Genomic DNA, 57,671 nt, shown 5'->3' with positions numbered 1-57,671 from the left:
CGTTGAAGACGGGTTCGTGATTTCGAGTCATGCAGAGCATTCCGCCCCAGCTGTGCTCAAAGGGAACTGCGCTCAGAAACGGAAAGCGTTTAAGGAACGAAGACCTGTGATGCTTTTTAGCGTTTTGGATGCGTTGCTGATTGCTGCTAAGTTCCGGTAAAACATCAAAAGAGTTGCGAATGAGTATTCGGTTATCTGGTGTGAATCTAACCGTTGACCCTGCTGGGTGTGCTGACGTGACTCCCCATGGACTAACATTTTTAAAATGTGCTAATTCTTTGCCTGCTAATGGGCGTGTTAAACTAGCGTAAGTGTAAATAGGAGCTAATTTACTTTTGCATCCCTGAAATTCCTCTGTAAAAGAATTGGTCGCCAAAACAATCTTATTCGCCTGCAATACCTTTTGACCAAAAAACACTTTTTTAGTATTCCAGTCAAAGCCTGTGATTTTTGAGTTCTCAAAAACCACTACGTTATCGGGCAGGTTCTTAGAAATAGAATGGGCAAGGGCAGCTGGATTTACAAGCACATTGCCCTGAGTGAAAATGGCCTTTTTATAATAATTGGTTCCCAGTTTATTTTTTAGTTCGGAGCCTTCCATCACAAAATAAGACATATTGATATTATCAAGCATTGCGGCAAAGCCGTCTAAATTTTTGATATGTTTTTCTTCATGTGCTGCTAGGTATTTACCAACCTGATGCCAATAAACGTTATCGCCCTGTGATTTACGAATATGATCTAACCTAGAAATCGCAAACATATTTAGATTTTTTACTTGGATATCCGCGATGGCGTCCGCATTAGTGGCATCGAGATTATGAGGTATGTCAATAATGAACCCTGCATTGCGCCCAGAGGTGCCTTGCCCAACCATTAGGGCATCAACCAGAGCAATACTCGACTGAGGCTCTAATTCGGCCAATCTTCCCGCCGCTGATAAACCGGTGAATCCCGCCCCAACGACAATATAATCAAATGTCCTATTTTCTGTTACCTGAACAACAGGATGCGTTCTTTGAATTGGCATGGTTTCATACCATCCTAAAGAGCCATCTATGGTAGGAAATCGTTTTATTTTTTTCATTTAGTTGCTCCGGTCAGGTCATTGTTCGAAGCAATGTTAGGGAGAGATAAAGATTTAAACAAACGACTTATTAGAATTGAGCCATTCCAAAAAGGAATTCATGATGAATGGGTCAATGTGAAGCTATGTTGGAATGTATGAAAAAGCTCATGTCATTCCTTCATTCGAAATGTCCTTAGAGATATCAGCCAAGAGCCAGTCACGGAATGTCTGAGCGGCTTCGGATAGTGCTTTTGATTGTCGATAAACTAAATAATCAGCCATGTTAGGTGCATAGAAGTGATCACTTACGCGTTTCAATTCGTGTCGTTCAAGCATCTGTTCTGTCATAAACTCCCATCCAAGGCCTATTCCCATCCCCAGTCTAACTGCTTCAAGTCCAAGGGTGACCTGATTAAATGTCTGAACATTTAAGGGGATCTCATAGTCAATTCCACAGCTCGCAAACCAATCAATCCACGTAGGCCAACGCCATGCAGACGGGTCAAGATGAATTAGTTTTTTACTGAGCAAATCATCAGGTGTTAAAAGCGAATCAACAGGGTAATCAACATGACACACGGGGTAAATTCTTTCGCGAAACAGCAGGTGGCTATTGAAATCAGATCGCCATACTCCTGTTCCGTTAAGCACGCCAAGATCAAATTGAGAGCACGTGTCTTCCCTTATGTCGTTTGAAGCATAAATATTGATGGCAATATCTGGGTGCCCAAGGTTAAAGCGCGTAATACGCGGAAATAGCCAGTAATGTGAAACCGCCTGAGTACAAGTGATGGTCACCGTGTTGGTATTGGCATGGCGCCTAATTCGTTCGACGCTTTCAGCCATCTGGCGTAGGGCACTTTTTGCCTCGTCATAAAACTCACAACCTGCATCGGTAAGAGTAAGTTGTCTTGGTTCTCGGATAAACAAATCAAACTCGAGCCACTCTTCCAGTGTTTTTATTTTTTTACTAACCGCACTTTGCGTAACACACAACTCTTCTGCCGCTTTGGTAAAACTCTCCAATCGAGCCGCGGATTCAAAGAAGGCTAGGGAACTCATAAACGGAAGATAGTTGCGCATAGTCGGCCTCATCATGCAAAACGGTTGATTATTCTCATGATAAAGTAATTTAACGAATGCTTACATTACATATTCCAATATGGAATGATTTTAGTCGTTGTTAAGGCAGGCGTTGGTAATATTGGCGCCGTCGATGATTCAGTAAAACGTCGACGTCCTGCCTATGAATGCGCAATCCGCCACTGAACGATCTGCACTGTTTCGTTTCTGACATATCTCTTGCAATACGGTATCCTCTTGTCAGTATTTTTGGCGGTGAATATATCCTGCGAAGACAATAAAAGGGCAGAGTGTTGAAAGAATTCGAGTTGATACAAAACATCTTTCAAGCGTCGGTGATGGCGAGCACGCAAGGGCGTAGTGACCTTATGCTAGGCATCGGCGACGATTGCGCTCAGATCCAAGTGCCACAAGGGCAAAGCTTAGTATTCTCGATGGATACCTTGGTCGAAGGGCGACACTTTCCGTTCGACGCAGACCCAGTCGATATTGGTTATCGTGCGGTGGCAACGTGCGTCAGTGATTTGGCCGCGATGGGGGCGAAACCGGCGTTCTTTACCCTAGGTCTGACCATACCAGAATCTGATCCGCAATGGTTGGCTGGTTTAGCGCAAGGTATGGCGGAGTTGGCGGAACCGATTGGTTTGGCGCTGGTGGGTGGTGATACAACAAAAGGCCCATTGACGATTACCCTGCAAGTCCATGGTTATGTGGAACCAGATTTGGCCGTAAAGCGCAGCGCAGCAAAAGTCGGGGATGATATTTATGTTACGGGGCTACTTGGCGACGCCGCTGCTGCCGTGCCGATTGTCACGGGCGAGCTTCAAGTGTCGAGCGAGCGCTTTGATTATTTTTATGACCGTTATTGGCGGCCTAAACCAAGGTTGATTGTGGGCATGGCGCTTAAGCGCGTCGTGCATGCCATGATGGACATTTCCGATGGCCTTGCTCAAGATATCCAGCATATACTCAAAGCCTCCGGTGTTGGCGCGACGATCGATGCGGCTTGCTTGCCAATGTCCGCCGAGTTAAAGCAATGGCAGCCAGAGTCTGCGCACATATTGGCGTTAACGGGCGGCGATGATTATGAGCTGTGTTTTACCGCTCCAAAAGAACAAGCGACCGAAATTGCACTGATTACTCAAACGCTGAGTTTGCCTTGTACTAAAGTCGGTGAGATTGCCGAAAGTGGTTTTGTGATTCAAAACTATGATGGTGAAATAACGGGCTGGCAACACTTCTAATTTTTTAATTTAACGAATAGGTAATGGTTTCATGGCAAATTCTGCCCCAGCGTCTGTATGGCGCAATCCGATACATTTTTTAGCGTTTGGCCTTGGTTCTGGTGCCGCTCCCAAAGCACCGGGAACCTTTGGTACATTAGCCGCCGTTCCTATCTTCATCTGGCTTCTACAGGGTTTAAGCAACACTGAATACCTAGTGATGCTGTTGGTTACCTCGCTGGTGGGGATTTACCTTTGCGGTAAAACCTCGAAAGACATGGGTGTACACGACCATGCTGGCATCGTCTGGGACGAGTTTGTTGGTTTCTGGATCACCATGTTTCTGGCGCCTGCGGGTTGGTTTTATATTGTATTGGGTTTTGTGCTTTTTCGTTTATTTGATATTTTGAAACCTTGGCCTATTTCTTGGATCGATAAACACGTCCACGGTGGCTTCGGTATTATGCTGGACGATGTGTTGGCGGGGTTAATGTCGTTTGTTGTGCTTCAAGCTTTGGTGCACTTTGTCTTTTAGGTAAGCGTTTTTTAAACACCTACTTCAGTAGGGTAAAACGCTTAGTCCCTTCCCCTTTTGTCTTCCAAGGGGAAGGTTAGGATGGGGCTGTTTTTGTTTCTCGAACCACGTTGACTCCCACGACCGAATAACATTTCTCCTCGAAACTACGCCTCCCTCGTCGAAATGTTATTCGCTCAATCAGTTAAGGGCGGTGGCCCTTTTAACTGTCTGTCTTAACGCACGACCGCTTTGGGTTTATTTAATTCCTTACGCTTTCTTAACGCTTCGTAAAACGGTGCGTAAGTGGGTCGATCCACGTACTTTCCTTCGCCCGATTTTACCATCAAGGTATTGTTGTGCCACGCAAGTTTTCCGTTACAAACAGTGGTTTCCGGTACGCCATGAATTTCCATTCCTTCAAAAATACTGTGTTCAATTTTCGAGTGATGCGTTTTTGCGGAAATCGTTTTTGTGGCCGCTGTGTTCCAGATTACTAAGTCTGCGTCTGCGCCAACACGAATACAGCCTTTATTCGGATAAATATTGAAAATCTTGGCGGTGTTGGTCGAGGTAAACGCGACAAATTCATTCATGGTGATTTTGCCTTGGTTAACGCCTTTTTCCCACAACACCATCATGCGCTCTTCCACACCGGCGGTGCCGTTGGGAATTTGCGTGAAGTTGTCTTTGCCCATGGCTTTTTGTTCGGCACAAAAGGCGCAATGGTCGGTGGCGGTGGTTTGTAACGTACCGGCTTGTACACCTTTCCAAAGCGCATCTTGGTGATGTTTGGGTCTAAAAGGAGGGCTCATAACATGCGCCGCTGCGGTAGCCCAATCTGGGTTTTGATAGACGCTTTCATCCACGGTGAGATGCCCTGCTAAGACTTCACCAAATACGGTTTGACCGTGGTCTTTAGCGTAGCGAATGGCGTCGACGGCTTCTTCTGTGGAGACGTGAACAAGGTAGATAGGCGCGCCAAGCGTATTGGCTATGCTGATGGCGCGGTTTGCTGCTTCGCCTTCAACAGAAGAGGGGCGAGACAGTGGATGCGCTTCTGGTCCTGTCATGCCTTCTGCCATGAGTTTATTTTGTAAGTGATAAACCAACTCGCCATTCTCTGCATGAACGGTTGGAATCGCGCCGAGTTCTAAGCATTTGGTGAAGCTCGCGACCAGAATGTCATCGGTCGCCATGATGGCGTTCTTATACGCCATAAAATGCTTAAAGCTGTTCACGCCATGGTCTTTGACTAGTATGTTCATTTCTTCGGCAACGGTGTCATCCCACCAAGTAATCGCTACATGGAAACTGTAATTTGAATGGGCTTTTTTCGCCCAGTCACGCCATTGATGATAGGCATCTAAGAGCGACTGCTGAGGGTTGGGGATGACAAAATCGATGATGGTGGTCGTGCCGCCCGCCAGTGCAGCGGCGGTGCCAGAAGCAAAATCGTCTTTCGCAACCGTGCCCATAAAAGGCAATTGCATGTGAGTGTGAGGATCAATGCCGCCCGGCATGATGAGTTTTCCGGTCGCATCAATGATTTCAACGTCTTTTGGTTGTTCGCCGATGTCACCGATTTCGACGATTTTGTTGTCCTTACAAAGAATATCGGCTTTGAAGGTTTCTTCGTGAGTGACGATCGTCCCACCTTTAATTAATAAACTCATGATTTCGTCCTTTTTCTAAGAAAAAATAAACAGTAAGTGCGGATCAAAAGAACATCAAAAAAACAGTATGGATGCGCTTCTACCTACACTCATAAAATAATGGAAGAAAAAATGCTGGCGATGCGCAAGGCATCGCCAGCAGGTAAAGCAACTCATGTTTTAACTAGGCTGTTTCTATCTGACTGACAGGAACTGCTTGTGATTTAGCAAGAAGGTAATACAAAAACGCACCGGTAAAGGCACCGGTAAACCAACCATAGCTATAGAACCAGCTAAAAGCAGATACATTTAGTGCGATTAAAGTCAGTACCACAGGCCCAGCAAAAGCGATTAACCCCGCACTGTTAAAGGCTGGGTATAAGCTGTTTTCTTTATAAAGTGCGACTAAATCCAAATGCTGACGTTTTATTAAGAAATAATCGACAATCATGATACCGGCAATCGGGCCTAATAAGCTTGAGTAGCCTAAGAGCCAATTTGAATACATGCTTTCAACACTGACATCGGATTCGATCCAGCTCATTTTTTTCAATAATTCCCAACCCATTAAAACAATACCCACAACACCCGTAAGCAAGACACCACGAGTGTGGTTAATGAGCTTAGGCGCAATGTTTTGGAAATCGTTAGTAGGAGAAACAATATTGGCTGCAGTGTTGGTGGATATTGTGGCAATAACGATCAATACCATGGCAATAGCAACCCAGAAAGGGCTGTCGATTTTACCAATCAAAGAAATAGGGTCAGAAATGGTTTCACCCACCAAGCTTGTCGAAGCGGCCGTCAAAACCACACCCAAAGCGGCAAAGAAGAACATGGTCGCAGGCAGACCGATGATTTGACCAATAATCTGATCTTTTTGAGATTTTGCATAACGACTAAAGTCGGGAATATTCAAAGACAAGGTTGCCCAGAACCCAACCATCGCGGTTAAACCACCAAAGAAATACCCCCAAAAACTAGCGTCTTCAGGACGGTTTGCAGGAATGGCGAGGACTTCAGTGAAAGACACTTTTCCGCTAGCCCAATACATTAAACCAATACCAACGATCAACAGTAGAGGCGCCGAAAGTGTTTCTAACCACTTAATAGACTCAGCACCACGAATCACTACAATCATTTGGATAGCCCAAAATAGGAAGAAGCCGATTACTTCGCCGACGCCACCTAAACTTGCCCAGCCGGAAGAAATAGCGGATAGAAACAAATGAATGGCTAGGCCACCAAACATAGTTTGAATGCCGAACCAACCACAGGCAACAAAGCCACGAATCAAGCAAGGAATATTAGATCCCACCATGCCGAATGAAGAACGCAGTAACACCGGAAAAGGAATGCCGAACTTAGTGCCCGGATACGCGTTTAAGGTCAGTGGCACCAATAAAATTACGTTAGCGATAAGAATAGTGAATAAGGCTTCCATCACAGAAAGACCAAAGTAAGCCGTTAATACGCCGCCTAAAGTATAAGTAGGTACACAAATAGACATACCAACCCACAATGCTGCAATGTTCCACTTGTTCCAAGTGCGATCTTTTACTTTTGTTGGCGCCAAATCGTCGTTATACGCTGAACTCTGTTGAAGGTCGGTATCGACCTCCAACTCATAAAACTCATCTTGTTTAACGGACTTACTGGTCATATTTGCCACCTCTTCTATTGTGGGTTGATAGCTTTTATTTAATAGGAGCTATTTCATTCGATTCGAGCCGCTTTATGATTCACAGCCCTCGTTTTTTCTTCTCTTGTATTCGTTTATTTTGTTACTGATGCTCTCTAGCAATACGTTCGCTGGCTTCTAACATGGTGTGCAGTAATACGTTTGCTCCGGCGGCGCATTCTTCAGGCGAACTGTATTCGGCTTCGTTGTGGCTGATGCCGTTTAGGCAAGGTGTGAAAATCATGCCGGTAGGGACTAAATCCGCCATGTAACAAGCGTCGTGACCGGCGCCAGCGTAAATGTCCATGTGGCTGTAGCCGAGCTTTTCAGTGGCGGCTTTTACATCGTCGGATGCATTAAACTCCACTGGGGCGAAATACCAAAAAGGGTCAATGTTGACGTCTAAATTGTGTTCTTTGGCGATTTTTTCACAAAAGGCGATCAGTTCTTTGTGCATGGTTAATAAAATGTCTGGGCGTGGATTGCGAAGATCTGCGCTGAATTTCACATTGCCCGGAATCGTGTTGCGAGAGTTTGGCCATACTTGCATAAAACCGACGGTCCCTAAGCCATTTTCATGGCGAAGCGCGATGGCGTTCATTTCGGTGACGATCGCGGCGGCGGCTAACATGGCGTCTTTACGCAAGTGCATTGGCGTAGTACCTGAGTGAGAAGGGCGGCCTATAACTTCAATGTTATACCAGCGAATACCTTGACCTAACCTGACGATGCCAATGGCTTTCTTTTCGTCTTCAAGGGTCGGACCTTGCTCTATGTGCGCTTCAAAAAAGGCGCCCATATTACGACTGCCCAGTTCCATGTCACCTAAGTAACCTATGCGCTTTAGTTCGTCACCAAGACGAATGCCATTGACGTCGGTCTTGTTTAGTTCGGTTTCTAAGTCAAAACGACCAACATAAGTGCCGGAACCTTGCATGGCTGGTTGGAAGCGTGAGCCTTCTTCGTTGGTCCACACGGAAAATTCCATGGCGGTTGGGGTTTCAATGTTGTTGTCATGAAGAGTGCGCAACACTTCGACACCAGAAAGTACGCCAAAGACCCCATCAAACTTACCGCCAGTGGGTTGTGTATCAAGGTGGCTTCCGGTGCCTACGGCGGGTAAGTCGTTGTATTTTCCAGGACGACGAGCAAAGATGTTTCCAATTTTATCGACCTCTACATCACAGCCGCAAGCTTCACACCAAGAAACGAAGAGATCACGAGATTGTTTGTCTAAGTCCGTTCCAGCAAGGCGGTTACAACCGCCTTTTTCTGTTCCGCCAATATCCCCCATTTCCATTAGCGTGTCCCAAAGGCGTTTCTCGTTGATACGAAGGTTTTGCATAATTCTCTCCCAATATAATTTATATCTCTTTGAAAATACTTAACTATTTATTGAAATAAGCATTTATCAAATAGAAATAAATATTCATTAACGATTTTTGTTTTGAATAAATATTGACCAAAAGGTAAAACCTTTTTTTAAAAAAAGTCAATCATTTGTCGATTCATAAAAAATAGAATGTATTACCTTAATTACGGAGTCGCGATTTAAATAGAAAAAATATGGATGTTGTCTATTTGGTCAGCAATAAATAGGCCAACTTTCTATACTTTATTTTAATATGACTCGTTCCAATGGCTTTCTTATGGTATTTTAAGGCCTAATAAAAGCCGTAAAAGTAAGTAAAAACAGTGGTTTATCAATATAATTTTTTGAATGAGAGTAGGCATACAGTTTGGCTGATCAAAGAGTAAGACGTACCAAGCAATCGATGAATAGAGAAGTGTTAGAGTCACGTATATTACGCTCTGCAGAGGTTATATTTGCGGCTAAAGGCTTTAGTGGTGCGTCTATGGAACGTATTGCGGAGATATCAAAAATATCCAAGCAAAACTTGATTTATTACTTTCCAAACAAAGACTTACTGTATAAAAGAGTGTTGAAAGAAATCCTCGATATCTGGATTGAAAAGCTGTCTTTACTTGAAAGTGATGGCGCTACGCCAGAAGAGGTCATACGTGGTTATGTGCGTGAAAAAATGCAACTTTCACGTTTGTACCCTAATGGTTCTAAAGTCTTTGCTCATGAGGTTATCAGCGGCGCTCCAGTCTTAAAAGACTACCTTTTAAGCCACCTTAAACCTCAATTTGACCGTGATGTAGAATTAGTTAAGTCATGGATAAGTAAGGGATTAATAGACGATATTGATCCTGAACATTTGTTTTTCACTATATGGGCTGCCACTCAAACCTATGCTGATTTTTCTATTCAAATGGAAATTCTATTAGGTAAGACCAGTTTGGATCAAACAGATTTCGAACGGGCTGAAAACGCAGTAACCGAATTTGTTGTGCGCGCTCTTGGTGCTAAAAAAAATATTTAAAATAAATCCCTCTCTAATTTTCTTTCTTTATTCCTTAAAAATAGCGTGATTATTGATAATAATTAACTAAAAAAATCTATATATTCATAGCCTTAACTATTTAGTTAAGCATTTAGTTAAGTTAGCTTTAATAACCATGTTATTTTTTAGTGCGAGCGCTGAACCAAAAAAAACAATTTACTCCTTCTCAAATGACTGCTATTAATTTTTATACCAAATGGTAAAAAAGTTAATTCAATCATTAAAACGTGGAGTAAATATGATCTCTGTTTCTGAAGCCATATCTTATGAATTTGCTACTGGGCCAGACTTGTATGCACTTTGCCAGCAAGCCGCTAGCGCGCGTGATAATGCTTGGGGTACGCAGTTAACCTTTTCTAAAAAAGTATTCATTCCATTAACGAATATGTGTCGCGATTCTTGCGGCTATTGCACCTTTGTACAGTCCCCAGATTCTATTCATTCTAATTACATGACACCGGAGCAAGTGTTGAAAACCGCACACGAGGGTGCCGCGCTAGACTGTAAAGAAGCGTTATTTAGTTTGGGCGAACGACCAGAAGAACGTCATCAAAAAGCACGGGATTTACTGGCTGCATTAGGTTATGACAGCACGTTAGATTATCTGCATGACCAATGTGAAAGCGTCTTAACACACACTACGTTGTTGCCACACGTGAACGCCGGTGCATTATCGTTTGATGAGTTGAAACGATTAAAGCCTGTTGCTGCCAGTATGGGAATGATGCTGGAAAATGTTTCCAACGAATTACTCAAAAAAGGGCAAGCGCATTACGCTTGCCCAGATAAAACGCCAAAACGTCGACTCGATACTATCGAGCAAGCGGGTCGTCTTGATATCGCCTTTACCACCGGTATTTTAATCGGTATCGGCGAAAGTTGGGAAGAGCGAGTGCTCAGCCTAATTGCCATTCGTGATCGCCATCTTGCTTACGGGCATGTCCAAGAAGTCATTATTCAAAATTTCCGTGCTAAAGCGGGCACCGCCATGGCGGGTTGCCAAGAACCGGATTTAGACGACATGAAACGCACCATTGCCGTGGCGCGTTTGATTTTACCGGATGACATCAGTATTCAAGCGCCGCCAAATTTAGAAGTTGAATACGGCAGTTATATCAATGCCGGTATCAATGATTGGGGCGGTATTTCGCCACTTACTAAAGATTTCATTAACCCAGAAAGAGCATGGCCGCAGATCAGCAGCGTGGCGCAAGCGTGCGAAGGTCTGGGTTATTCGTTGGCAGAACGCCTCACCATTTATGACCGTTTTCAGCATCAAGAACAAAAATATCTAACACCCAATTTAACGCAACGAGTCGCGTCACTTATGAGTCGTGCTGCTCAAGCCAGTCGTCAGTTACAGGGAGACATCGCATGAATCCATCGTCTTTAACATCAGAACAAGCAACGTCAAATAATGTCGCGCCAGACAATTTTTCATTACTAGATTCGCTTCATTCCACTCAATGTAATGATCTCGTTAGTGCGCCAGTTCGGACAATACTGGAAAAAACGCTGCTGGGTGAAGAGCTGAATGTAGAAGAGGCGTGTGTTCTTTTTGCAACGCAAGGCGCAGAAGCTCAAGCGGTATTAGACACCGCCGACAAGGTGCGTGAAAAACGTGTTGGCAATACGGGCACTTTTGTTATTACGCGAAACATCAATTTTACCAACGTGTGTTATATGGGTTGCCGTTTCTGTAATTTTGCCAAAGAAAAAGGTGATGCAGAGGCGGAGTTCTTAACCGTTGAACAAGTCGCAGACAAAGCGGAAGAAGCGTGGGCTCGTGGTGCGACAGAAGTGTGTATTCAGGGTGGATTGCATCCAGACATAGGTGCGGATTATTACCGAGAATTAATTATCGCAGTGAAGAAACGCGTGCCAGAGATTCACATTCATGCTTTTTCGCCCTTCGAAATCTGGTATGGCTGTAAAAAAGGCCGCCTTGAGCCGGAAGCGTTTTTGACTGAATTAAAAACACTGGGTTTAGGGTCTATGCCGGGCACCGCAGCAGAAATTCTAGACACCGAAGTTCGCAAACAATTGACCAAGAACAAACTCACCACAGAAGAGTGGGTGCGAATCATTAAAGCCGCACACTCTGTGGGTGTGCCGACCACCTCTACCATCATGTACGGCCACGTGGATCAGCCGATTCATTGGGCAAACCATCTGGCTTTATTGCGTGATATTCAAAAAGAAACCGGTGGCTTTACCGAGTTCGTGCCGCTGGGTTTTATCCATTATGAAACGCGTTTGTACAACGATAACCCAGACAAAGTTCGCCCGGGACCGACACAAGACGAGCATTTCAAAATGCACGCCATTGCGCGACTTATGTTGCAAGGTCACATCGATAACATTCAAGCCTCTTGGGTGAAAATGGGCCCAGAAGTGGCAACCAGAATGCTGCGCTCTGGCGCGAATGATCTGGGCGGAACCTTGATGAACGAAAGTATTTCTCGTGCTGCCGGTGCGACTCACGGTCAAGAAGTGTTTCCTGAAGACATGGTGGCCAACATTCAAGCCGCCGGTCTAAACGCGGTGCAGCGCAGTACAAAATATGAGGTGGTGAGAACCTACGTTGTTGAAGAAAACAGCGAAAAAACGCCCTTAACGGACCGCATTGCGATTCGAGGAGTGGCGTAATGACTGCGTTAAACATCACTTTATTGGCCGGTGGCGTAGGCGGTGCAAAAGCCGCCGAAGGCTTGGCCAAAAGCCATTACGCTGACTCAACTAAGATCATTGGCAACATTGCCGATGATGACGAATTTCATGGACTTTGGGTCTCACCAGACATTGATACGCTGATTTATTCTCTAGGTGATCAGATTGATAGACAACAAGGTTGGGGCCGAAAACACGAAACACATCAAGTCTTAAGTGAGCTAAATGCCTTAGGGCAAGACACTTGGATGACCTTAGGTGACTTGGATTTAGCGACGCATATTTATCGTACCAATCTAAAGCATCAAGGTGTCAGTGCCAGCGAGATAACTCAACGTTTAGCAACACGACACGGTGTGACATTGCCTATTTTGTTGCCAACCGACGATGTGTTGCAAACTCGAGTGAAGACGTCAAAAGGTTGGTTGTCGTTCCAAGAGTTCTTTGTGCGCGAGCATTGCCAGTTGGACGTGATCGACATCGAGTATCAAGGTATTGAAAGCGCCAGACCGACTCAAACCGCCTTGGATCAAATTGCTAATAGTGACGTGATTATTATCGCGCCGAGTAATCCTATCGTGAGCATCGGTGCGATTCTCGCGGTGCCTGAAATTCAACAAGCCATTGAGCACAGCGGTGCTTATGTCATCGCCGTATCGCCATTAATTGGTGGGAAAACGGTGAAAGGGCCCGCGGATAAAATGCTTGAAAGCGCGGGTAAAAGTATCGATTCGAAAGGAATTTACAGCTGTTATTACACTTTTCTGAACGCCATGGTGATCGATGAAGAAGACCAGCAAGACGCAACATGGTTGGAAGAACAGGGGTTGGATGTGTTGGTGACGCCGACGTTGATGAAAACCTCAGAGGAAAAAACAGATTTAATGTCTCGCGTGGTTGAGTTTGCCTTAGCTTCTCAGAAACAGAGGGCCGCCTAATGATGCAGCATTCAACCTCGAATCATCCTAACGTCGATCATCTGATCGATAAGCTTTGTGTGGTGATCCCAATGAAATCACCAACACGTTCCAAACAACGCTTGGTCGGGAGTTTGTCGGATTCGTCTCGCGAAAGCCTGTCTTTGACCTTGTTTCAAAACACCTTGGCGTTCTTTAAACGGCACTTTCCCATGCTGGATGTGCTGGTGGTGAGCGAATCGCTTGAGGTGCTTAGTCTTGCTCAATCCTATGAAACAAACACCTTGTTTGATGATGGCTCTAAAGGGCTAAACGGTGCGCTGGATTTTGCTTGTGATTGGGTAAAGCAGTCTGGATACGACAGTCAACTTATTGTTCCCAGTGATATTGCGGTATTGGATTATCAAGAAATTACCTCGTTAATCGCCGCGATTAATGAAGCTCAAGTGGTGATTGCGGTGGCCAAAGACGGTGGCACGAATGCGTTGTTGACCTCGCCACCCGACGCCATCGATTTTCAATACGGTTATGAATCGGCGTCGGCCCACAAAGCCAATGCGCTGAATAATCGTTTGGTTTGTCGCAGTTTACATTTCGCCAATCTTGCCTTGGATATTGATCACAGCGAAGACCTTAAAATGGCTGTGATACGCCAACCTAAACGGTTTAAAGCATGGAAAGAGCCTTCTCTATTACCCGTTAAGGAGCATCATTATGCCTGATTCTATGAGCATGTTTCGTCTAATGGGATTACCGGATTTTCAAGCGGGCGATGATTTAGCGAAAAGCATTATTGACACCTTAAGCACGCAAAACCAAACCCTTATGGAAGGTGATATTTTGGTGATTGCACACAAAGTGGTTTCTAAAAGCGAAGGGGCTTGCGCCTATTTAGACGACATTACACCCAGTGAAGAAGCGATCGAACTGGCAAAAACCGTTAATAAAGACCCACGGAAAGTGGAAGTCATTTTATCTCAATCTAAGCGCATTGTTCGCGCGATGAAACGACCAGATCAAGAAGAAGGCGTGCTGATCGCCGAGCATAAAAATGGATACATCTGCGCCAATGCGGCGGTGGATGAATCCAATGCGGATCATCCAGGACAGCTTATTTTATTACCCGAAGACCCTGACAAAAGCGCGCGCGAACTTTGCCTCGTTTTAGAAAAGCACTTTGACTGTGCGTTAGGCGTGGTGATCAGCGATACCTTTGGCCGTCCTTGGCGACTGGGGCAAACCAACGTAGCGATTGGCTTAGCCAATGTGCCGGGGGTGATGCACATGTTGGGCGAAGAAGACGCTTTTGGACGACCTTTGAGTGTGACCGCGCCCGCGTTCGCCGATGAGCTCGCCGCCGCGTCGGGTTTATTGATGGAGAAAAGTGCTAAATCTCCAGTGATTATTTTCCGTGGCTTATCTTGGCCAAAAACAGACAGCTCCAGTCGCGATCTTATTCGTGCGCACAATGAGGATCTCTTTCGATGATAACAACGATGCAAAAAGCGATCAAAACAGCAATGACTGAATCAATGGAAAAAATGGTGAAAAAACTATGAATGACGCTACAAATAAAGTCGCCATCATTGGCGGAACCGGTCCACAAGGCAAAGGTCTTGCTCTGCGTTTGGCGCAAGCTGGCGTGAGTGTGGTGCTGGGTTCTCGTGATCCGATGAAAGCACAAGAAGCCGCGCAGCAATTGGTGAGTACCTTGGCAGAATTGGATTGTCAGGCGGATATTACGGGGATGTCGATGGAAGACGCGACCAATGCCGCAGACAGTCTTGTCATCTTGTCGGTTCCTTATGCAGGTCACGATGCAACATTGACTAAGCTTGCGCCTTTGCTGGTCGGCAAAGTCTTGGTCGACATTGTCGTACCCTTGGCTCCGGGTAATCCGAAAGCCGTGGTTATGCCAGAAGCGGGCTCGGTAACGGAATCGGCTCAGTTGTTATTGGGCGATGCCATACCTGTCGTGGGGGCATTGCATAACGTGTCGGCGATTACCTTGAACGACCTTTCTCGTTCCATTAATTGCGACATCTTGGTGTGCGGCAACGATCTAAATGCGAAGAAGCAAGTGATGGCGCTGATCGAAAAAATGGGCACCAAAGCGTATAACGCCGGTTTAGCTGACAGTGCTCGTTGTATCGAAGCACTGACGCCGATTCTGATTCGTTTGAATATCTCGAAAGACGTGCCGTTCAGTCATGCGGGTGTACGTATTTGTCCTCCAGACGAGCATTAATTAACCACTGTGCTCGGCACATCGTGACAAGTTGTTTAGTTATTCGGTTGTTTTAAAAATTAGAAAACTATTAAAAGTATAATCACAAGAGGAACACATTATGGAATTTGGTATCACGTTTAAAGGCTTTGTCAGTCCAGATCGCGCTCGTAACTTAGTTCGTCAGGCAGAAGCCGCCGGTTTTACTTATTGCTGGTTTTACGATTCGCACATTTTATGGCGTGAATCGTTTGTTGCCATGGCAATGTGTATGGAACACACCACAAAAATGCGGTTTGGCCCTTGTGTGACTAACCCAAACATTCGCGATTGGTCATTGGCAGCCAGCTTATACGCAAGCTTGGCACATCAAAGTAAAGGTCGTTTTGACATTGGCCTTGGACGTGGTGATTCGTCTATGCGTGTCATGGGCAAAAAACCGGCAACCATTGCGCGCCTTATGGAATTCACCACCAAGGTAAAAGCCATGGTTCGCGGTGACGAAGTAGAATACGGCGAATGCCCAGAGCCCGTGAAATTACCTTGGGCAACAGGCTATGAACTGCCTGTTTGGATTGGCGCGTATGGACCAAAAGCCTTAGCGGCGGCAGGAGAAGTAGGTGACGGTTTGATTCTACAAATCGGGGATCCTGCTTTGGTTAAATGGTTTAGAGATCAAGCGGTTGCCGCGGGTGAAGCCACAGGTCGTGATATGTCTAATTTCAAAGTACAAGCCGCCGCACCGGCTTACTTTGGTGATATGGATTACTGCATCGAACACACTAAATGGTTCCCTGCCATGGTCGGTAACCACGTCGCCGACATCGTCGAAAAATACGGTGCAGATTCCGGTCTGGTACCAAAAAGCCTGACAGACTATATCGAAAACCGTAAAGGTTACGACTACTCGAAACACGGCCAAAGCGACAACCCATTCTTAGACTTCATCACCGAAGACATCATCAAAAGTTTCTGTGTACTGGGAACGGTTGAAGACCACATTACTCGAATCAAAGACCTAGAAGCCGCTGGTACAACGCAATTTAATATCTACTTAGACAACGGTGATGAAGAAGAAATTATTGCCAAATACGGCCGAGAAATTATTCCCGTATTTAATGGTGAGAAGTAATCTGAATGACTGATCTCTAGTTCCTTCCCCTTGTCACTTTGGAGGGGAAGGTTAGGATAGGATAGGGTTCATCTCTGCACACAGAATTTTCTAAACAAAAGCCATGAGCAACACATCATTTCGACACTGGCGCGAACCCTACATGATGTGTTGCTCGCGGCTTTTTTGTGTTTGTCGTCCGGCTGATTGTTTAGCACTGGTAGAAAATGGAAAAGGATTTTAGTATCAATGGATAAGGTTTTCAGCGTCGAGATAACATGCTGTGCTTATCCTGATAAATAGACAGGATAATGTGTACTATTAAGATGTTAAGTATTTAGATGGGTGATGAATTTTTGGAGAGTATTTTGAGTAATGAATGGGACGAATATGCTGATAGCTGGGATATAGATCCTAGTGTCGAAGATTATGCAAAAAAAACATTTTTAGCACTTGTGAATAATATAAGTATTAATGGTTTAACCGTTCTTGATTTTGGCTGTGGTACAGGGGCATTAACCAAGCTTATAAGTCCAAATGTGGATAGTATCGTTGCGATTGATCCATCTTCAGCAATGATAAAGTGTCTAGATAAAAAAGCGTTAAATAACGTATTGTCAGTTTCCGATTATTTATCAGAAGATCTGATCCGTAAACGTCCTGAATTGAAAGGTCAATTTGACCTAATTGTAGCCTCGTCTGTTTGTAGCTTTTTACCTGACTATGAAACGACTTTAAGTCTGTTAAAGTCGCTATTAAAAGAGAATGGTGTATTTGTACAATGGGACTGGCAATCAAGTGATGATTCATCTGAGATGGGCTTATCCCCCAAAAGGGTTAAACAAGCATTTGAAGCAAATAACTTTGTGAATACGACAATCACAAGTCCTTTTATTATGAGCAGTTCAAAAGGCGATATGCCTGTTTTAATGGCTATCGGTAAAAATGCCGTACAAGGGACTAAAAGGGCTTAATGATAAAGGTGATATCTTCCCCTTGAAAAAAGGGGAAGGGGCAATGTGTCAGCCAACCAAGCTTTACGACTCTTCAATATTGGCTATTCGCAAAGTTTAATCTTGTGAAGAATCCAATATTCTCACGCTGAAAAAACGATTTTATTTTTATCTAAATCTCTCACATAGGCAGAAAATTTAGGCCCCGGTTGATTGGGTTCGCCTTCACAAGAGCCGCCCAATTCAATCGCTTTTTTATGAAGCCGTTTTACCTCTTCGATAGAGCCCACATTAAAACCAATCATGGTTCCATTGCCATTGCTTGCGGGTTCTTGGTTAAAGGGGATAGCTATTGCAAAGGCAAAGTCTTTACCCTGCCAGAAGGTCATTCTTTCAGTCGATAACACTTTGTTCAGTTCTGTTTGTTCGAAAAGTGAATCATAGAATGCAATCGAAGCAGTCATGTTGTTTGTTCCAAGAACGCAATAATCCATTTTCATAATGTCATACCTCATAGGGTTAAAATCTGACCTCTTCAATCGGCCGTGGTTGGTATTATGCTGGACTGCTTTGACAGTTTCTGTCAGGGTGGTTTGATGCGAACAACAAGATTATTTTCCATATTAGATGAACTACGTTCACGGCGATTACCGGTTTCTGCTGAGGTACTTGCTGGATTACTGAATGTGTCGGTTCGTACCATTTATCGCGATATGGCGACTCTTCAGTCAATGGGAGCGCCTGTGCGTGGTGAAAGCGGGCTGGGGTTTCAGATAGAAGAGGGAACCTTTTTACCGCCACTGCATTTTGCACCTGATGAGTTGGATGCCTTGCTGATTGGTATGCGTATGGTTCAGTCTCGTGTCGATAGCACTCTTGCCGATGCCGCTTCTCGGGCGCTTAACAAAATAGGGTCTGTGCTTCCAGATCATCATGATCATCTGTTTCTAGATTCCCCTTTGTTGGTGCATTCATTGGCGTCTGGCAAGCCGTCACTTAAAAACGACATATTGAGTGAATTGTGTGACGTGATAAGAATCAAAGAACGCGTTGAAATACACTATGTGGATGGCAACGGCGGCAGCACTAGTCGGTATGTTAGGCCATTAGGAGTGGTCTGCTTTGATTCAGTTTGGTTGTTTATAGCATGGTGTGATTTAAGGCAGAATTTTCGTAGTTTCAGAGTGGACAGAGTAGAGCTCGTTTCGAGAACGGGTGACATATTTAAGGACAAACTAGGTGAGGGGTTCAAAGACTACATACGCTCACTTTAACCAGAGCCACCAACTTTTAACCGCAATCACTTAGATACGAGCAATAACTATGACGATAATCCAAAACCTTACCCCTTTTGTTGGTGTGCATTGTGAAACGACGGCATCTGGCACCTTGTTGAGGCAGTTGGATATTAAACTGTCGGAAGCGATGATGTTTGGTTTGGGTGAAGGCTTGGGTTTTATATTCTGGAATATGAAAATAATGGATTTTCCTTTTATTGGTGGTCGAGTCAAGCCTTTATCACTGACGAAAAACCTCGCTAGAAATTTAAAGTTGGCCTTTGAGATAAAAGAAACCTCTTCTGTTAAGAAAGCGTGGCGTAATGCTCAGGCGTTATTGGATAAAGACATCGCGGTTGGTCTGCAGTTGGATTCGTATTACCTTGAGTACTTTGGCATCAAGCTACACTTTGCGGGGCATTTTGCAGCCATGTACGGTTATGATGACGACTTTGCCTATATGGTTGATACAAAGCCAAATGGCGGAAAAGTAAAAACCTCGTTAAAAAGCCTTGAGCTCGCCCGCAATGAAAAAGGCCCAATGGCGGCTAAAAATCTCCTGTATTCATTACGAAAAACGGGGAAAGCGTTTGATCTTTCAGACGCCATTGTGACGGCTATTTTGAACAACGTTCGTGATTACCTGAACCCTCCAATCAAGAACATTGGCTACAAAGGCATTTTGAAGACAAGTGTAGAAATTAAGGCGTGGTTTAAAACGAGCACTGATGTCGAACATGAGTTTTGTACCACAGCGATGATCATGGAAAAAGCCGGTACGGGTGGCGCTATTTTTAGAAATATGTACCGTGACTTCCTCAAAGAAGCCTACGAGATTACCAAGCTTGCACCTATTAATGAGGCGTACGAGCAGTTTGTGGAGATCGCTGAGTTATGGACCGATGTGGCAAGTTTGTTGGATCGCGCGGGGAAGCATAATGACGAGCGTCTTGTGAACAAAGCGTCTGATATTCTGGTTGAGCTGTCGAGTAAAGAATATTTGGCGATGAAAACACTGGAAAAAATCGCATAAAATACTTTTACAGTAGTAACTCCAGCCAAATTGTATTTTTCCACTAAGCTTACTTAGCGTGCATGGGGTTATTAAACAATGAGGTGCAAAATGAAGTTAGGAGCATTTTCAATCAGTTTATCGGTTAAAAACATAGAAGCATCGAAAGTCTTTTATCAAAAAATGGGCTTTGAGGCCGTGGGTGGCGATCAATCTCAACATTGGTTAATACTACAAAATGGTGATCATAAAATCGGATTGTTTCAAGGTATGTTTGAAGGGAATATGCTGACATTCAACCCCGGCTGGGATCAAAGCCGTAACACATTAGAATCATTTACTGACGTTAGAGATCTTTTAAAAGAGTTTGAATTGCAAGGTATCAATATAGTCGATAAATCCATTCATGGTGAAAGTGGTCCTTCGCATATCTCTCTACAAGACCCCGATGGAAATAGGATTCTCATTGATCAACACATCTAAGTGTTGTCTTCTGCTCTCTAAGTAAACTTATTTTTGGACGGGATACCAAACGAAAAAAGCGCCAATGTTAAAATAACATTGGCGCTTTTTATCGAGTAAGTATTGAATTAAGCAGAGAGGGGGTTACTCTGCAGAATGCGCTCGTAATTCATCAAATTGTGCCTGAAGGTCTGCGTGCTTAGCATTGTAAACAGCTTCTTTTTGGCTGTAAGTGTAAGCACCGTTCAAATTAACACTTTTATCGACTGTTGCACCTAGGTTTTCTAAAGTAACGGTTAATGCTTCAACGCCTCCACGAGCACTTTGGAAACGGTCAGAAGCGTTATCATCGTCAGATGCAAACGCAGACGTTGATAAAACAGAAGCGGTAATAAGAGTGGCTGCAATAGCGGTTAATTTTTTCATAATAATGTACCTTTTAAGTATTCGTTTAAAGTGAAGCCCGCCGAGCAAGCCCCGTCTGATGAAGGTCATATTAGAGGAAAAAAATTAGATTGAAATAGTACTCAAGACGCTTCCATTGTCTTTGCCGAATGCTACTTTGTGCGTCCATAATCGCTTAAATATGCAGATTTTTAGTACATTAAGTATGAATTAGGTCGTTTTTTTGAAATGAGGATGAAAAACTCAAAATTCAACGAACTATGTCGAAGAGTAAGAATGAACCGTTCTAAAAAACACATTATTCAAATCAATAAAACTGATATAAAGCCTCAAAAGAGTCATGGATATCGAGTAAAAAAAATTCCTCTTGCACAATGTTTTTTATGAATAAAATGCTCTGTTGGAGATTTCTTTGTGTGACAATCTATTTTGACGCCGTTTTTAGGCCGTCTGAATGCTGATTATGCTTGGAGTGGTTAGTCATTATGGTAAATAGAGCGCTTATATAAATGTATGTAATAGAAGCAAAAGCCGTTTTGTCGTATTTTCTAGGGGATTGGGAAATGCATCGGGTGATTTCTGGCTTTGGCGAAATAACAGGGCGGGCAACGTTTCGCCTTAATGGCGAAAGTGATCAGCATCTCGATTATAAAGAAGCCGTCATGTTACCCAGATTAGGTGAGCAAAAAGCCAATGCTTTTCGAGAGTATGAATATCGGATGACAGACGCTGGCTTTGATATATTTTTCTCTGACGGCGCGACCAAGGGGCAGCTGTTTTTGAGCTTTGCATTTGCCCAAGCCAGCATACTTACGTCCCATCATCTGTGCATACAAGACCATTACGACGCCGAATTTGTATTCTTATCAGACGATGAATTTGAACTGAGTTTTACCGTGGTCGGCCCTAAAAAAGATTACTCGATTCAAACGCGTTTCATTAGAGTTTAGTTGCTCACTTTTCTAGTGAATAGTGTCTTTAGTCAATGATGATCGTTGCGTCTTAAGTGCGTTTCAAAGGCGCGAATTAACAAGGATAAACTTAAGGTAAGAACAAGGTACATAAAGGCAACGACATTGTAAGTTTCAAAAAACTGAAAAGTCGATGAGCTGTATATTTTTCCGAGTTGGGTGATGTCTTGAACGCCGAGTACGGATACGAGCGCTGAGTCTTTGATCATGGCGACGAGGTCGTTGCCCAGTGGTGGTAGAATTTTCCGCATGGCTTGTGGCAAGGTAATAAGACGAAATCGATGCCAGTTCGACAACCCCAATGCTTTTGCTGCTTCTATTTGACCTTTCCCTACTTCTTGAATACCGGCACGAAATACTTCTGCAATAAACGCGCTGTAGCTGATCGCGAGGGCAAGAATAGCGCGCCACAGAAGGGTGAAGTCGCGAGTTCTGGCGGTTTCTAGCCAGCCGGCTTCAATCGGTATTTGTAATGCCCAATTGTAGAGTTTTACCATTTCTGGTGCGCCGACAAAGGCGATGTAAAACAGCAGCACAAGAACGGGAACACCACGGAATATTTCTACATAAAAACGCGCAAATTCACGAAGGATACGATGGCGAGAAAATCCAGCCAGCGCGATTAATAAGCCGATTAGACTGGCCAGAACAAAAGCCATAAAGGTGACACCAACGGTGGTCAGTAGCCCTTCGCTTAGTGCGTTCGCTATGCGTTGGTAGCTTTGGTCTGCCACCATGTTCCATAACAGAACAAGAGCGATAATGATGATGGTGACTAACCACCACGGCGTGCGTTCTAAGGTTTTTTTAAAGGGCATAATCAAGTCATAGCTGGACCGTTCCGTGGTCTATATCAATAAAAAACGGATCGTCTTTAATTAGAAGACCCGTTACAAAGTCGGACTATCAGTGACGTCTTATTGGTTGTAGTCGAAGAACCATTTTTTGTTCAGCGCATCGAGTGTACCGTCTTTTTTCATGCTGTTGATCGCGGCATTGATTGGCTTAAGAAGGTCCGACCCTGGTGTTAGGATAAAGCCAAAATCTTCGGAACCTAACGGGCCGCCGATGATTTTGAACGCACCTGGATTGGCACCAATGTAGCCACGGGCCGACGCGGCATCCATTAATACACTGTCTACATCGCCAGATTTAAGTGCTTGTACTGACGTGCCAAACGTTTCGAGTAGCGTGATGCGTGGGTTGTCTTCGTTGCCATCCAATACGTCATAAACAGCGACATAAAAGTTGGTGGTGCCAGCTTGAGCGCCAAATTGAAAGTCGTCATTGGCGGCAAAAGACTCGGCATCGGTGAAGCGATCTTCGTCAGCGCGAACCAACATGAACTGTTGAGATGTCAGATAGGGAACGGTGAAATCAATTTGCTGTGCGCGTTCTTCATTAATGGTGATGCCATCCATACCGACATCGTATTGTGCTTGCTTGACCGCTTGAATCATCGTGTCCCAGCTACTGAGGTGCCATTCAATTTTGGCGTTTAGGCGTTCGCCTATTTCGTTCATGGCGTCGTATTCCCAGCCAATGCCTTCGCCTGTTGCAGGGTCTACAAAGTTTAGCGGTGTATAAGCGTTTTCTGTGACCGCTAAAATAGTGCGGCCTTTTAGATCGGGTAAGGTGTCGGCGAAACTGACGCTGCTGATTGAAACAGCGGCGATAACCATCAAACGAGATAATAAAGAAATCATGGGTGTTTACCTTCTAAAAGATGTTTTTTGAGTTTGCTCAAGATGGCAGAGATTATACATAGACGATAAAGACTAGACCATGCAATCTTGTGGTCATCAAGTGGCATGTCGAAGCGTAAACGAGTATATTTGCTTTTTCCTATTCAAACCGCTGAATGCTCGCATTCAAGGCGACTATTTAAGGTTCTTATGTCCCGCGAATTACCTCCTCAACAGGCTTTTCAAACCCATTGTTTATCGCAAATGGGCGTGGTGTCTTGGTTGTCTTCGACGGACAGCGTGTCAGGTACGGTTTTTATGCCGATTCAGCCTTGGTACATAAAAACCGAGGTAGAAACGACTTTTTCTTCAACCGATACCATGGTCGATCCTTACTCTACGGGGTTTAAAGCGGCGGAGCCTGCACCTGTTCCTGTGGCTAAGTTGTTGACGGACACAAAAGATCCGTTGGTGAACCATCTTCGCGAGCAGCTTAATGCAGGACCGGAAATCGTGGTTGAAGATTTACAGCCGATTGAAGAATTGGCTGTGGATATTGTTGTTGAGCCTGATCCTGCTGTTACCAGTCAAATAACTCGTCTTGATATTCGCGCTTATGCTTTGTCGAATAAATTGTTGATTTTAAGTGATGTACCAGCGGTATTTTCACAGCAAGAAGAGATTGAGCGTCTTGCTTTGAAAATGGGGCAGGCGCTTTTAAAACAACCGATAGATGAATGGCAGGGTAGTGCATTTTCTTGGCCGGGTGCGTTACGAAATCAGCATTTTCTAAGACGCACAGATTGGCTTTTTGGTGCATTAGAAAGCTATGTGGCGCGGTTGGTAAAAGGTTTTCCTGATACGCCAATGTTGGTGCTTGCGGGTTCGCAGATTACTCAGATGGTGGAAGACTTGCCGCCAGAGAGTCCATTGAAAGACTATCCTACCGCGTGTATCGTGAGTTTGTCTGAGCTGCATCGTATTCCTGAGTTACGCAAAGACGCATGGCAAATCATGCAGTCTCGTCTTTTTCGTTAACCTCGCTCACGGCTAATTTGGCTTGAAATTTATGACTCCTTCCGTTTTTATTCGTCAGGCGCTTGCGTCTGATTTACCCTCTATTATTCGACTTGATGCCTTGTCTAATCCTTACCCTTGGGGCAAGGATTTAGTTGTTGATGCGCTGCAGACTCGCAAAAATTGGGTTGTTGAGTTGGGTGGTGTGACGCAAAATCCGCTCGTTGGTTGGTTAACTGCGTCGGTGATATTTGATCAGTCTGAATTAGAATTAATTGTGATTGATTCCGCTGTCCGTAGACAGGGGCTAGCAAGAAAGTTGATGATAGTTTGGTTGGACGTCGCCGCGCAGCAAGGAGCCTGTGAACTGTTATTGGAAGTGCGCGAGTCGAATCTTGGTGCGATCTCTTTGTATGAGTCGTTGGGATTTGAGCTGGTGGGGCGTCGTAAAAATTATTATCAAATAGAAAAAAAAGGACAAACCGAACAAGGCCATGAAGCGGCCTGTTTGTTCACGTTAAAAATGAACGTTTGAATTCTATCCTAATTAAGGAGACTAATTATGAGTAAGGTGTTGGTTCCTATTGCCAATGGCAATGAAGATATTGAAACCATTACGATTATCGATGTACTGCGCCGTGGTGGTTTAACGGTAACCGTAGCGAGTGTGCATGAGTCCAAACATATTGTGGCGGCACACGGTTCTAAACTAGAAGCGGATGTTTTGTTAACAGACGTGGCGGACCAAATGTTTGACGCCGTTGTATTACCAGGTGGTATGCCGGGTGCTGAGCATTTGCGCGACTGTGCATTGTTGATTGATATGTTGGAAAAACACGATATTCAAGACACGCTGTTGGCGGCTATTTGTGCATCGCCTGCGGTGGTATTTGGTACGCATGGTTTTCTCGTTGATAAACAAGCAACCTGCTATCCCGGTTTTGAAGGCGGTTTGAACGGCGCTGAATACATTGTTAATGAACCTGTGGTGATGGATGGTAATATTTTGACGGGCAAAGGGCCTGCTGCCGCAATGGTCTTTTCATTGACCGTGTTGGGTAACTTAAAAGGCTATGAAGCCGCGCAAAATGTAGCCGACGGATTGTTGTGCTAATTGACGTTGCTAATGCCTCCTCATTCTTGACTAAGAAGTCAAGAAAAAATACGCGTAACCCCTGTGTTTTTGCCTGTTTTCTTGGCAATTCGGTGGACGCAAAAGTCGTATCGGAGTAGAATTGGGCAGATTTTTTGAACGCGAGATCTATTAATTATCGATTAATAGATGAACGGCAAAAACGCAATATCTTAAAAGCGAGATGAGCTATTGGCTCTTCTCGCTTTTTTGCAACCTGATAGGCTCTAAATGGGAGGTTCCTTTGGCAACATCAGCGATTCTAGCTCTGGAAGACGGCACTGTATTTAAAGGCGTGTCGATCGGGGCAGATGGCTCCTCAACAGCCGAGGTGGTATTCAACACTTCGATGACTGGTTATCAAGAAATTCTTACTGATCCTTCCTATGCTCGACAAATGGTCACCTTGACCTATCCCCATATCGGGAATACTGGCGTTAACTCTGAAGATGAAGAATCCAACAAAATCTGGTGTGACGGTCTGATCATTCGTGATCTTCCCTTGGTCGCGAGCAGCTGGCGTTCACAAGAGTCATTAGACACTTACCTGAAACGCAAAGGCGTTGTCGGCATTGCGGATATCGACACTCGCAAGCTTACTCGAATCCTACGCGAGAAAGGCGCGCTAGCGGGTTGCATCATGGCAGGTGAAAACCTAGATGAAGCGACGGCTATTGCGGCGGCTAAAGCGTTCCCTGGCCTAAAAGGCATGGATTTAGCGAAAGAAGTGACGGTAGAAAAAGCGTATGAGTGGACAGAGTCTACTTGGGATCTTGTAAAAGGCCATACGACACCAGAGACATTTGAATTCCATGTTGTTGCTTATGACTATGGGGTGAAGCGAAACATTCTTCGCATGCTGGTTGAGCGCGGTTGCCGTCTAACGGTTGTACCAGCGACAACACCAGCAAGCGATGTGTTGGCAATGAATCCAGATGGCATATTCCTTTCTAACGGCCCAGGTGATCCAGAGCCATGTGATTATGCGATTCAAGCCATTAAAGAAATTTTAGACACACAGATTCCTGTTTTTGGTATTTGTCTTGGTCATCAGTTGCTGGCATTAGCGTCTGGCGCGAAAACGAAGAAAATGAAATTCGGCCATCATGGTGCGAACCATCCAGTGCAAGCAATTGAAAAAGGCACTGTAATGATTACCAGCCAAAACCACGGTTTTGCGGTAGACGAAGACACTTTGCCAGCTACCCTTGTGATGACGCACAAATCTTTGTTCGATGGCTCTTTGCAAGGCATCGCGCGTACAGATAAGAGCGCCTTCAGTTTCCAAGGTCACCCTGAAGCGAGCCCGGGGCCACACGATGTTGCGCCGCTGTTCGATCAGTTTATTGAAAATATCAAAGCCTCTAAAGCTTCTAATAAAGCCTAAGACAAAAAACCTAAATAGGAGCGGAACGAAAATATTATGCCAAAGCGTACTGACATAAAGAGCGTTTTAATTTTAGGTGCAGGTCCTATTGTTATCGGTCAGGCCTGTGAATTTGACTACTCTGGTGCCCAAGCGTGTAAAGCCCTTCGAGAAGAAGGCATTCGCGTTATCCTAGTGAACTCAAATCCAGCCACTATCATGACAGATCCAGCCATGGCGGACTCAACGTACATTGAGCCGGTTGAGTGGCAAACGGTTGAGAAAATCATCGAGAAAGAGCGTCCAGATGCGGTGCTACCAACCATGGGTGGCCAAACTGCGCTGAACTGTGCGTTGGATCTTGAACGTCATGGCGTGCTCGCTAAATACAATGTTGAAATGATCGGCGCGACAGCCGACGCGATCGATAAAGCGGAAGACCGCAATCGCTTCGACAAAGCGATGAAGGCGATTGGTCTGGAATGCCCACGTGCTGGCATTGCGCATAACATGGAAGAAGCGATCAAGGTGCAAGCGGATTTAGGTTTCCCTTGTATTATTCGCCCTTCTTTCACCATGGGCGGCACCGGTGGCGGTATCGCATACAACATGGAGGAGTTTGAAGAAATTTGTACGCGCGGCTTGGACTTGTCTCCAACCAACGAATTGCTAATCGATGAGTCTTTGATCGGTTGGAAAGAGTACGAGATGGAAGTTGTCCGCGACAAAAAAGACAACTGCATTATTGTTTGTGCGATTGAAAACTTTGACGCCATGGGCGTTCACACCGGTGATTCCATTACTGTGGCGCCAGCGCAAACCTTGACGGATAAAGAATATCAAATCATGCGTAATGCTTCTTTGGCGGTATTGCGTGAGATCGGTGTTGAGACAGGCGGTTCAAACGTACAATTCGGTATGGACCCAAAAACAGGTCGTCTTGTTGTTATCGAGATGAACCCTCGCGTGTCTCGTTCGTCTGCTTTGGCGTCTAAAGCAACGGGTTTCCCTATTGCTAAGATCGCCGCTAAATTGGCGATTGGTTACACACTAGACGAATTGCAGAACGACATTACGGGCGGTCAAACGCCCGCCAGCTTCGAGCCTGCGATTGATTACGTTGTCACGAAAATTCCACGTTTTACCTTCGAAAAATTCCCGACAGCGAATGATCGCTTAACGACGCAAATGAAGTCGGTTGGTGAAGTGATGGCGATTGGCCGTACTTTCCAAGAGTCTTTGCAAAAAGCATTGCGTGGCTTGGAAGTGGGTTCTGATGGCTTCAATCCTCAGTTGGATTTTTCTGAAGAAAACAGCAAAGAAAAGCTTTCTTACGAGCTTCAGTCTCCGGGTTCAGATCGTATTTGGTACATCGGTGATGCTTTCCGCTCCGGTATGACGGTTGATGAAATTTACGCAGCGACCGGTGTTGATCATTGGTTCTTGGTACAGATTGAAGATTTGATCAAAGAAGAAGCCGGATTGGCGGACAAAGGTCTGATGGACATGACGTACGATGTGATTCGTCGATTGAAGCGTAAAGGCTTCTCTGACTCACGTCTTGCAAGTTTGTTGAGTGTGACTGAGAAATCGATGCGTGAGCGTCGTTACTTGATGAACGTCCACCCAGTTTACAAACGTGTGGATACTTGTGCGGCGGAATTTGCGACCAACACGGCCTACATGTATTCCACTTATGAAGATGAGTGTGAAGCGGCGCCAACGGATAAAGACAAAATCATCATCCTTGGTGGTGGTCCAAACCGTATTGGTCAAGGCATTGAGTTTGACTATTGCTGTGTACACGCGGCATTAGGTCTTCGCGAAGACGGTTACGAAACCATTATGGTGAACTGTAACCCTGAAACCGTATCGACAGACTACGACACCTCTGATCGTTTGTACTTCGAGCCAGTCACGCTAGAAGACGTATTAGAAATCGTCCGTAAAGAAAAACCAAAAGGCGTGATCGTACAATTTGGCGGTCAAACACCTCTTAAAATTGCTCGCGCATTGCAAAATGAAGGCGTGCCAATCATTGGTACAACGCCAGAGTCTATTGACCGTGCAGAAGATCGTGAGCGTTTCCAAAGCATGATTCAGCGTTTGGGCTACAAACAACCACATAACGCGACGGTTCGCAGTGTTGAGCAGGCGGCGGTGAAAGCGGCTGAGATTGGTTATCCGCTGGTGGTTCGTCCTTCTTATGTATTGGGCGGCCGTGCGATGGAAATCGTCTATAACGAGAAAGATTTAAATCGTTATATGACAACCGCTGTTAAAGTGTCTAATGACAGTCCAGTATTGCTTGACCACTTCTTGAATGCGGCGATTGAAATCGACATCGATTGTATCTCTGACGGTCATCAAGTTGTGATCGGCGGCATCATGCAGCATATCGAACAAGCGGGCGTTCACTCTGGCGACTCTGCCTGTTCTTTGCCTCCATACTCTTTGTCGAAAGAAGTACAAGACGACATTCGCGACATGATTAAAAACATGGCGCTTGAGCTTGGTGTTATTGGCTTGATGAACACTCAGCTTGCCGTGCAAGATGGCGAAATTTATGTGATCGAGGTGAATCCTCGTGCCTCACGTACAGTGCCTTTCGTTTCTAAGTGTATTGGTCGTTCTTTGGCGCAAGTGGCTGCCTTGGTGATGGCGGGTAAAACATTGGAAGAACTTGGCTTCACTAAAGAGATTATTCCTTCTTACTACAGCGTAAAAGAAGCCGTCTTTCCATTCAATAAGTTCCAGGGCGTTGATCCGATCCTTGGGCCTGAAATGAAATCTACTGGTGAAGTCATGGGTGTTGGCGATACGTTTGCCGAAGCCTTTGGTAAAGCGGTACTTGGTGGTGGTACGGTATTACCCACATCGGGCTGTGCTTTCATCAGTGTTCGCGATGTAGACAAAGAAGGTGCGGTTGCGGTTGCTCGTCGCTTAGCTGATTTAGGGTTTGACCTAGTCGGGACCGAAGGCACTGCGAAATACCTAACTGAAAACGGTGTTGCCGTGCGTAAAGTCAACAAGGTGAACGAAGGCCGTCCACACATTGTTGATATGATGAAGAACGGCGAGATTGATTACATCATCAATACCACGTCTGGTACGCAAGCAATTACAGATTCTTCTGTGATTCGTCGTACAGCATTACAGCGTAAGGTTTGTTACACTACAACATTGGCTGGCGCAGAGGCGACTAGCTTGGCGATTGGCTTAACTGGCGAAACGAAAGTCAGAAGATTGCAAGATTTGCACTTGGGGAAATAATGAAAAAAGTACCAATGACAGTAGAGGGTGAGGCGCGTCTTAGAGTCGAGCTAAACCACCTGAAAACTGTAGTTCGTCCTCGCGTGATTGCAGACATTGCAACCGCTCGTGAACATGGCGACTTAAAAGAAAACGCAGAATATCATGCCGCTCGTGAAGAGCAGAGCTTTGCTGAAGGTCGTATTAAAGAGATCGAAGGCAAGCTGTCTGATTCACAAGTTATTGATGTGAAATCGGTGCCCGCATCGTCTAAAGTGATTTTTGGCACCACAGTCACACTTTTTAATGTTGATACTGAAGATACGGTAACGTACCAAATAGTCGGTGACGATGAAGCGGATGTGAAAATTAAGAAAATTTCTTACGCTTCACCGATCGCGAAAGCCATTATTGGGAAAGAAGAAGGCGACGAAGTCGTTGTCAAAATCCCCAGCGGCGAAGCGACGTATGAAATCGAGAAAGTACAATATCTTTAATTGATATTGGGTTTCTTCTAAAAGCCACGATGTGAAAGCATCGTGGCTTTTTTGTGTCTGAGAAATGTGGATTAAAAGCATGAGCCGAATAAATTGTTTATTCGGCTCATAAAATAGTGTTATTCTGAGCCGAATAATTCACTTAACTGGCTCATACTATGAAATACAGCTGGCAACACCCTGATTGGCCAAACTTCATCTTTGACGAAACGCAGTGCAAAGACGCTTTGTATCAGTACGCGTTAGAAGCTGGTCGTTTGTCTGGTGGAATGAGCCAACTTGAAGATACGTTGCAGTACGATGCTTATATCGACCTTATGGTGAGCGAAGCCATTAACACCAGCCAGATAGAAGGCGAGCGATTGGATCGTGAAGACGTGCGTTCTTCCATCAAAAATTTTCTAGGTTTGAGTAATCCACCAACACAAATCACTGATCCGCGAGCGGAAGGCGTGGCGGCCTTGATGGTCGATGTACGAAATAGCTTTGCTAGCGAACTCACAAAAGCCACCTTATTTCATTGGCATCAACTGGTTCTTCCACAGCAAAAAAGTAACCTGCTTCCACGTAACCTTAAAGTCGGTCAATGGCGAGACTCCGAAGAGCCTATGCAAATTGTCTCAGGCCCAATTGGCTATGAAAAAGTGCATTACGAAGCACCGCCAGCGTATCAAGTCGATGCAGAAATAAACCGATTTATCGATTGGTTTAACCGCTCTAATCCATTAAAAGCAGAGCGAGATATCGTTCTTGCTGGCCCTGTTCGCTCGGCTATCGCGCATTTGTGGTTTGAAACCATCCACCCATTTGATGATGGCAACGGTCGAGTAGGGCGAGCGATTGCCGAAATGGCATTGGCTCAAGACCTCAACCGACCACCATTACTCAGTTTGTCGACGATAATCGAGAAAGACAAAAACGCCTATTACAACGGACTGAACAAAGCCAGCCAACTCAATTTAGATATCACCGACTGGTTAAAATGGTTCGTCGACTCGGTTCTGTTGGCGCAGCAAGATGCTGCTCAGAAAGTCGACTTTGTATTAAAAAAAGCCAAATTCTGGGAAAAGCATCAACACACCGAACTGAACGAACGCCAAAAGAAAGTGCTTAACAAACTCTTTAATGCCGGATCAGATGGCTTCGAAGGTGGGCTCAGCGCTAAAAAATACATCAGCATTACCAGCAGCTCCAAAGCCACCGCAACCCGAGACCTAGGTGATTTAGTTGAAAAAGAGTGCTTGTGCCGCTTGGAAGGCGGCGGCAGGAATGCGAGGTATGGGGTGAGGCTTTAGATTATACTATGCCACTAATGCTTAAAGGAGTTTGAGAATGAACCGACCGGAGTTTTCTGACAATTTTGATAAAAGGTATGAGCAATTTACAAAAGAGGTTTGTGAGGAGCGCAGGCATTTTTTCTCTGATGAAACTCTTACTTTTTTAGAAGATTTATATGCATATATCGAGTCTGGATCAGACAACATGTTCTCATTCGAAAAAGGTTTTCCTCTATATCGAGCGAGATCACATGTTTTTGATGTAATTAAAAATACGTATATTTCAACTCCTTATACGAATGAAAATATGAAGCCCGTTTCTAATATAAGGTCAGAAGGTAGGTTTAACTCGTATAATACAAATGTTTTATATTTGGCCTTTTCACCTGAGATCGCTATCTCAGAAGCGAGGTCTGATACTTTGGCTCCTGTTTCTGTTGGTGAGTTTGAGCTGAGTAGAGAGGTGAAAGTTATTGACCTAACTAAAAGCGTAGGGGCTTCCCATTATTTTTTTAGAAGTAAAGAAGATGATGCATTAGCAACATTAGGAAGTATTTTAAGTCGTCCGTTAGATAATCAACACAATAGAGGGCGGAGCTATATACCCATTCAAATTATCTCAGAGTACTTTCATTTTGAAAAAGGAGTTGATGGAATTATCTATAATAGCCAATTTCAGGGCTCTGAATCCAATGTTAAGGATCATAAAATAGATCCTAAACATCAGGATAAAAATATTTGTTTATATGATTTAAGCTCTGCGGAATGCAAAAGTGTTGATGTTTGGAAAATAGAGCAAAGAATAAATAAAGTTAGAAGAAATCACTGATATGAATTTTTTGGTTTTGTCTCTTTTAAGTTTAATAGTTGTAAATTGGGTTTTTTAAAAAGCCAAGCGGCGTTTCGATGAGGTAGGCGGTAGTTTCGAAGAGAAACGCTGCTTGGCTTGGTGTCATGTGATTAAGTTTGTGTTGGGATGGCGTCGCGGCCTAAAAGAGCACCCCTCCCTAACCCTCCCCTTGAAGAGAGAAGGGGAGGGAACAGAGAAAGCAAAAACACCAGCCGAGGCTGGTGTTTTTAGTGGCGCTGTATGAAAAAATAAGCTTCGTAAGTTAAGCCTGTGCTTTCTTGAACGCTTTGATCAGTGCTTGGGTAGAAGCATCCAGTGCGCTGTTGTCGCTGTCACTAACAAGGCGGTTGAAGATGTCGGTGCCCAATACTTTGCCTAGTTCTACGCCCCATTGGTCGAATGAGTTGATGCCCCAAATCGTGCCTTGTACAAACGTACGGTGCTCGTATAGGGCGATCAATGCACCCACTGTGGCGGGTGTCATTTTGTCGGTCAGTAGGGTGTTGCTGGGGCGGTTGCCCTTGATCACTTTGTGCGGTGCAATTTTGGCGACTTGATCAGTGGTTGCGCCTGCATCGCGAAGTTCTTGCTCTGCTTGCTCAAGGGTTTTACCGACCATCAAGGCTTGTGATTGGCTTAGGCAGTTAGCAAACAGTTGTGTGTGGTGCTCGCCAATTGGGTTGTGAGACGCCAATGGTGCGATAAAGTCCACAGGCACAAGGCGTGTGCCTTGATGCAATAACTGGTGGTAAGCGTGTTGGCCGTTGGTGCCAGCGCCGCCCCAGATGATTGGGCCTGTGTCGGTTTCTACGCCGTCACCATTCAATAGATTCGCTTTACCGTTACTTTCCATATCAAGCTGCTGAATGTGAGCTGGCATGGCGCGTAGGTAATGATCGTAAGGAATCAAAGCGTGAGTTTGTGCATTGTGGAAGTTGATGTACCACACGCCAAGTGCGCCCATGATGACAGGGAGGTTTTCTTCGAATGGTGCAGTGCGAAAATGCTCATCCATTTGGTGAGCGCCGTCTAGCAATTCGTAGAAGTTGTCCATGCCAACGGCAATGGCTACTGGTAAGCCAATCGCTGACCAAAGAGAGTAGCGTCCACCAACCCAATCCCACATTGGGAAGATGTTTTCTTTCGCCATACCAAAGGCAACGGCTTTTTTGACGTTCGAGCTAACAGCCGCGAAGTGTTTGCTTACTGACGCTTCAGAACCGCCGTGGCTTAGGAACCAATCACGTGCTGCGTTGGCGTTAGATAAGGTTTCTAATGTGCCGAAGGTTTTCGATGAGATAACAAAAACGGTGGTTTCTGGGTTCAACTGTTTTAGCTTGCCGGTAATATCAGAACCATCGATGTTCGCCACAAAATGTACTTTGATGTCGTCTTTTTTGTACGGTGTCAGAGCCTCTGCAACCACTTTTGGCCCAAGGTAAGAGCCGCCAATGCCGATAGAAACTACATCCGTAATGGTTTTTCCGGTATGGCCTTTCCATTCGCCACTGTGCAGTTGGGCAACAAATTTTTCCATTTGTTTTAGTGTGGCACGAACTTCTTCTAAGACGTTAACACCATCCACCATGAGCGATTCTTGAGCTTGGCTAGCGCGAAGGGCGATGTGCAAGACAGAGCGGTCTTCTGTGTTGTTGATGTGCGCGCCGCTGAACATGCCTTTGATGGTATCTTCTAGTCCTGCTTCTTTCACGAGGTCTGTGAGTAGGGACAGGGTTTTTTCGTTGGCGCGGTTTTTGGCGTAATCAAGAGTCCAGCCTGCCGCGTGAGTGGTGTATTTCTCGGCACGTTTTGGGTCCGCTTCAAACAAGGATTTCATCTCAATAGAGTTCATTTCTTGTTGATGGTCGGCCAGCTTTTTCCAAGTGGTTAATTCTGTGGGTGAGCGCATTACAATCTCCCTCGGTCTTAAGGTGAATTAGGCAAGTTCTACACGCAAGTTATCGATCAAGCGTGCGCTGCCTAGGTATGCCGCAGCCAAAATGACTAGGCTTTTCTCTTCCTCTGACGGTGTTTGCAAATTATCTTGTGCGCGGATTTCGAAATAATCACGACGGAATCCAGCCGCTTCAAGCTTCTGTAGAGCTTGTTCGCGGATGTCCTCGTGACTCGCACTGTTTGTTATGAGGGCTTCTTTCGCCCATAACAAGGTTTGGTACATCGTCGGTGCGATGTGCCTTTCTTCTTCGGTTAAATAGCCATTACGTGAACTCATCGCCAGGCCGTCGTCATTGCGCGCGGTGTCGATGCCGATCACTCGTACGTTAGAGCTTAGATCTCGAACCATGTCCTCAATGACTTTTAATTGCTGAAAGTCTTTGTTGCCGAATATGGCACAGTCTGGCTGAACAATGTTAAACAATTTAGTCACTACGGTAGAGACGCCAACAAAATGCCCTGGGCGTGATGCGCCACAAAGGATATCGGATAGGCCGATGACTTCAATTTGAGTTTGGCTGCGTTTGCCATCTGGGTACATTTCTAGGGCATCGGGTGCAAATAGATAATGACAGCCATTTGCTTGTAAGACGCGTTTGTCTTCTTCAAGCGTTTTTGGGTAGCGTTCTAAATCTTCGTTTGCAGAGAACTGCATTGGGTTAACAAAGATCGAGGAAACGATCACGTCGCCTTCTTCGGTGGCGCGGCGAATCAGTGACATGTGTCCGTCATGCAAGTTGCCCATGGTTGGCACAAAAATAATACTTTTGTCTTGTAGTCGCTCTATTTTTAGCGCAGCACGAAGTTCGGCGATGGTGTGAAAAGTTTTCATTGTTTGAATCCGTGCTCTGGTCCTGGGAATGTCGCGTCTTTGACTTCTTTTACATAGGCCTCAAAGGCTTCTGTGACATTGCGACCATCGGTTAAGAAATTTTTGACGAATTTTGGTGTGTGGCCTAAGTTAATGCCGAGCATGTCGTGCATTACCAAGACTTGGCCGTCAGTGTGGTGTCCAGCGCCTATGCCTATGGTCGGCACAGGAACGGCGTCGGTTAGTATTTTACCCAGTTCGGTTGGAATACATTCGTAAAGCAAGATGTCGGCGCCTGCTTCAACCAGTTCAAGAGATTCTTTCAATAATAAATCAGCGGCTTCTTGGCTTTTGCCTTGGACTTTATAACCGCCAAATTTATGCACAGACTGAGGAGTTAGTCCTAAGTGGGCGCACACTGGAATGCCGCGCTGGCTTAGTAATCTAATCGTGTCGGCAAGCCAACTGCCGCCTTCTAGTTTGACCATGCTTGCACCGGCTTGCATGAGCTTTGCCGCGTTATCGAGTGCTTGCTCAGGTTTGCTGTAACTCATGAATGACATGTCGGCGAGGATGAAGGCGTTGGTGTTGCCTCGCTTTACGGCCGCTGTGTGATAGCACATGTCTTCAATAGAGACGGGAAGCGTGCTGTCTTGGCCTTGTATGACCATGCCTAAAGAATCACCAACCAGAATGGTTTCAACGCCAGCGACATTCATGACATTGGTGAATGACGCGTCATAGGATGTGAGGCAAGTGATTTTTTCTTTATCAATTTTCATTTTTTTGAGGGTAGATAAAGTAACTGGCTTGGTAAGCTTTCTTTGTGAGTTATCTGAATACATAGTTTATTCTTCTTTGATAAGAACCAAATCGCTGGTATCAAGTTGGTGTAACTGCTCGGTAACGGTTTTGCCATTTTCTAAGCGCATCTTAGGGGCAAGGTCGTTGAGTGGTTTGATGACAAACCCTCTTTCTAGCATGTGGGTATGCGGTACCGTTAGTCGAGGTAATTGTATTTTTTCTGACCCGTACAATAACAGATCTAAATCAAGTGTGCGTGGCCCCCAATGTCGTTCTCTTACTCGGCGTTGGGCCTGTTCTATGCTTTGTAATATGTCTAGTAGAGCAATAGGGGTTAGGTCGGTTTCGAATGATGCGACGGCATTAATGTAGTCTGGTTGATCTTGAGGACCAACGGGCTTGCTGCCGTAAATAGAAGAAACACGCAAAGCGTTTAAGCGATCGTGCTTTTTTAGGGTTTCAATGGCGCGATCAAGTTGCGCCATTGGGTTGTCAAGATTGCTGCCGAGGCCGATATAAGCTTGTATCACAGCGCATCCTCTTATTCGTCAGATGTTTCGCTTGGCGCACTTGCACTTGTGCTATTGCCATTACTTTTTCTGCGGCGCCGTGGGCGGCGTTTTTTTGGGCCTTCGCTGTCTTTAGTGAACGAGTCTATGCTCTTAATCAGATCTCTTTGCTGGCTTTCTGTGCCATGCTGGAATTTCTCCCACCAATCGCCCAGTCCATCTAAGTTGGTTCCGCTTAGTTCACGAATTAGTAAAAAGTCGAAACCCGCGCGAAAGCGAGGATGTTCAAGCAATAGAAATGCGCGTTTACCGTAGCGTTTTGGTAGTCGGTACTGCATATCCCAGATTTCACGCATTGGTGTTGAAAATCGTCGTGGAATGGCGGTCGATGCGACTTGATTGTCTAATACCATATTTGCAGCTTGGTGCAGTGCGGGTGTCGCAGGCATACCTTGCGCTTGAAACTCCTCATGACGAAGCGCGACGCTTGGCCACAGTAGTACAGCGTATAAAAAGTAAGGTGCTGTCGTTTTTCCGCTTTGGATGCGATCGTCTGTGTTTTTTAGGCCTTGAAGGATAAAGGCTTCTGGATCAATATCATCGCGTTTCCAGCCGCTTTTAAGTAAAGCGTCAGTGTCGGGAAATAAGTAACGAAATAGACCATATTGGCGGAGCAAAGCAAAGGTTTGGATACCGTTGCCGCTGCCCATGAGTTTTAAAACTTCTTCGAAAAGGCGCGCTGGCGGAATATGGTCTAGCAGGTGCGCCATTTCTTTGATCGGTGCCGCTGTTTTCGCTTCAAGTTCAAAACCGAGCTTTCCGGCGAAGCGAATTGCACGCAACATACGCACAGGATCTTCTTGATAGCGCTGACGAGCGTCACCAATAATACGGATTTGCTTGTCTTCTATGTCTTTTAGGCCACCGCAGTAATCGTGAATACTGAAATCTTGAACATTGTAATACAGTGCGTTAAAAGTGAAATCGCGGCGTTCTGCGTCTTCTTCAATACTCCCGTACACGTTGTCGCGTAATACAATGCCATGGGCAGACCGCGCGGAGTCTTTACCTTTTAGAGATTCTTGTGACTGCTGCTTTTCGCTGTCATCGTCTTGCGATGCGCCTGCTCTAAACGTAGAGACTTCAATAATTTCACGGCCAAAGGTCACATGAACCAATTTGAACCGACGACCAATGAGTCTTGAGTTAGAAAAAATGGTGTGAACTTCTTCGGGTGTCGCGTTGGTTACGACATCAAAGTCTTTTGGTTCAATACCGATGAGGTGGTCTCGAACGCAGCCGCCGACAAGGTAAGCGTCATAGCCAGCTTTGTTTAGGCGATATAATACTTTTACGGCATTGGGGCTTAAATTTTGGCGAGATAAGCTGTGATCGCTGCGAGGGATGATAATAGGGTAAGTCTGAGCCTGTGGTGAGGCAAACAGAGAGGTAGCTTTACGTACCAGAGATTTTAATCCTGTAAGCATTAGACAACAAATTTTTAAGTTAACGATAAAGACATTCTACACGTGATGGACTTAAAGTTACACGAATAATGGTCATGTATGAGGTAATATGAACTAATTTGGTGTGTTGAGGTAGAAGAGAATATGAAGCGATTAATTATTTACTGATCAGTAAATAAAATAATCGCTTTGGATACATGAAGATACTAGTTCCGAAAACAAAGTGGGTGCTGCTTCTGCAGTTCTACTCAGGTTTTATTTTTATTATTGCATCGTTTTCATCGCCCTAAGGCTTGTATATCTAAAAAGATCAATTATCCAAAGCGATTTTCCATCCATGACCTCAAATTTTATTTTTATTTGAAGAGGTCACAGTGTTCCTAGTTGTTATTTTTATTGTTAAGAACCTACATACGACGATTAACTTATTTTTATTCTTGGTCAATCTTATTATCGTTGTACCATCTATAAGGCATTTGTTGTGCCAAAAACAATAAAGTGCTGATTTTGTTAAGGTTTGAGAAAGTGCTGTACACTTTTTTTACAATATTGCGTTATTTATTTGGGTATTTTGGTATCAAGTGTTACTTTTCTGTTGTTACTTTTTTGGGTATGGCGAGTTTTTGTCGCCTTTCCCATAGACTTTTTCTTGATATGCCCAAAGAATGTGCAAGCTGTGTTTCCGTCATCTTGTGTTGGTGCGAGAGCACAAAATGTTTGAAGTAATCGTCTAGCGTTGTCCCCACCACGTTTTTGCCATCGGCGTCTGACACGAGTGAGTGGTTTGTCATGTTGCTTGGGGGTTGCTGACTGGCAAGTTTAAGGTTGGCCGCTTCTATTTTTTCAGGAGGACTGAGAATAACGGCTCTTTCTATGGCGTTTTCAAGCTCTCGTACGTTGCCGGGCCAGGGGTGTGAGCGAATGGCTTTATCGAAGGTTCGGGTGTAGTTATAAACTGGTCTGTTATGCTTCTGACAAGCCTTTTCTAGTAAAATTTCCGCCAACATGGATATATCGTCCCCTCTGTCTCTTAATGGTGGTAGCAGAAGTTCCATGACATAGAGGCGATAGTATAGATCTTCTCGAAAAAGCCCTTGTTGGATCATGTCGGTTAAATTTCTATGGGTTGCTGTAATTAATCGAATATCTACCTTGGTTGATTGAGTGGCACCCACTTTACGTATTTCGCCTTCTTGAAGTACGCGTAATAGTCTTGCTTGTGCTTCTAGTGGTAGTTCGCCTATCTCATCGAGAAATAAGGTGCCTTTGTCAGCGGCGTAAATTAGGCCGTCATGGGAGGAGTTGGCGCCGGTAAATGCGCCCTTCTCATGACCGAAAAGCTCTGATTCAATGAGGTTTTCGGGGATGGCGGCACAGTTAACGCTGATGATGGGGTGATCGTGACGCTGACTTAAGTTGTGCAGTGCTTTGGCGACCAGTTCTTTACCTGTTCCAGACTCGCCGCGAATCAATACCGTTACGTCGGTTCCTGCTATTTTTCTCATATCGCTAAATAAGCTTTGCATTGGAGGGCATTGCCCAATAATTCCGCTTCCTTGCGTGCCGAGCGTTAATTTTTCGTCTTTTGCTGTGTTGGAAAAATACACCTGTGGCGTTTGGTCTTGGGTGGTGGCAGGATCAGGGGAGGCGTTTTGTTCTAGTGCATTTACGACGTGTTTGAGTAGCGTTTCAGAATCAGTTGGCAGAGGGAGGTAGTACGCTGCTCCCTGCGCCATACTGTTGATTCCTATGCTAAGGCTAGGCTTTGCATCAAGAATAATGCGACGCGAGGCGCTAGGGAGCTCTGTGCTGATGGCCTCTATATGATTGATAGCTTCTTGGTCAATAAGGAGTAGGTGAAACTCAGACAGTTCATAGTATTTATTGGCTTGTTCTAATGTGTTACTGATATTTACTTGAAAGCCATACCGAGATAGCCACTTTTCGGACTCTTTCAGTAGGGAATTATCTGGGCAAATGATCATAATGCTGTGCATGAATTGTCACCTCTTGTAACTAGTGTAACGATTATACACACAGATGCTTGCTGGTCGAGATGTACCGATACTGAATTTTATGAAGTACAGGAAGGTGGTTTAGATGAAGTGTAGATCTTGTTCTTCTAAAGGCAGGTGTTTCATTTCCTTCAGTTTGTTTGGATCCCATGCCTTAATAGCTAATGATAATGCCTCAGCGATGGAGAGTGGTGATACAAGGTCGATCTTTAGATAATGCAACGCGCGCAGTAGTGTTGGTAAATTATTGTTTTGAATCGGCTTGGCGTGATTTTGTTTGCTTATCTTATCGCCTGAGTGATTGGTGATAAGAGGGATATGGCAGATGCTTGGCGGCGTCCATCCAAACAAATGATAAAGATGGAGTTGTTGAGCGGTGGTATCGATTAAATCTGCGCCTCTGACGAGGTGAGTTATGTTTTGCTGGTGATCGTCGATTACCACAGCGAGTTGATAAGAAAAATAGCCATCTTTTCTTTTTAGCACGGGGCAATTGTTTTTCAAATCGTCAGTAAAGTGCAGTGTGCCCTGAATGCTGTCTTGGCATTGATAAGTCGTCAGGCTGGTTTTTAATCGCCATGAGTGTGGCTGGTCTAGCGAACTTTCGCATACGAACGGGTGATTGCCCTTATGTTGAGCGAGAGATTGGCGTGTGCAGTTGCATGGAAATATAGTCTGCTGTTTTCTGAGTACAGACAGTAGCTGTTCATACATTTCAGTATGCTGGCTTTGAACTCGAACCGTTTCGTCAGAAAATAGGTGGTAACTATTTAGGGTATCAGTGATTTGCTTGGAAAAACTGGTTCTACAGCGTGTTCCATCAACATCTTCGATGCGAATGATCCACTTACCGTGATGTTTTTTTGCATCCAAATAACTCGCTAATGCACTGACTAGCGAGCCAAAATGGAGAGGGCCGGTTGGCGAAGGAGCAAAGCGGCCGCGATAGAGGTTATGCATCGGGCTGGCGTGGTTAGACACTGCGGTTAAGCACTGAACATCAGCCGCCGATTTGTCTCTCTTTGATCTCAGCCAGTGTTTTGCAATCAATACACATGGTAGCTGTTGGGCGAGCTTCTAAGCGGCGAATGCCGATTTCGATGCCACACTCTTCACAGTAGCCATAATCGTCTGCATCAATTAACTCTACAGTCTGAGAGATTTTTTTAACCAGTTTACGTTCGCGATCTCGAGCGCGAAGTTCTAGGCTAAATTCTTCCTCTTGGCTGGCCCTATCGTTTGGATCAGCATAGTTCACAGCCTCTTCTTTAAGGTGGTGAACAGTACGGTCAACCTCTTCCATAAGGTTTTGTTTCCAGTTGAGTAGGATGCTCTTAAAGTGCGCCAACTGGTTCTCGTTCATGTATTCTTCGCCATCCTTAGCAACATAAGGAGTGAAGTCTTTCATTAATGAATCAGGGTTCATTTTTGGCATACGCATTGCCTCACTTCGCAGGTTTCCATTGTGGTAACCTGTAAACGATAAAATTAGGTGGTTTATTTTCGGCCGGAAACTTACCAGATAATGTGATGGTTAACCACATTTTTTACGCGAAATGTTACGATTTTTTTGAATTAGGTAGAGAAAGCGGGATGAAAAAACACAAATTGGCAGAAAGAGTTGGGCAAATAGCCCCTTTTCAAGTGATGGCGATTCTGGCGCGGGCGAAAGAGTTGGCGTCACAGGGTGAGGATGTTATCCACCTTGAAATAGGGGAACCTGACTTTGTTGCGGTAGAGGACGTTGCAGACGCCGGAGTGTTGGCGATTCAGCAGGGCAAAACGGGGTATACCTCTGCTACAGGCTTGCCTGAGCTGAAATGTGCTATTAGTGATTATTATCGTACTCGTTATCAGGTTGAGGTGTCGCCGGAACGAATTATTGTCACGCCTGGTGCATCGGGGGCTTTGTTGTTAATGGCGTCGCTCATGGTGAACCCTAATGAAGATGTTCTGATGCCCGATCCTTGTTACCCCTGCAATCGCCATTTTCTCATTCAAGCTGGCGCGAAAGCTAAGCTGGTTGAAACTAACGCTTCTAGTGGCTTTGAAATGGATTTGAGTGTCTTAGCGGATAATTGGAGTGATAGTACTGCAGGGCTTTGGCTTGCTTCGCCCTCTAATCCAACTGGCGCGGTGTTAAGCAAAGCTTATATTTCTGAGGCATGGGAAAAAGTTCGTGAGCTTGGTGGTCATTTATTGGTGGACGAAATCTATCAAGGTTTGGTTTATGAAGGTGAAGACTTTTCGGCGCTCTCTATTGCTGACGATATTTTTGTTATTAATAGTTTTTCTAAGTATTTTGCGATGACAGGGTGGCGATTGGGTTGGTTGGTTGTGCCGGAATGGGCTATTGAAGGCGCCACAAAACTTGCTCAGAATTTGTATATTTCTGCACCAAGTGTGTCTCAACACGCGGCGGTTTGTGCTTTTACGCCAGAGGTGCTTGCTGAGTGTGAAGTGCGCCGTCAAACGCTGAATGCTCGCAGACTTATTCTGCTTGAAGGTTTGCAGGAGATTGGGTTGCCTGTTGTAGCGCCCGCGCACGGCGCATTTTATGTCTATGTGGATGTGTCGGGAGTCACTCAGGATGCCATGGCTTGGTGTTTGGCATTGCTTGAAAAAGAGAAAGTGGCGTTAACACCAGGTGCCGACTTTGGTATCAAGGATGCGCATAAATATGTGCGCTTTGCTTACACCTGTGATGGCCCTAGGTTACAAGAAGCCTTGGCGAGGATTGCTCGTTTTATGGTTTCTTGATTGAGGTAAGGCGTATTGGTTAACCTCTGCGCCTTACTAATATTATGCCAGCTAATAAACAGATGAGGATGGGAATGCTGACACCGATGATCGGTGGGAAATTAACAGCGACACTCATTCTTCCAAATAGGTTTAGCGCATTTTGAAATGCCAAGCCGATAATAACCCCTGAAAATATGCGACCGCCCATAGTGGATGATCTCAGAGGCCCGAAGACGCTCGACAGTGCGACGAGAACAAGAGCTAAGGATGCGACTGGCCGCAGGGCGGTGATCCAAAACTCTAATTCATATTGCGAGGCATCGAGTTTTTGCTGGCGCAAGTACTGTTGATAGCTCATTAGTTGACTAAGGGACAATGTATCGGGCTCTTGAGAAGCAAGAAATAGGTGTTCTGGCTTGATGCTCACATTCCACTCTGCGTGTTTCATTTTGTTTGTTTCAATATGATCTGGCGTGAATATAGTCTGGGTTACACCATTGAGTTGCCATAATGAGCCTTCGACATGTTGTGCGCTGGTGGCTTTTATTATGTATTTTAATTGCTGTTCGTTTGGTGAGAAAATTTGTATTCCGTACAGCTTTCCTGTGGCGTCGGCGGCGTCTATGTAAACAAAATCGCTATCGGCCTTTAGCCATACCCCGCCAGTGAGAGAAAAGGTATCACTTTCTTGACCTTGAAATTTTTCGATTAAATTGGCTTTTTGTTCAGCCATCGGCGCCACAAACTCAGAGATCCCCATGCCTAATAAAGAAACCACCAAAATTGGTTGGCAGGCCGCGAAGCCGATGCGCCAAATTGGCATGCCTGCGGCTCGCATGACGGTGAGTTCTGAAGTCGCAGCAAGTGTGCCTAAGCCCATTAATGTGCCTATGAGTGATGCAATGGGAATGTACTCTGCTAGCTTTCCGGGTAGGCGATACATGATAACTTGTAGTAAGGATTGAATCGTGTAGGTGTCGCTTACTTTTTTGATCTGCTCAATAAATGTCAGGGCAAAATCTAACCCGAGCAGTACTACCGCGACAATTAAGCATGCCCATAGAACGCTACTGGCAATGTATTTATCTATTTTACTCATATCCGTTACTCATTTGAGTCTGTGACTTCGGGAAGTCTGGCTTTACGACGCTCAAAGACTTGATTGTATTGAATGAACAGTGCCGCCGCGATAAGCGCAAAGACGCCATGAATCCACCACAGGCCGAGTTGAATGGGGAGTTTGCCTTTTTCTAGACTTGTTCGCCCCCAAATTAGAAGGGCGATGTAGAGAATCATTAAAATAATAGCGGGTAACATTTTAAAGAAACGGCCTTGTCTTGGGTTAACTTGGCTAAGTGACAGCCCAATAATGGCAAGAATCGGAATGACGACAACCAGTGAAATTCGCCATTGCAGCTCTACTTTGTCTAAAAGGGCTGTGCTTTTGATTAGGCTTAATGTGCTTTTGGTATAAGGCTCGTCTATGGCGCTGTTGTCTTTGCTTGCCATGCGCACTGCATAGGTATCGAATTGGGTAATGCGATAATTCGCGGTCCCTGGTTTGCCTTCGTAGCGGGTGCCATTTTTGAAAATGAGGTAGTTTTGATTGCCTTCCGAGCTGACGCGTATTTGTTCTGCGTAGGCGGCGAATGTTTGTGTTGGAATACTAACGTTTTTTTTGCGAACCACATCCGATAAAAATATTTGGTTCATCCAGCCTTCATTTGGCGTGAAACTGTCTATGTGAATGGTGCGCTGTCCATTGCCTTCAAATCGACCGGGAACAAGAAAGTCAAAGGCAGACAGTTGGTTTTGTTCCTGTGAGGCTTCTGCTGCACGGTATTCGCTGAAAGGGGCTAGCCAAAAATTAATTGATGCGCTGGTGAGGCTGATGATACAGGCAATTCCTAGCGTATAACCCGCAAGCTTTATTTTACTAACGCCACTTGAAAACAACACCGACATTTCGTTTTCTATGTATAGGCGCCCAAAAGCCAGCAAGAGAGAGAGGAAAAAAGCCAGAGGCAAAATCATTTGGATGAAGCTAGGAATGTGATAGCCAAGGATAACGAATAAAAATTCAAAGGTCATTTTGCCTTCGGCAATACGCCCTAAATAGTTGGAAAATCGACCGCTTAGAATAACGAGTAGTAGTATTAGCGTTACACCAGCTGTTGACACTAGCACTTCTTTCGCTAAGTATCTGAATAGTCTCAAGGTCACCTCTGGATGAATATTGCTTTTTAAGCGTAGAGTTGATTACACATCTAAAGCCCCCATTATCTCGTGGTAAGAAGGACATTATCCAGTTTTTTTTAAAAGTTATTTTTTGAGGGTTTTTTCATGAATATGGCGCTATTTGATCGCTTATCCACAGTGCAAGCTGATTTGCTTGTTGTATTTGTTCCTAGCGAAGGGGATTTTTCTGAATCCACCGCTTGGGTAGATGAAAATGCCAATGGGCAGGTCTCCCAATTGCGCGAAACCAGCGTATTTAAAGCGGGCGTTGCGCAGACATTGTTATTACCAGGTGTGACGCAAGACTTTGCTCAGGCGGTATTGTTGGTCGGTATAGGTAAAGAAGTACAGTTGAGCGATATGAACGCTCGCAAGGTGATCGCGGCGGTTGTGGCTCAAATCAAAGGGTTGCCGTTTGCTACTGTTGCTGTTGCCACAACAGGGTTGGTATTGAAGAATCGTTCACAAAGCGATGCGCTGGCCTTGGTTGCCCAGTGGCTGAATGAGGGTTTTTACAATTTCCTTGGCTTCAAAATGGACGATGCAGAGAAAGCCACTAAAGTGACCGCTTTGTTGTTGGAAGGCACGGACGAAGCGGCGATGACAATCGGTACGGCAACCGCGAGTGGTTCTGCCTTTGCGCGTCAACTTGGTAACCTGCCAGGTAACGTGTGCACACCAAGCTATTTGGCATCTCAGGCTCAGCAGTTGGGTGAAGAGTATGGCATTGGCGTTGAGTTGCTAGACGAAACTAAAATGGGTGACTTAGGCATGCATTGTCTATTGTCTGTGGGGCGTGGAAGCGATCAGCCAAGTTATTTGATCGTGATGAACTACCGCGGCGGTGAAGAAGGCGATGCACCACATGTTCTACTAGGCAAAGGTATCACATTTGATACGGGTGGTATTTCCCTGAAGCCTGGCCCAAAAATGGACGAAATGAAGTACGACATGTGTGGCGCAGCCAGTGTGTTCGGTACCATGAAAACCATTTGTGAGCTAAAACCTAAATTGAACTTTACCGCTGTGATTGCGGCCGCAGAAAATATGCCAAGCAGTCGTGCGACTAAGCCTGGTGATATTGTGAAGACGATGTCTGGTCAAACGGTAGAAATTTTGAATACCGACGCAGAAGGTCGATTGGTGTTGTGTGATGCCTTGACTTATATCGAGTGCTTCAAGCCTAAATCGGTTGTGGATATTGCAACATTGACCGGCGCGTGCGTGGTTGCGCTAGGCAGCGTGAATTCTGGTATGTACGCCAATAACGATGCGTTGGCAACTGAGCTGAAGGTTGCAAGTCAGACGGCAGCTGATAAAATTTGGCAAATGCCGTTAGACGAAGAATACCAGCAGCAATTGGACAGTAACTTTGCGGATATCGCCAATATTGGTGGTCCTGAAGCCGGTTCTGTTACCGCTGCGTGTTTCTTATCTCGTTTTACGGAATCTTATCCTTGGGCGCATTTGGATATTGCTGGTACGGCATGGACGGGCGGCGCGGCGAAAGGAGCAAGTGGTCGGCCTGTTGCTCTACTAACGCGTTATTTGTTAGGTAAAGTTTCTTAATTATTAAGGGTCAAGTGACTGAATTTTTTAGTCACAAATAACCTTTTCTTAAAAAGCAGTGATAATTTTTATCGCTGCTTTTTTATTGCTGTTTTAGTAGGAAAGCGAGTCCGATCAAAGTGTTATTTCTATCTCTGCGGTGTTGAGTGTTTTGTCTACGCTGGATGGGGTAGACTTTTAGGTTTTTCAGTGCGAAAGTTGAGGGCTATGAATGATTGGTTGAACAATAATATATGTTTAATCGTTGTATTTTGTTTTCTTAATATTGGTTTTTCCTATGTCAGATTTAGCCACTCATCATGATGATGGTATTTTCGAGCCAGATGAAGAAACATTGATGTCTGCTTTGCGTAATCAAGATGACATTCCAATTTTGATGGATATTGTCGCCGATCAAACGCCTTTTTCTGCTGGTCAGGAAATGCATTTGGCGCAGTCTTTTGATGGTTCTCAAGCTCGAAACGAAAGTGAGCAAGATGAAGATGCTCAAGTCGAGGCGGTTGCACCCGCGGACATACTTACTTCATCCAATGTATCGCAAGAACTTATTGCCAAAACAATCGCTGGCGTACTTGAAAAGCGTTTACCAGAGTTGGTGTTAGAAGTGATGCAAGCGTTGCACGAGGCTGGCGCTATGACGAAAAAGAGTAAATAAGCCATTAACAGTTAGTTATCAGACTGCTTCTCTCGCTGATGGCTTAATTGTGCACGTGTTGTTCTTTATCTTGTTATGACACGTTATAATTCCCTAAATTCAAATTGACCGCTACATAAGAGCTTTAAGACACCATAATGGAAAAGACCTACCAACCTCAGAGTATTGAACAGCCTATTTATAAACGTTGGGAAGAGGGTGGCTATTTCACCCCTCAAGGCAACGGTTCTCCTTTCTCTATCATGATTCCACCACCGAACGTCACGGGTAGTTTACACATGGGGCATGCTTTTCAGCATACCTTAATGGACGCCATGATTCGTCGTGAGCGAATGAAAGGCAGCCGAACTTTATGGCAGCCTGGTAGTGATCACGCTGGTATCGCGACACAAATGGTGGTTGAGCGACAATTGGCGGCTCAGAATGTTACCCGTCATGATCTTGGTCGCGAGAAATTCCTCGAAAAAGTATGGGAATGGAAGGACCAATCTGGCGGTACTATTTCCGATCAAATGCGCGTATTGGGCGACTCTGTGGCATGGGATAAAGAGCGTTTCACAATGGATCCCGGCATGTCTGCTGCCGTTCAGGAAGTGTTCGTTCGTCTTTATGATGAAGGCATTATTTATCGTGGCCAGCGTCTCGTAAATTGGGACCCAGTGCTACACACGGCGATTTCTGATTTGGAAGTTATCTCGGAAGAAGAAAACGGCTTCATGTGGTATTTCCGCTATCCATTGGCAGACGGTGTGAAAACGGCCGATGGTAAGGATCACATTGTTGTTGCAACAACACGCCCAGAAACCATGTTTGGTGATGCTGCTGTGGCGGTTGCACCAGACGATGAACGCTTCACGGATCTTGTTGGTAAGTTCGTTGATCTGCCATTGGTTGGTCGTCGCATTCCTATCGTTGCTGATGAATACGTAGATAAAGAGTTTGGTACTGGTTGTGTGAAAATTACTCCCGCTCATGACTTTAATGATTATGAAGTGGGCAAGCGTCATGACATGCCGTTGATTAATATCTTAACGGACGATGCGGCGATCAATGATGACGCACCTGAAAAATACCGCGGCATGGATCGTTTTGATGCACGTAAAGCGGTGGTAGCCGATTTTGACGCGCTAGGATTACTGGAAAAGATTGCGGATCATAAGTTGAAAGTGCCACGTGGTGAGCGTGGTAATACAGTCATTGAGCCTTATTTGACGCAGCAATGGTACGTTGCTGTTGAAAGCCTAGTGAAGCCGGCGATGGAAGCGGTTGAAAATGGCGACATTCAATTTGTGCCTAAGCAATGGGAAAATACCTATTTTGCTTGGATGCGTGATCTTAATGATTGGTGTATCTCTCGTCAGCTTTGGTGGGGGCATCAGATTCCTGCTTGGTACGATGTTGATGGTAAATTCTATGTAGGCAAAGACGAAGCGGAAGTGCGGACGAAATACAGTCTTGCCGCGGACGTTGAGCTGACTCAAGATGAAGACGTATTGGATACGTGGTTCTCTTCTGCGCTATGGACCTTTGCAACACAAGGTTGGCCAGAAGAAACTCAAGACTTTGCAGAATTTAGTGAGTCTGATGTATTGGTAACGGGTTTTGATATTATTTTCTTCTGGGTGGCCAGAATGATCATGATGACGTTGAAGTTTACCGATAAAGTACCGTTCAAAACGGTTTACATTACGGGTCTTATTCGTGATGAACGTGGCGACAAAATGTCTAAATCCAAAGGGAATGTTATTGATCCGCTGGATTTAATTAACGGCATTGATATTGAGTCTTTGGTTAGCAAGCGTACTACTGGCATGATGCAGCCGCGTTTGGCGGCGAAAGTGGAGAAAAATACGCGCGAAACTTATCCTGAAGGAATTCAGGCTTATGGTACCGATGCGCTACGCTTCACACTTTGCTCTTTGGCATCCGGTGGGCGTGATATCAAGTTCGATCTTAATCGTCTAGAAGGTTACCGCAACTTCTGTAACAAGATTTGGAACGCGACGCGTTATGTCTTGATGAACACAGACGATCAGGACTGTGGCCAAAATGGTGCAGAAGTAGAATTGTCTCTTGCTGATAAATGGATTATCTCTCGCTTGCAACATGCGGAAGATGCAGTGAATCGCGCTTTCGATACCCACCGTTTTGATTTGGCAGCACAGGCGCTTTACGAGTTTATGTGGCACGAATACTGTGATTGGTATTTGGAATTGTCTAAGCCAGTACTTTGGGATGAGAACGCAACGGCCGCTCAGTTAACGGGTACTCGCCGTACTTTGGTGCGTGTACTAGAGGCTTTCTTGCGCTTGGCTCATCCAATGATGCCTTTCCTAACCGAAGAAATTTGGCAGCGAGTGAAGCCTCTGGCAGGCGTTGAAGGTGAGACGATTATGTTGGCTCAATATCCAGCAGCCGATGACAGTAAAAAAGACGTTCAGGCTGAAGCTGATGTTGAGTGGTTAAAAGGGGTGATTGAAGGCATTCGTAATATTCGCGGTGAAATGAATATATCGCCTGCTAAGCCATTGACTGTTTTGTGTCGCAATGGTTCAGAGCAAGATAAAGCGCGTCTTGATGCCAATTTAACCTTCCTACAAACCTTAGCGAAGTTGGATACTGTCACTTGGCTGGAAGTTGGAGATGACGCGCCTATGTCAGCAACAGCATTGGTTGGCGATATGGAAGTATTGGTGCCAATGGCGGGTTTGATTGATAAAGATGCTGAGCTGGCTCGCTTGCAAAAAGAAATTGATAAAACGTCCAAAGAACTACAGCGCATACAAGGCAAACTTTCTAATGACAGCTTTGTGGCGAAAGCGCCAGCAGAAGTGGTCGAAAAAGAACGTTCTAAATGTGATGATTTGCAGTTGGCAGTGAACAAGCTAGAAGAGCAAAAAATTCGTATTGAATCTTTGTAAATAAATAGAAGTCAGAAATCATTTTAGGTTTCTGGCTTCACGCTTACTTTAATAAAAATAAAAAAAGAGGCGCAATGGTTATGGAACGATTAACGGGAAAGGTTAAATGGTTTAATGACGCGAAAGGCGTTGGCTTTATTAAGCGAGTAGAAGGCAGCGATGCTTTTGTTCATTACAAATCGATTGCCTGTGATGGTCATAAAACGCTTAGAAAGGGGCAATCGGTTAGTTTCCTTTTGTCAGAAACGGATTTTGGCGTTCAAGCGATTGATGTTCAACTAGAGAAAGAGGCGCAAATTGCATCCTCTGGCTCTAATCAGTATCTCGAGCAGGCTTAGTTTAAGCAGACTCTTTTAGCATTTTGTGTGCAAGTTTAACAAAGTCTACAGGTGTGAGAATGCCGACGAGTTTGTCGTTTTGAATGACGGGTAAGCATCCATACTTGTTTTCAATGAAGAACTCGGCAGCCATGCTTAATTCTGTTTCAGGGCTAATGGTTAAGATGTCCTTGTTCATGGCGTTGGCAATCGGCGTTTGTTGTTCTTTTTTGGATATGTGTTGCGTGCCAAATTGGCTAACTAGGTGAAATGCATGACGTAAGTATTCACGCTGGGTTAGCATGCCTACGCATTCTCCCTCATCGTTGATGATGGGGATGTTTCTAATGTTTTTTTCGTGCATCAATGCTTTGGCTTTCGCTAAAGAATCATTTTCCCTTAATGTGATTAAATCTGTTGTCATTAGATCTGCCACTGTATTCATAAACAGAACTCCTTTTATTTATCATTGCGTTAGATTTTAGTGTAGAGCGGATTATGCATTAAAGGCAATTATGTATTAAATGCAAAATAGTCGCCTTGAGGTAAATCAAGAATGAAAGATCAATACTGGATGGAACGGGCGCTTGAATTGGCTGCGAAAGCGGCGTCTGAAAATGAAATCCCAGTGGGTGCCATTATTGTGTTGAACGATGAGGTCATTGGCGAGGGTTATAATGCTCCAATTTCTCTTTGTGACCCGACGGCGCATGCAGAAATTCAAGCGATTCGCATGGCATGTCAAAAAATGAAGAACTATCGATTACCTGGTGCAACTTTATATGTGACGTTGGAGCCATGTTCTATGTGTGCAGGAGCAATGATTCATGCCCGAATTGATCGCGTTGTTTATGCAGCGATGGAGCCTAAAAGTGGTGTTGTTGAAAGTCAGGGGTGTTTTTTTGAGGCACCGTTCCTTAATCATAAAGTGAATGTTGAATCCGGCGTATTGGCGGAAACGGCATCTGCTCAGCTGACGCAATTCTTCCAATACCGCCGTGAGCAGAAAAAGAAACTTAAGGAACGGGCAAAAAAGGCGATTTAGGCAGTTTATTCGTTCATTTTGTGTAGAAAATTCATACTCTGCTGGCCTCTATTTGCTTCATTGATTTAAAATACCCGCACCATTTCCCCAAAACTACCAAGTGAGGCAATACTCAACATGCTAACTCTGCATGGTTCCGCTGCGCTATCGGCGTTTCGCAAGGCAAAGTTATTAGCCAATATGCAATCATCTGTCGCTACTGTTACAGATGTCGATGCTCAATTTCTCCATTTTGTGGAGCTGGCTGATAATCAAACGCTTACTGTTGAACAGGAAACTGTTTTACAACGTGTTTTGGCCTACGGTCCTAAATCCTCCCAAGTCAGTTCATCGGATCAAAGTGTTTTAGTGGTTCCTCGTTTAGGAACGATTTCACCTTGGTCATCGAAAGCAACCGATATCCTTCATAACTGTGGCCTTGCGGCCGTATCTCGCGTTGAACGTGGCGTGGAATACTTTATTCATAGCTCTGAACCATTAACGCTTGAAGCGTTAGATTTGTTGTCGGTGATGTTGCATGACCGCATGACAGAAAGCGTGCTTTCGGCATTAAGCGACGCTTCTGATATGTTTTCTCATGCAGAGCCTGCACCTATGACGAGTGTTGATGTGCTTGGTGGTGGACGATCTGCGTTGGTTGAGGCAAACCAAACACTAGGTCTCGCTCTTGCTGAAGATGAAATTGATTATCTTGTTGAGTCTTTTGTTGAGCTTGGACGTAACCCAATTGACATCGAGTTGATGATGTTTGCTCAGGCAAACTCAGAGCATTGTCGTCATAAAATTTTTAATGCGTCTTGGACTATTGATGGCGAAGAGCAAGAGCGTTCTTTGTTCAAAATGATCAAGAACACACACGAACACAATCCTGATGGGACCTTGTCTGCTTATAAAGACAATGCTGCGGTCATGGAGGGTAATTTTGCGGGACGTTTTTTTCCAGCGCCGGGCTCTTGTGAATACAATTTCAGCCAGGAAAACATCGATATTCTGATGAAGGTTGAAACTCACAACCATCCGACGGCCATTTCACCTTTTTCAGGTGCGGCAACGGGTTCTGGTGGTGAGATTCGTGATGAAGGTGCGACAGGTATCGGCTCAAAACCAAAGGCAGGTTTGAGTGGTTACACGGTCTCTGACCTTAAAATCCCTGGTTTTGAACAACCTTGGGAAAGTTATTATGGCAAACCGTCTCGTATCGTGACGCCTTTGGATATCATGATCGAAGGTCCTATTGGTGGTGCGGCGTTTAACAACGAATTTGGTCGCCCAAACTTATTAGGTTACTTCCGTACTTACGAACAAAAAATCCAAGGCGCTTCTCAAGAAGAAGTGCGCGGTTACCATAAGCCCATTATGTTGGCGGGTGGTTTGGGGAATATTCGTCGTGAGCATGTTGAGAAAAAAGAAATTAAAGTTGGCGCTAAGCTGATCGTGCTTGGCGGACCAGCCATGCTGATTGGTCTTGGTGGCGGTGCTGCGTCTTCTATGGCGTCTGCTGATGGCAACGAAGATCTTGATTTCGCGTCTGTACAGCGTGGTAATCCAGAGATGGAGCGTCGTTGTCAGGAAGTGATCGACCGTTGTTGGCAGCTTGGTGACAATAACCCAATTAGCTTTATCCACGATGTGGGTGCTGGTGGTTTGTCCAACGCATTACCTGAGCTAGTAAAAGACGGTGAGCGTGGTGGTAGTTTCGATTTGCGTAAGGTGCTTAACGATGAGCCTGGCATGTCACCGTTAGAAATCTGGTGTAACGAATCGCAAGAGCGTTACGTGATGGCGGTTTCTCCAGATCGTGTCGCAGAGTTTACGGCTATTTGTGAGCGTGAGCGTTGTCCTTTTGCCATTGTCGGTGAAGCCAAAGAAGAAATGCATTTAGAAGTCGCCGATGAGCACTTCGATAATAAGCCTGTTGATTTGCCAATGTCTGTTTTGTTTGGCAAGGCGCCTAAGATGCATCGTGAAGCGACTAAAGCGATTATTGCAGGGGATGATTTCACTGCTGTTGATGTGGATCTTGCTGATGCGGCAAATCGTGTATTGAGCTTACCAACCGTGGCGAGCAAGAACTTCTTGATCACCATTGGTGACCGTTCGATTACCGGTATGGTGGCTCGTGATCAAATGGTCGGGCCTTGGCAAGTACCTGTGGCGGATGTTGCTGTGACAACGTCATCGTTAGACAGTTACACGGGCGAAGCCATGACTATGGGCGAACGTACGCCGATTGCTTTGCTTGATGCACCAGCGTCTGGTCGTATGGCGGTCGGTGAGGCGTTAACTAACTTAGCTGCTGCGCACATTACCAAACGTAGTCACATTAAGTTATCCGCAAACTGGATGGCGGCAGCAGGTCATGAAGGCGAAGACGAAAAGCTTTATCAAACTGTGAAAGCGGTAGGTATGGAGTTGTGTCCTGCATTGGATATTGCCATTCCGGTTGGTAAAGACTCTATGTCGATGAAAACAGTTTGGAAAGAAGACGGCGAAGAAAAAGCGGTAACGTCTCCATTGTCTTTGGTAATTACGGCGTTCGCACCGGTTTCTGATGTTCGTAAAATATTGACGCCAGAGCTTCAAAATAAAGCCGATACGCGTTTGTTGTTGATTGATTTGGGAGCAGGTCAGAATCGTCTTGGCGGTTCTGTTATTGCTCAGGTTTACAACAAGTTAGGTCAGCAAGTGCCTGATGTGGATGATGCTGCGACATTGGCTGGCTTTTTTGACACGACTCAAGCATTAAATGCGGAAGGTAAGTTGTTGGCATACCATGACCGTTCCGACGGCGGTGTGTTTGCGACCTTGACAGAAATGTCATTCGCGAGCCATTTGGGTCTTAATATTGATCTAGATGAAATCATCACAAGTCGTGCTCAACTGGCACCGGCTTTGTTCAGTGAAGAGCTTGGTGCGGTGGTTCAGGTGAATGAGTCTGATGTGTCTGACATTGTTGCGGCTTACGCAAAAGTAGGCGTTGCTGTTTCTTCTATTGCGACACTTTCTGGTGATGACTCTATCCGTGTGCGCTTTGCTGGTGAAACTGTTTTAGAAGAAACACGCATTAATTGGCAGCGTGTTTGGTCTGAAACGAGTTACCGTGTTCAGGCGTTGCGTGATAACCCAGAATCGGCACGACAAGAATTTGATAATTTGTTGGACGCAAAAGACCCAGGTTTATCGGCATCGGTGAACTTTGACCAAAACGAAGACATAGTGGCGGCATTTGTTGCGTCGGGTGTTAAGCCTAAAATCGCCGTATTGCGTGAGCAAGGTGTAAATGGTCAAGTCGAAATGGCAGCGGCATTTCACAAAGCGGGCTTCACACCAGTTGATGTCCACATGAGTGATATTTTGTCTGGCCGTACTAAATTGACTGATTTCAGTGGTTTGGTTGCTTGTGGCGGTTTCTCATACGGTGACGTATTAGGCGCTGGTGAAGGTTGGGCGAAGTCTATTCTTTTCAACCCAGTTGCACGCGAACAGTTTGAATCCTTCTTCAATCGCCCTGATACCTTCACGCTTGGTGTGTGTAATGGTTGTCAGATGTTGTCGAATCTTTATGAGTTAATTCTGGTGCAAGTCATTGGCCTAAGTTTATTCGTAACGAATCTGCACAGTTTGAGGCTCGTTTCGTACAAGTGGAAGTTCAGAAATCGAACTCTATTTTGCTGGCGGGAATGGAAGGTTCTCGTATGCCAATCGCGGTGGCGCATGGCGAGGGCCAAACCGAATACCGTGATGAGCAAGATATGGCAGCATTGGTGTCTTCTTCTCAGATCGCATTGCGTTATGTGGATAACTACGGTCAAGCGACCGAACGTTACCCATTTAACCCGAATGGTTCGGCGCAAGGTGTGACGGGATTAACGTCAGAAGATGGTCGAGTGACCATCATGATGCCTCACCCTGAGCGTGTTTATCGTACCGTTCAGCACAGCTGGCATCCAAGCGAATGGCAAGAGCAAGCGCCATGGTTGCGTTTGTTTCAAAACGCGAGAAAGTGGTTGGGTTAATATTTAGTTAACTATTGTTTTTTTAAAGCCCTCTAATCGAAAGGTTAGAGGGCTTTTTTGTTTTAAATGAGGTGCTTAATTAAAGTGTTAATACTGGCATCGGCGTATTTATTTCGTTCAAGGGCGTAATAGCGACCGATATTTCCTCTCTGTGTCGACAGTGCAATTAATTTCCCGTCCTTTAAATCATTCTTAATAAGTGCTTCTGGGCAAAGTGCTATTCCTTGTGCTGCAACAGTGGCCATTTTTAATAGGTGGAAGTCTTCATATAAAAGCTGGGTTGGTTTATTTAAAGTAAATCCTTGAAGAGCAAACCAATCTTTCCAGCTATGTCCCGTATGGTCATGTAGTAGGTCTGCTTCTAGTAAGTCTTTACTGGAAAAAAGTTGATGCGGCTTCATGTAAATGGGGCTGCAAACGGGGATGGTTTCGCCAGATAGAATTCTGGAACGTATATAAGGAGAGTGATCATCTTTTTCATGGCTACCAATGCGAAGGCTGTGTTCATCCAAGTAGTCTGGTGATGACGAGTGGTAATTAATGACAAGCTCGGAGTTGGGGTGTATTTCTTTAAATTTTAATAAGCGAGGGAGTAACCAAAATTCAATAAGTGAAGGTAGGCAATAAATCGTAATGGCGTTGATAGGGGTATTGGCTGGATCCGACAGTACTTGATCTATGTGATCAAAAGAGGCTGATAATTCAGAGGATAGTCGCTTTCCCTCAGGTGTAACTTTGAGTTGCCGGCCTGACTTATAAAATAAAGTAAACCCCAGCTGAGTTTCTAGTCGCTTAATTTGATGGCTAACAGCGGATTCTGTTAAATGCAGATGATCAGCGGTGCATTTTAAACTTTGAAAACGAACCGCTAAATGAAAGGTATGTAGTGCGGTATACGGGTGACCCATCATTAACTCACTTTAGTATTTGTCATGTATTTTTAAAAAATGTCATTTTATTTGAGTTTCCAGTTTCACTAGCCTAAGTCAAACATTAAATAAAATGGAGTCGGTGATGAGTAATGTAGAAGCAGCGTACAGAGCAGGCTCAGGATCAAAATTGTCTGTAGATGAGGTGTTTTATAATTCTTTAAAGGAGGGTGAGGCTAAGCGAACTTTGGTGGATACCATTAAAATTCCTATGCGTGCGGGAAAGGCTTGGAAAGTTCCTGCTGGTCATGTTTTTCGTATTCGTGTTTCAGAAGGACCACAAGTGGGAGACTTCAATATGTGGAACAAACATGATCCTCGTGAACGTATGTGGGTGTCTCGTAGTCGTCAATTGCAAAGAGCCCATGTCAGTACTCATGATCGTCTTTGGTCAACGCTTCCATTCCTTCGTCCAATGGTAACAATAATAGACGACAGTCTTGCGGATTATGGTCAAGATGCTGAGGGGGGGAGAGTTCATGATTTATTAGGGACACGCTGTGACCCTTATGTTAATAAGCTCTTAACAGGAGAAGATTTTGATTTTCATTGTCATTCAAATCTAGTGAGGGCGGTAATGCCTTTTGGGCTAACCGAGTTTGATGTGCATGATGTTTTAAATGTTTTTCAATGCACCGGTCTTAATGATGAGGACAAGTATTTCATGAAAGCTTGTCCTGCGAAGAAAGGAGATTATTTAGAGTTTTTTGCAGAGATAGATTTGTTGTGTGCTTTGTCGTGCTGCCCTGGTGGTGATTTATCTGTCGATTTGTGGGGTCCAGATGCCAAAGACCCATTGTCTACTTGCCACCCTTTAGAAGTTGAGATTTACAAACTAGAGCCTTCATCACTACAAGGGTGGGAGGGGCCGAAAAGCTCAGGTTATGTTGGTGGGCATGGACTTAGTTCTGCGAATGTAGATTGGGAAGCGATTAAAAAAGAGCTTTAATGATGGAGTATTGAT

51 protein-coding genes and 1 pseudogene (1 of these 52 only partly in view) are annotated in these 57,671 nt (G+C 44.9%); 31 read left to right on the top strand and 21 right to left on the bottom strand.

Annotation, left to right across the window (positions count from 1 at the left end; genetic code table 11):
- Together M3I01_RS15480 and M3I01_RS15475 are read right to left on the bottom strand one after the other, a co-directional pair.
- Positions 1-1,087, bottom strand: the 5' portion of a protein-coding gene (locus tag M3I01_RS15480; RefSeq protein ID WP_255896817.1) for an NAD(P)/FAD-dependent oxidoreductase. 230 nt of this gene lie to the left of the window's left edge; only the first 1,087 of its 1,317 coding nucleotides appear in the window; it begins with the start codon at positions 1,085-1,087; the stop codon falls past the left edge of the window.
- Between the two features lie 147 nt (positions 1,088-1,234).
- A complete protein-coding gene (locus M3I01_RS15475) occupies positions 1,235-2,152 on the bottom strand; it encodes a LysR substrate-binding domain-containing protein (protein ID WP_255896816.1) in 918 nt (305 codons plus the stop codon).
- Positions 2,153-2,460: 308 nt separating this feature from the next.
- On the opposite strand from M3I01_RS15475, the gene thiL reads away from it, so the two are divergent.
- Both thiL and M3I01_RS15465 read left to right on the top strand, forming a co-directional pair.
- Positions 2,461-3,396 carry a thiamine-phosphate kinase gene (gene thiL, locus M3I01_RS15470; protein ID WP_255896813.1) on the top strand — a complete coding sequence of 312 codons (936 nt, stop codon included), beginning with the start codon at positions 2,461-2,463 and terminating at the stop codon, positions 3,394-3,396.
- A 31-nt stretch (positions 3,397-3,427) separates the two neighbouring features.
- Complete coding sequence (locus M3I01_RS15465; RefSeq protein ID WP_275565175.1) at positions 3,428-3,910, top strand: phosphatidylglycerophosphatase A family protein; 483 nt, start codon at positions 3,428-3,430, stop codon at positions 3,908-3,910.
- 215 nt (positions 3,911-4,125) lie between these two features.
- Here M3I01_RS15465 and hydA read toward each other — a convergent pair whose 3' ends face one another.
- The 3 genes from hydA to M3I01_RS15450 all read right to left on the bottom strand — a co-directional run bounded on the left by hydA (position 4,126) and on the right by M3I01_RS15450 (position 8,570).
- Entirely contained in the window at positions 4,126-5,565 is a 1,440-nt protein-coding gene (gene hydA, locus M3I01_RS15460) for a dihydropyrimidinase (protein ID WP_255896811.1), read from the bottom strand.
- 163 nt (positions 5,566-5,728) lie between these two features.
- On the bottom strand, positions 5,729-7,207 hold the full coding sequence (locus M3I01_RS15455; protein ID WP_255896810.1) for an NCS1 family nucleobase:cation symporter-1: 1,479 nt from the start codon (positions 7,205-7,207) through the stop codon (positions 5,729-5,731).
- Positions 7,208-7,328: 121 nt separating this feature from the next.
- Positions 7,329-8,570, bottom strand: a complete 1,242-nt coding sequence (locus M3I01_RS15450) for a Zn-dependent hydrolase (protein WP_255896808.1) — start codon at positions 8,568-8,570, stop codon at positions 7,329-7,331.
- A gap of 394 nt (positions 8,571-8,964) precedes the next feature.
- Here M3I01_RS15450 and M3I01_RS15445 point away from each other — a divergent pair, with 394 nt between their 5' ends.
- From M3I01_RS15445 to M3I01_RS15405, 9 genes are all read left to right on the top strand, one after another.
- On the top strand, positions 8,965-9,612 hold the full coding sequence (locus M3I01_RS15445; RefSeq protein ID WP_255896806.1) for a TetR/AcrR family transcriptional regulator: 648 nt from the start codon (positions 8,965-8,967) through the stop codon (positions 9,610-9,612).
- A 259-nt stretch (positions 9,613-9,871) separates the two neighbouring features.
- On the top strand, positions 9,872-11,011 hold the full coding sequence (gene cofG / locus M3I01_RS15440) for a 7,8-didemethyl-8-hydroxy-5-deazariboflavin synthase CofG (protein ID WP_255896805.1): 1,140 nt from the start codon (positions 9,872-9,874) through the stop codon (positions 11,009-11,011).
- Positions 11,008-12,282 carry a 5-amino-6-(D-ribitylamino)uracil--L-tyrosine 4-hydroxyphenyl transferase CofH gene (gene cofH, locus M3I01_RS15435; RefSeq protein WP_112136096.1) on the top strand — a complete coding sequence of 425 codons (1,275 nt, stop codon included), beginning with the start codon at positions 11,008-11,010 and terminating at the stop codon, positions 12,280-12,282. Before cofG ends, cofH begins: the two co-directional genes overlap by 4 nt.
- Positions 12,282-13,241: a 2-phospho-L-lactate transferase gene (gene cofD, locus M3I01_RS15430; protein ID WP_255896801.1), complete on the top strand. Its 960-nt coding sequence runs from the start codon at positions 12,282-12,284 to the stop codon at positions 13,239-13,241. The genes cofH and cofD overlap by 1 nt, the downstream gene beginning before the upstream one ends.
- Complete coding sequence (cofC, locus tag M3I01_RS15425; protein ID WP_255896800.1) at positions 13,241-13,942, top strand: 2-phospho-L-lactate guanylyltransferase; 702 nt, start codon at positions 13,241-13,243, stop codon at positions 13,940-13,942. The genes cofD and cofC overlap by 1 nt, the downstream gene beginning before the upstream one ends.
- Positions 13,935-14,708 carry a coenzyme F420-0:L-glutamate ligase gene (gene cofE, locus M3I01_RS15420; protein WP_255896798.1) on the top strand — a complete coding sequence of 258 codons (774 nt, stop codon included), beginning with the start codon at positions 13,935-13,937 and terminating at the stop codon, positions 14,706-14,708. The genes cofC and cofE overlap by 8 nt, the downstream gene beginning before the upstream one ends.
- 67 nt (positions 14,709-14,775) lie before the next feature.
- Complete coding sequence (gene npdG / locus M3I01_RS15415; RefSeq protein ID WP_255896797.1) at positions 14,776-15,468, top strand: NADPH-dependent F420 reductase; 693 nt, start codon at positions 14,776-14,778, stop codon at positions 15,466-15,468.
- 100 nt (positions 15,469-15,568) lie between these two features.
- Positions 15,569-16,579, top strand: coding sequence for a TIGR03842 family LLM class F420-dependent oxidoreductase (locus M3I01_RS15410; RefSeq protein ID WP_255896795.1), 1,011 nt, complete (start codon positions 15,569-15,571; stop codon positions 16,577-16,579).
- Positions 16,580-16,899: 320 nt separating this feature from the next.
- Positions 16,900-17,532 (top strand): class I SAM-dependent DNA methyltransferase, encoded by a 633-nt coding sequence (locus M3I01_RS15405; RefSeq protein ID WP_255896794.1) that lies wholly within the window; start codon positions 16,900-16,902, stop codon positions 17,530-17,532.
- Positions 17,533-17,654: 122 nt separating this feature from the next.
- Here M3I01_RS15405 and M3I01_RS15400 read toward each other — a convergent pair whose 3' ends face one another.
- Positions 17,655-18,011, bottom strand: coding sequence for a VOC family protein (locus M3I01_RS15400; protein ID WP_255896793.1), 357 nt, complete (start codon positions 18,009-18,011; stop codon positions 17,655-17,657).
- A 57-nt stretch (positions 18,012-18,068) separates the two neighbouring features.
- Between M3I01_RS15400 and M3I01_RS15395 the strand changes: the two genes are divergently transcribed.
- The 3 genes from M3I01_RS15395 (at position 18,069) to M3I01_RS15385 (ending at position 20,283) form a co-directional block, all read left to right on the top strand.
- Positions 18,069-18,785 (top strand): helix-turn-helix transcriptional regulator, encoded by a 717-nt coding sequence (locus M3I01_RS15395; protein ID WP_255896792.1) that lies wholly within the window; start codon positions 18,069-18,071, stop codon positions 18,783-18,785.
- Between the two features lie 49 nt (positions 18,786-18,834).
- Positions 18,835-19,821: a BtrH N-terminal domain-containing protein gene (locus M3I01_RS15390; RefSeq protein WP_255896791.1), complete on the top strand. Its 987-nt coding sequence runs from the start codon at positions 18,835-18,837 to the stop codon at positions 19,819-19,821.
- 90 nt (positions 19,822-19,911) lie between these two features.
- Positions 19,912-20,283 carry a VOC family protein gene (locus M3I01_RS15385; RefSeq protein WP_255896790.1) on the top strand — a complete coding sequence of 124 codons (372 nt, stop codon included), beginning with the start codon at positions 19,912-19,914 and terminating at the stop codon, positions 20,281-20,283.
- A 123-nt stretch (positions 20,284-20,406) separates the two neighbouring features.
- Here the strand turns inward: M3I01_RS15385 and M3I01_RS15380 are convergent, their stop codons facing one another.
- The gene (locus M3I01_RS15380; RefSeq protein WP_112136109.1) at positions 20,407-20,688 is read right to left on the bottom strand and encodes a hypothetical protein; all 282 of its coding nucleotides are present in this window, start codon (positions 20,686-20,688) and stop codon (positions 20,407-20,409) included.
- Between the two features lie 488 nt (positions 20,689-21,176).
- On the opposite strand from M3I01_RS15380, the gene M3I01_RS15375 reads away from it, so the two are divergent.
- Positions 21,177-21,617 (top strand): DUF6314 family protein, encoded by a 441-nt coding sequence (locus M3I01_RS15375; RefSeq protein WP_255896789.1) that lies wholly within the window; start codon positions 21,177-21,179, stop codon positions 21,615-21,617.
- A 32-nt stretch (positions 21,618-21,649) separates the two neighbouring features.
- Here M3I01_RS15375 and M3I01_RS15370 read toward each other — a convergent pair whose 3' ends face one another.
- Entirely contained in the window at positions 21,650-22,456 is an 807-nt protein-coding gene (locus M3I01_RS15370) for an amino acid ABC transporter permease (RefSeq protein ID WP_255896788.1), read from the bottom strand.
- Positions 22,457-22,555: 99 nt separating this feature from the next.
- Positions 22,556-23,344, bottom strand: a complete 789-nt coding sequence (locus M3I01_RS15365; protein WP_255896787.1) for a transporter substrate-binding domain-containing protein — start codon at positions 23,342-23,344, stop codon at positions 22,556-22,558.
- A 105-nt stretch (positions 23,345-23,449) separates the two neighbouring features.
- On the opposite strand from M3I01_RS15365, the gene M3I01_RS15360 reads away from it, so the two are divergent.
- The 8 genes from M3I01_RS15360 (at position 23,450) to M3I01_RS15325 (ending at position 32,693) form a co-directional block, all read left to right on the top strand.
- Positions 23,450-24,361 (top strand): hypothetical protein, encoded by a 912-nt coding sequence (locus M3I01_RS15360; RefSeq protein ID WP_255896786.1) that lies wholly within the window; start codon positions 23,450-23,452, stop codon positions 24,359-24,361.
- A gap of 31 nt (positions 24,362-24,392) precedes the next feature.
- Positions 24,393-24,875 (top strand): GNAT family N-acetyltransferase, encoded by a 483-nt coding sequence (locus M3I01_RS15355; RefSeq protein ID WP_275565174.1) that lies wholly within the window; start codon positions 24,393-24,395, stop codon positions 24,873-24,875.
- Between the two features lie 27 nt (positions 24,876-24,902).
- On the top strand, positions 24,903-25,454 hold the full coding sequence (locus M3I01_RS15350) for a DJ-1 family glyoxalase III (RefSeq protein WP_255896784.1): 552 nt from the start codon (positions 24,903-24,905) through the stop codon (positions 25,452-25,454).
- Positions 25,455-25,716: 262 nt separating this feature from the next.
- Entirely contained in the window at positions 25,717-26,859 is a 1,143-nt protein-coding gene (carA, locus tag M3I01_RS15345; protein ID WP_275565173.1) for a glutamine-hydrolyzing carbamoyl-phosphate synthase small subunit, read from the top strand.
- Between the two features lie 36 nt (positions 26,860-26,895).
- Complete coding sequence (carB, locus tag M3I01_RS15340; protein WP_255896783.1) at positions 26,896-30,111, top strand: carbamoyl-phosphate synthase large subunit; 3,216 nt, start codon at positions 26,896-26,898, stop codon at positions 30,109-30,111.
- The gene (gene greA / locus M3I01_RS15335; protein WP_275565172.1) at positions 30,111-30,587 is read left to right on the top strand and encodes a transcription elongation factor GreA; all 477 of its coding nucleotides are present in this window, start codon (positions 30,111-30,113) and stop codon (positions 30,585-30,587) included. Before carB ends, greA begins: the two co-directional genes overlap by 1 nt.
- A 158-nt stretch (positions 30,588-30,745) precedes the next feature.
- A complete protein-coding gene (locus M3I01_RS15330) occupies positions 30,746-31,882 on the top strand; it encodes a Fic family protein (RefSeq protein ID WP_255896782.1) in 1,137 nt (378 codons plus the stop codon).
- A 37-nt stretch (positions 31,883-31,919) separates the two neighbouring features.
- The gene (locus M3I01_RS15325) at positions 31,920-32,693 is read left to right on the top strand and encodes an RES family NAD+ phosphorylase (protein WP_255896781.1); all 774 of its coding nucleotides are present in this window, start codon (positions 31,920-31,922) and stop codon (positions 32,691-32,693) included.
- Positions 32,694-32,976: 283 nt separating this feature from the next.
- Here M3I01_RS15325 and pgi read toward each other — a convergent pair whose 3' ends face one another.
- The 8 genes from pgi to dksA form a co-directional block, all read right to left on the bottom strand.
- Positions 32,977-34,623 (bottom strand): glucose-6-phosphate isomerase, encoded by a 1,647-nt coding sequence (gene pgi / locus M3I01_RS15320; RefSeq protein ID WP_255896780.1) that lies wholly within the window; start codon positions 34,621-34,623, stop codon positions 32,977-32,979.
- A gap of 27 nt (positions 34,624-34,650) precedes the next feature.
- Positions 34,651-35,502: a pantoate--beta-alanine ligase gene (panC, locus tag M3I01_RS15315; RefSeq protein ID WP_255896779.1), complete on the bottom strand. Its 852-nt coding sequence runs from the start codon at positions 35,500-35,502 to the stop codon at positions 34,651-34,653.
- On the bottom strand, positions 35,499-36,326 hold the full coding sequence (gene panB / locus M3I01_RS15310; protein WP_112136143.1) for a 3-methyl-2-oxobutanoate hydroxymethyltransferase: 828 nt from the start codon (positions 36,324-36,326) through the stop codon (positions 35,499-35,501). The genes panC and panB overlap by 4 nt, the downstream gene beginning before the upstream one ends.
- A gap of 3 nt (positions 36,327-36,329) precedes the next feature.
- Positions 36,330-36,812 carry a 2-amino-4-hydroxy-6-hydroxymethyldihydropteridine diphosphokinase gene (gene folK, locus M3I01_RS15305; protein ID WP_255897208.1) on the bottom strand — a complete coding sequence of 161 codons (483 nt, stop codon included), beginning with the start codon at positions 36,810-36,812 and terminating at the stop codon, positions 36,330-36,332.
- A 14-nt stretch (positions 36,813-36,826) separates the two neighbouring features.
- Complete coding sequence (gene pcnB, locus M3I01_RS15300) at positions 36,827-38,281, bottom strand: polynucleotide adenylyltransferase PcnB (protein WP_255896778.1); 1,455 nt, start codon at positions 38,279-38,281, stop codon at positions 36,827-36,829.
- 563 nt (positions 38,282-38,844) lie between these two features.
- On the bottom strand, positions 38,845-40,257 hold the full coding sequence (locus M3I01_RS15295; RefSeq protein ID WP_255896777.1) for a sigma-54-dependent transcriptional regulator: 1,413 nt from the start codon (positions 40,255-40,257) through the stop codon (positions 38,845-38,847).
- 99 nt (positions 40,258-40,356) lie between these two features.
- A complete protein-coding gene (gene gluQRS / locus M3I01_RS15290; protein ID WP_275565171.1) occupies positions 40,357-41,235 on the bottom strand; it encodes a tRNA glutamyl-Q(34) synthetase GluQRS in 879 nt (292 codons plus the stop codon).
- A 40-nt stretch (positions 41,236-41,275) separates the two neighbouring features.
- Complete coding sequence (gene dksA, locus M3I01_RS15285; protein ID WP_112141493.1) at positions 41,276-41,710, bottom strand: RNA polymerase-binding protein DksA; 435 nt, start codon at positions 41,708-41,710, stop codon at positions 41,276-41,278.
- 158 nt (positions 41,711-41,868) lie between these two features.
- On the opposite strand from dksA, the gene M3I01_RS15280 reads away from it, so the two are divergent.
- Complete coding sequence (locus M3I01_RS15280) at positions 41,869-43,035, top strand: aminotransferase class I/II-fold pyridoxal phosphate-dependent enzyme (RefSeq protein WP_255896775.1); 1,167 nt, start codon at positions 41,869-41,871, stop codon at positions 43,033-43,035.
- 19 nt (positions 43,036-43,054) lie between these two features.
- Here the strand turns inward: M3I01_RS15280 and lptG are convergent, their stop codons facing one another.
- Together lptG and lptF are read right to left on the bottom strand one after the other, a co-directional pair.
- A complete protein-coding gene (gene lptG, locus M3I01_RS15275) occupies positions 43,055-44,116 on the bottom strand; it encodes an LPS export ABC transporter permease LptG (protein ID WP_255896774.1) in 1,062 nt (353 codons plus the stop codon).
- Positions 44,117-44,121: 5 nt separating this feature from the next.
- Positions 44,122-45,198 carry an LPS export ABC transporter permease LptF gene (gene lptF / locus M3I01_RS15270; RefSeq protein WP_394358985.1) on the bottom strand — a complete coding sequence of 359 codons (1,077 nt, stop codon included), beginning with the start codon at positions 45,196-45,198 and terminating at the stop codon, positions 44,122-44,124.
- A 162-nt stretch (positions 45,199-45,360) separates the two neighbouring features.
- Between lptF and M3I01_RS15265 the strand changes: the two genes are divergently transcribed.
- The 4 genes from M3I01_RS15265 to M3I01_RS15250 all read left to right on the top strand — a co-directional run bounded on the left by M3I01_RS15265 (position 45,361) and on the right by M3I01_RS15250 (position 50,738).
- Positions 45,361-46,824: a leucyl aminopeptidase gene (locus M3I01_RS15265; RefSeq protein WP_255896770.1), complete on the top strand. Its 1,464-nt coding sequence runs from the start codon at positions 45,361-45,363 to the stop codon at positions 46,822-46,824.
- A 277-nt stretch (positions 46,825-47,101) separates the two neighbouring features.
- A complete protein-coding gene (locus M3I01_RS15260; protein WP_255896768.1) occupies positions 47,102-47,479 on the top strand; it encodes a hypothetical protein in 378 nt (125 codons plus the stop codon).
- A 137-nt stretch (positions 47,480-47,616) separates the two neighbouring features.
- On the top strand, positions 47,617-50,400 hold the full coding sequence (locus tag M3I01_RS15255; protein WP_255896767.1) for a valine--tRNA ligase: 2,784 nt from the start codon (positions 47,617-47,619) through the stop codon (positions 50,398-50,400).
- An 80-nt stretch (positions 50,401-50,480) separates the two neighbouring features.
- Complete coding sequence (locus M3I01_RS15250; RefSeq protein ID WP_255896740.1) at positions 50,481-50,738, top strand: cold-shock protein; 258 nt, start codon at positions 50,481-50,483, stop codon at positions 50,736-50,738.
- Between the two features lies 1 nt (position 50,739).
- Here the strand turns inward: M3I01_RS15250 and M3I01_RS15245 are convergent, their stop codons facing one another.
- A complete protein-coding gene (locus tag M3I01_RS15245; RefSeq protein ID WP_255896765.1) occupies positions 50,740-51,162 on the bottom strand; it encodes a CBS domain-containing protein in 423 nt (140 codons plus the stop codon).
- Positions 51,163-51,273: 111 nt separating this feature from the next.
- Between M3I01_RS15245 and tadA the strand changes: the two genes are divergently transcribed.
- Together tadA and purL are read left to right on the top strand one after the other, a co-directional pair.
- Complete coding sequence (gene tadA / locus M3I01_RS15240) at positions 51,274-51,762, top strand: tRNA adenosine(34) deaminase TadA (protein ID WP_255896737.1); 489 nt, start codon at positions 51,274-51,276, stop codon at positions 51,760-51,762.
- A 117-nt stretch (positions 51,763-51,879) separates the two neighbouring features.
- A pseudogene (purL, locus tag M3I01_RS15235) lies at positions 51,880-55,778 on the top strand (phosphoribosylformylglycinamidine synthase).
- Positions 55,779-55,840: 62 nt separating this feature from the next.
- Here the strand turns inward: purL and M3I01_RS15230 are convergent.
- Positions 55,841-56,689 carry a LysR family transcriptional regulator gene (locus M3I01_RS15230; RefSeq protein ID WP_255896736.1) on the bottom strand — a complete coding sequence of 283 codons (849 nt, stop codon included), beginning with the start codon at positions 56,687-56,689 and terminating at the stop codon, positions 55,841-55,843.
- Between the two features lie 103 nt (positions 56,690-56,792).
- Between M3I01_RS15230 and M3I01_RS15225 the strand changes: the two genes are divergently transcribed.
- The gene (locus M3I01_RS15225; protein ID WP_275565167.1) at positions 56,793-57,656 is read left to right on the top strand and encodes an urea carboxylase-associated family protein; all 864 of its coding nucleotides are present in this window, start codon (positions 56,793-56,795) and stop codon (positions 57,654-57,656) included.
- Positions 57,657-57,671 lie beyond the last annotated feature (15 nt).

Source organism: Marinomonas maritima (assembly GCF_024435075.2).
Lineage (GTDB): Bacteria > Pseudomonadota > Gammaproteobacteria > Pseudomonadales > Marinomonadaceae > Marinomonas > Marinomonas maritima.
Note: the sequence above shows the minus strand (reverse complement) of the source record. Positions and strands in the feature narration are given on the sequence as shown.

What these genes read in the sequence shown, in the direction of transcription:
- M3I01_RS15475 (WP_255896816.1), bottom strand. Translation starts at nt 2,152, where the DNA reads ATGCGCAACTATCTTCCGTTTATGAGTTCCCTAGCCTTCTTTGAATCC.
- M3I01_RS15465 (WP_275565175.1), top strand. Translation starts at nt 3,428, where the DNA reads ATGGCAAATTCTGCCCCAGCGTCTGTATGGCGCAATCCGATACATTTT.
- hydA (WP_255896811.1), bottom strand. Translation starts at nt 5,565, where the DNA reads ATGAGTTTATTAATTAAAGGTGGGACGATCGTCACTCACGAAGAAACC.
- M3I01_RS15455 (WP_255896810.1), bottom strand. Translation starts at nt 7,207, where the DNA reads ATGACCAGTAAGTCCGTTAAACAAGATGAGTTTTATGAGTTGGAGGTC.
- M3I01_RS15450 (WP_255896808.1), bottom strand. Translation starts at nt 8,570, where the DNA reads ATGCAAAACCTTCGTATCAACGAGAAACGCCTTTGGGACACGCTAATG.
- cofG (WP_255896805.1), top strand. Translation starts at nt 9,872, where the DNA reads ATGATCTCTGTTTCTGAAGCCATATCTTATGAATTTGCTACTGGGCCA.
- cofH (WP_112136096.1), top strand. Translation starts at nt 11,008, where the DNA reads ATGAATCCATCGTCTTTAACATCAGAACAAGCAACGTCAAATAATGTC.
- cofD (WP_255896801.1), top strand. Translation starts at nt 12,282, where the DNA reads ATGACTGCGTTAAACATCACTTTATTGGCCGGTGGCGTAGGCGGTGCA.
- cofC (WP_255896800.1), top strand. Translation starts at nt 13,241, where the DNA reads ATGATGCAGCATTCAACCTCGAATCATCCTAACGTCGATCATCTGATC.
- cofE (WP_255896798.1), top strand. Translation starts at nt 13,935, where the DNA reads ATGCCTGATTCTATGAGCATGTTTCGTCTAATGGGATTACCGGATTTT.
- npdG (WP_255896797.1), top strand. Translation starts at nt 14,776, where the DNA reads ATGAATGACGCTACAAATAAAGTCGCCATCATTGGCGGAACCGGTCCA.
- M3I01_RS15410 (WP_255896795.1), top strand. Translation starts at nt 15,569, where the DNA reads ATGGAATTTGGTATCACGTTTAAAGGCTTTGTCAGTCCAGATCGCGCT.
- M3I01_RS15405 (WP_255896794.1), top strand. Translation starts at nt 16,900, where the DNA reads ATGGGTGATGAATTTTTGGAGAGTATTTTGAGTAATGAATGGGACGAA.
- M3I01_RS15400 (WP_255896793.1), bottom strand. Translation starts at nt 18,011, where the DNA reads ATGAAAATGGATTATTGCGTTCTTGGAACAAACAACATGACTGCTTCG.
- M3I01_RS15395 (WP_255896792.1), top strand. Translation starts at nt 18,069, where the DNA reads ATGCTGGACTGCTTTGACAGTTTCTGTCAGGGTGGTTTGATGCGAACA.
- M3I01_RS15390 (WP_255896791.1), top strand. Translation starts at nt 18,835, where the DNA reads ATGACGATAATCCAAAACCTTACCCCTTTTGTTGGTGTGCATTGTGAA.
- M3I01_RS15385 (WP_255896790.1), top strand. Translation starts at nt 19,912, where the DNA reads ATGAAGTTAGGAGCATTTTCAATCAGTTTATCGGTTAAAAACATAGAA.
- M3I01_RS15380 (WP_112136109.1), bottom strand. Translation starts at nt 20,688, where the DNA reads ATGAAAAAATTAACCGCTATTGCAGCCACTCTTATTACCGCTTCTGTT.
- M3I01_RS15375 (WP_255896789.1), top strand. Translation starts at nt 21,177, where the DNA reads ATGTATGTAATAGAAGCAAAAGCCGTTTTGTCGTATTTTCTAGGGGAT.
- M3I01_RS15370 (WP_255896788.1), bottom strand. Translation starts at nt 22,456, where the DNA reads ATGCCCTTTAAAAAAACCTTAGAACGCACGCCGTGGTGGTTAGTCACC.
- M3I01_RS15365 (WP_255896787.1), bottom strand. Translation starts at nt 23,344, where the DNA reads ATGATTTCTTTATTATCTCGTTTGATGGTTATCGCCGCTGTTTCAATC.
- M3I01_RS15360 (WP_255896786.1), top strand. Translation starts at nt 23,450, where the DNA reads ATGTCGAAGCGTAAACGAGTATATTTGCTTTTTCCTATTCAAACCGCT.
- M3I01_RS15355 (WP_275565174.1), top strand. Translation starts at nt 24,393, where the DNA reads ATGACTCCTTCCGTTTTTATTCGTCAGGCGCTTGCGTCTGATTTACCC.
- M3I01_RS15350 (WP_255896784.1), top strand. Translation starts at nt 24,903, where the DNA reads ATGAGTAAGGTGTTGGTTCCTATTGCCAATGGCAATGAAGATATTGAA.
- carB (WP_255896783.1), top strand. Translation starts at nt 26,896, where the DNA reads ATGCCAAAGCGTACTGACATAAAGAGCGTTTTAATTTTAGGTGCAGGT.
- greA (WP_275565172.1), top strand. Translation starts at nt 30,111, where the DNA reads ATGAAAAAAGTACCAATGACAGTAGAGGGTGAGGCGCGTCTTAGAGTC.
- M3I01_RS15330 (WP_255896782.1), top strand. Translation starts at nt 30,746, where the DNA reads ATGAAATACAGCTGGCAACACCCTGATTGGCCAAACTTCATCTTTGAC.
- M3I01_RS15325 (WP_255896781.1), top strand. Translation starts at nt 31,920, where the DNA reads ATGAACCGACCGGAGTTTTCTGACAATTTTGATAAAAGGTATGAGCAA.
- pgi (WP_255896780.1), bottom strand. Translation starts at nt 34,623, where the DNA reads ATGCGCTCACCCACAGAATTAACCACTTGGAAAAAGCTGGCCGACCAT.
- panC (WP_255896779.1), bottom strand. Translation starts at nt 35,502, where the DNA reads ATGAAAACTTTTCACACCATCGCCGAACTTCGTGCTGCGCTAAAAATA.
- panB (WP_112136143.1), bottom strand. Translation starts at nt 36,326, where the DNA reads ATGTATTCAGATAACTCACAAAGAAAGCTTACCAAGCCAGTTACTTTA.
- pcnB (WP_255896778.1), bottom strand. Translation starts at nt 38,281, where the DNA reads ATGCTTACAGGATTAAAATCTCTGGTACGTAAAGCTACCTCTCTGTTT.
- M3I01_RS15295 (WP_255896777.1), bottom strand. Translation starts at nt 40,257, where the DNA reads ATGCACAGCATTATGATCATTTGCCCAGATAATTCCCTACTGAAAGAG.
- gluQRS (WP_275565171.1), bottom strand. Translation starts at nt 41,235, where the DNA reads ATGCATAACCTCTATCGCGGCCGCTTTGCTCCTTCGCCAACCGGCCCT.
- dksA (WP_112141493.1), bottom strand. Translation starts at nt 41,710, where the DNA reads ATGCCAAAAATGAACCCTGATTCATTAATGAAAGACTTCACTCCTTAT.
- M3I01_RS15280 (WP_255896775.1), top strand. Translation starts at nt 41,869, where the DNA reads ATGAAAAAACACAAATTGGCAGAAAGAGTTGGGCAAATAGCCCCTTTT.
- lptG (WP_255896774.1), bottom strand. Translation starts at nt 44,116, where the DNA reads ATGAGTAAAATAGATAAATACATTGCCAGTAGCGTTCTATGGGCATGC.
- M3I01_RS15265 (WP_255896770.1), top strand. Translation starts at nt 45,361, where the DNA reads ATGAATATGGCGCTATTTGATCGCTTATCCACAGTGCAAGCTGATTTG.
- M3I01_RS15260 (WP_255896768.1), top strand. Translation starts at nt 47,102, where the DNA reads ATGTCAGATTTAGCCACTCATCATGATGATGGTATTTTCGAGCCAGAT.
- M3I01_RS15255 (WP_255896767.1), top strand. Translation starts at nt 47,617, where the DNA reads ATGGAAAAGACCTACCAACCTCAGAGTATTGAACAGCCTATTTATAAA.
- M3I01_RS15250 (WP_255896740.1), top strand. Translation starts at nt 50,481, where the DNA reads ATGGAACGATTAACGGGAAAGGTTAAATGGTTTAATGACGCGAAAGGC.
- M3I01_RS15245 (WP_255896765.1), bottom strand. Translation starts at nt 51,162, where the DNA reads ATGAATACAGTGGCAGATCTAATGACAACAGATTTAATCACATTAAGG.
- tadA (WP_255896737.1), top strand. Translation starts at nt 51,274, where the DNA reads ATGAAAGATCAATACTGGATGGAACGGGCGCTTGAATTGGCTGCGAAA.
- M3I01_RS15230 (WP_255896736.1), bottom strand. Translation starts at nt 56,689, where the DNA reads ATGATGGGTCACCCGTATACCGCACTACATACCTTTCATTTAGCGGTT.
- M3I01_RS15225 (WP_275565167.1), top strand. Translation starts at nt 56,793, where the DNA reads ATGAGTAATGTAGAAGCAGCGTACAGAGCAGGCTCAGGATCAAAATTG.